The sequence below is a fragment of the Neisseria sp. P0020.S003 genome, from assembly GCF_051957095.1.
GTDB lineage: Bacteria > Pseudomonadota > Gammaproteobacteria > Burkholderiales > Neisseriaceae > Neisseria > Neisseria subflava.
This window is the reverse complement of the sequence record NZ_JBQCWU010000007.1, coordinates 1-55968: the sequence shown is the minus strand read 5'-3', so window position 1 is coordinate 55968 and position 55968 is coordinate 1. Positions and strand designations below refer to the sequence as shown.

The 55968-nt window shown below is 49.7% G+C and carries 57 protein-coding genes and 3 tRNA genes (1 of these 60 only partly in view); 24 read left to right on the top strand and 36 right to left on the bottom strand.

Features of this window, described 5'->3' with window-relative positions:
- Positions 1–977, bottom strand: partial view of a TrkH family potassium uptake protein gene (locus ACTHTQ_RS05855; protein WP_440363385.1) — the 5' portion only. Its footprint begins 520 nt before the window's first position; the window shows 977 of its 1497 coding nt (coding positions 1–977); its start codon is at positions 975–977; its stop codon lies beyond the left edge, outside the window.
- A gap of 173 nt (positions 978–1150) precedes the next feature.
- Between ACTHTQ_RS05855 and ACTHTQ_RS05850 the strand changes: the two genes are divergently transcribed.
- The 3 genes from ACTHTQ_RS05850 (at position 1151) to ACTHTQ_RS05840 (ending at position 2200) form a co-directional block, all read left to right on the top strand.
- Positions 1151–1426, top strand: a complete 276-nt coding sequence (locus ACTHTQ_RS05850; protein ID WP_004464264.1) for a type B 50S ribosomal protein L31 — start codon at positions 1151–1153, stop codon at positions 1424–1426.
- A complete protein-coding gene (gene ykgO, locus ACTHTQ_RS05845) occupies positions 1426–1551 on the top strand; it encodes a type B 50S ribosomal protein L36 (RefSeq protein ID WP_003685279.1) in 126 nt (41 codons plus the stop codon). The genes ACTHTQ_RS05850 and ykgO overlap by 1 nt, the downstream gene beginning before the upstream one ends.
- 241 nt (positions 1552–1792) lie before the next feature.
- Entirely contained in the window at positions 1793–2200 is a 408-nt protein-coding gene (locus tag ACTHTQ_RS05840; RefSeq protein WP_440363384.1) for an MliC family protein, read from the top strand.
- Positions 2201–2408: 208 nt separating this feature from the next.
- On the opposite strand, the gene ACTHTQ_RS05835 is transcribed toward ACTHTQ_RS05840, so the two are convergent.
- From ACTHTQ_RS05835 to ACTHTQ_RS05820, 4 genes are all read right to left on the bottom strand, one after another.
- Positions 2409–2783: a DUF5071 domain-containing protein gene (locus ACTHTQ_RS05835; RefSeq protein WP_440363383.1), complete on the bottom strand. Its 375-nt coding sequence runs from the start codon at positions 2781–2783 to the stop codon at positions 2409–2411.
- 307 nt (positions 2784–3090) lie between these two features.
- The gene (gene ileS / locus ACTHTQ_RS05830) at positions 3091–5880 is read right to left on the bottom strand and encodes an isoleucine--tRNA ligase (protein ID WP_440363382.1); all 2790 of its coding nucleotides are present in this window, start codon (positions 5878–5880) and stop codon (positions 3091–3093) included.
- A gap of 138 nt (positions 5881–6018) precedes the next feature.
- Positions 6019–6945, bottom strand: a complete 927-nt coding sequence (gene ribF / locus ACTHTQ_RS05825) for a bifunctional riboflavin kinase/FAD synthetase (protein WP_440363381.1) — start codon at positions 6943–6945, stop codon at positions 6019–6021.
- 122 nt (positions 6946–7067) lie between these two features.
- On the bottom strand, positions 7068–7457 hold the full coding sequence (locus ACTHTQ_RS05820; protein ID WP_004520101.1) for a hypothetical protein: 390 nt from the start codon (positions 7455–7457) through the stop codon (positions 7068–7070).
- A 160-nt stretch (positions 7458–7617) separates the two neighbouring features.
- Between ACTHTQ_RS05820 and ACTHTQ_RS05815 the strand changes: the two genes are divergently transcribed.
- The 4 genes from ACTHTQ_RS05815 to dapC all read left to right on the top strand — a co-directional run bounded on the left by ACTHTQ_RS05815 (position 7618) and on the right by dapC (position 12218).
- Positions 7618–8493, top strand: a complete 876-nt coding sequence (locus tag ACTHTQ_RS05815) for a YoaK family protein (protein WP_440363380.1) — start codon at positions 7618–7620, stop codon at positions 8491–8493.
- 219 nt (positions 8494–8712) lie between these two features.
- Positions 8713–9393, top strand: a complete 681-nt coding sequence (locus ACTHTQ_RS05810) for an OmpA family protein (protein ID WP_440363379.1) — start codon at positions 8713–8715, stop codon at positions 9391–9393.
- A 340-nt stretch (positions 9394–9733) separates the two neighbouring features.
- On the top strand, positions 9734–10906 hold the full coding sequence (locus ACTHTQ_RS05805; RefSeq protein ID WP_440363378.1) for an NAD(P)H-dependent flavin oxidoreductase: 1173 nt from the start codon (positions 9734–9736) through the stop codon (positions 10904–10906).
- A 121-nt stretch (positions 10907–11027) separates the two neighbouring features.
- A complete protein-coding gene (dapC, locus tag ACTHTQ_RS05800; protein WP_440363377.1) occupies positions 11028–12218 on the top strand; it encodes a succinyldiaminopimelate transaminase in 1191 nt (396 codons plus the stop codon).
- Between the two features lie 47 nt (positions 12219–12265).
- On the opposite strand, the gene ACTHTQ_RS05795 is transcribed toward dapC, so the two are convergent.
- From ACTHTQ_RS05795 to ACTHTQ_RS05765, 7 genes are all read right to left on the bottom strand, one after another.
- Complete coding sequence (locus tag ACTHTQ_RS05795) at positions 12266–12436, bottom strand: rubredoxin (RefSeq protein WP_049328628.1); 171 nt, start codon at positions 12434–12436, stop codon at positions 12266–12268.
- Between the two features lie 84 nt (positions 12437–12520).
- Positions 12521–13612, bottom strand: a complete 1092-nt coding sequence (locus ACTHTQ_RS05790) for an acyl-CoA dehydrogenase family protein (RefSeq protein WP_440363376.1) — start codon at positions 13610–13612, stop codon at positions 12521–12523.
- Between the two features lie 125 nt (positions 13613–13737).
- Complete coding sequence (locus tag ACTHTQ_RS05785) at positions 13738–14286, bottom strand: carboxymuconolactone decarboxylase family protein (protein ID WP_003685141.1); 549 nt, start codon at positions 14284–14286, stop codon at positions 13738–13740.
- A gap of 149 nt (positions 14287–14435) precedes the next feature.
- A complete protein-coding gene (locus ACTHTQ_RS05780) occupies positions 14436–14858 on the bottom strand; it encodes a YidB family protein (RefSeq protein ID WP_283121368.1) in 423 nt (140 codons plus the stop codon).
- Positions 14859–15023: 165 nt separating this feature from the next.
- The gene (gene ruvX, locus ACTHTQ_RS05775; protein ID WP_283121367.1) at positions 15024–15479 is read right to left on the bottom strand and encodes a Holliday junction resolvase RuvX; all 456 of its coding nucleotides are present in this window, start codon (positions 15477–15479) and stop codon (positions 15024–15026) included.
- Positions 15472–16020, bottom strand: coding sequence for a YqgE/AlgH family protein (locus ACTHTQ_RS05770; protein WP_308888469.1), 549 nt, complete (start codon positions 16018–16020; stop codon positions 15472–15474). The genes ruvX and ACTHTQ_RS05770 overlap by 8 nt, the downstream gene beginning before the upstream one ends.
- A 27-nt stretch (positions 16021–16047) precedes the next feature.
- The gene (locus tag ACTHTQ_RS05765) at positions 16048–16593 is read right to left on the bottom strand and encodes a CreA family protein (protein ID WP_137040985.1); all 546 of its coding nucleotides are present in this window, start codon (positions 16591–16593) and stop codon (positions 16048–16050) included.
- A gap of 173 nt (positions 16594–16766) precedes the next feature.
- Between ACTHTQ_RS05765 and ACTHTQ_RS05760 the strand changes: the two genes are divergently transcribed.
- From ACTHTQ_RS05760 to ACTHTQ_RS05745, 4 genes are all read left to right on the top strand, one after another.
- On the top strand, positions 16767–18632 hold the full coding sequence (locus ACTHTQ_RS05760) for a murein hydrolase activator EnvC family protein (protein WP_440363375.1): 1866 nt from the start codon (positions 16767–16769) through the stop codon (positions 18630–18632).
- 215 nt (positions 18633–18847) lie between these two features.
- A complete protein-coding gene (locus ACTHTQ_RS05755; RefSeq protein ID WP_308111132.1) occupies positions 18848–20320 on the top strand; it encodes a S41 family peptidase in 1473 nt (490 codons plus the stop codon).
- 95 nt (positions 20321–20415) lie between these two features.
- Entirely contained in the window at positions 20416–21792 is a 1377-nt protein-coding gene (gene radA, locus ACTHTQ_RS05750; protein ID WP_440363374.1) for a DNA repair protein RadA, read from the top strand.
- A gap of 150 nt (positions 21793–21942) precedes the next feature.
- Entirely contained in the window at positions 21943–22749 is an 807-nt protein-coding gene (locus ACTHTQ_RS05745; protein WP_440363373.1) for a DUF4198 domain-containing protein, read from the top strand.
- Positions 22750–22804: 55 nt separating this feature from the next.
- Here ACTHTQ_RS05745 and ACTHTQ_RS05740 read toward each other — a convergent pair whose 3' ends face one another.
- Together ACTHTQ_RS05740 and ACTHTQ_RS05735 are read right to left on the bottom strand one after the other, a co-directional pair.
- Positions 22805–23365, bottom strand: a complete 561-nt coding sequence (locus ACTHTQ_RS05740; RefSeq protein WP_250600971.1) for a pseudouridine synthase — start codon at positions 23363–23365, stop codon at positions 22805–22807.
- 80 nt (positions 23366–23445) lie between these two features.
- Positions 23446–23538 (bottom strand) — tRNA-Ser (locus tag ACTHTQ_RS05735).
- A 199-nt stretch (positions 23539–23737) separates the two neighbouring features.
- Here ACTHTQ_RS05735 and ACTHTQ_RS05730 point away from each other — a divergent pair.
- The 8 genes from ACTHTQ_RS05730 (at position 23738) to ACTHTQ_RS05695 (ending at position 33575) form a co-directional block, all read left to right on the top strand.
- A complete protein-coding gene (locus ACTHTQ_RS05730; protein ID WP_224783511.1) occupies positions 23738–24250 on the top strand; it encodes a hypothetical protein in 513 nt (170 codons plus the stop codon).
- A 52-nt stretch (positions 24251–24302) separates the two neighbouring features.
- Positions 24303–24920, top strand: a complete 618-nt coding sequence (locus ACTHTQ_RS05725) for a 4'-phosphopantetheinyl transferase family protein (protein ID WP_440363372.1) — start codon at positions 24303–24305, stop codon at positions 24918–24920.
- 93 nt (positions 24921–25013) lie between these two features.
- Complete coding sequence (locus tag ACTHTQ_RS05720) at positions 25014–27332, top strand: MMPL family transporter (RefSeq protein ID WP_440363371.1); 2319 nt, start codon at positions 25014–25016, stop codon at positions 27330–27332.
- Positions 27333–27466: 134 nt separating this feature from the next.
- On the top strand, positions 27467–28705 hold the full coding sequence (locus tag ACTHTQ_RS05715; protein WP_440363370.1) for an NAD(P)/FAD-dependent oxidoreductase: 1239 nt from the start codon (positions 27467–27469) through the stop codon (positions 28703–28705).
- Between the two features lie 97 nt (positions 28706–28802).
- Positions 28803–29321, top strand: a complete 519-nt coding sequence (locus tag ACTHTQ_RS05710) for a hypothetical protein (protein WP_440363369.1) — start codon at positions 28803–28805, stop codon at positions 29319–29321.
- Between the two features lie 3 nt (positions 29322–29324).
- The gene (locus ACTHTQ_RS05705) at positions 29325–30527 is read left to right on the top strand and encodes a beta-ketoacyl-ACP synthase (RefSeq protein WP_440363368.1); all 1203 of its coding nucleotides are present in this window, start codon (positions 29325–29327) and stop codon (positions 30525–30527) included.
- Positions 30528–30700: 173 nt separating this feature from the next.
- Entirely contained in the window at positions 30701–32923 is a 2223-nt protein-coding gene (locus ACTHTQ_RS05700) for an NADP-dependent isocitrate dehydrogenase (RefSeq protein WP_440363367.1), read from the top strand.
- Between the two features lie 58 nt (positions 32924–32981).
- Complete coding sequence (locus ACTHTQ_RS05695) at positions 32982–33575, top strand: LolA family protein (RefSeq protein ID WP_003685091.1); 594 nt, start codon at positions 32982–32984, stop codon at positions 33573–33575.
- Between the two features lie 55 nt (positions 33576–33630).
- Here ACTHTQ_RS05695 and ylqF read toward each other — a convergent pair whose 3' ends face one another.
- The 17 genes from ylqF to ACTHTQ_RS05610 all read right to left on the bottom strand — a co-directional run bounded on the left by ylqF (position 33631) and on the right by ACTHTQ_RS05610 (position 47971).
- Complete coding sequence (gene ylqF, locus ACTHTQ_RS05690; RefSeq protein WP_049322861.1) at positions 33631–34572, bottom strand: ribosome biogenesis GTPase YlqF; 942 nt, start codon at positions 34570–34572, stop codon at positions 33631–33633.
- A 92-nt stretch (positions 34573–34664) separates the two neighbouring features.
- On the bottom strand, positions 34665–34889 hold the full coding sequence (locus ACTHTQ_RS05685) for a protocatechuate 3,4-dioxygenase (protein ID WP_070765368.1): 225 nt from the start codon (positions 34887–34889) through the stop codon (positions 34665–34667).
- A 34-nt stretch (positions 34890–34923) separates the two neighbouring features.
- Complete coding sequence (gene rapZ, locus ACTHTQ_RS05680) at positions 34924–35778, bottom strand: RNase adapter RapZ (RefSeq protein WP_440363366.1); 855 nt, start codon at positions 35776–35778, stop codon at positions 34924–34926.
- The gene (gene hprK, locus ACTHTQ_RS05675; RefSeq protein WP_154954102.1) at positions 35759–36721 is read right to left on the bottom strand and encodes an HPr(Ser) kinase/phosphatase; all 963 of its coding nucleotides are present in this window, start codon (positions 36719–36721) and stop codon (positions 35759–35761) included. Before hprK ends, rapZ begins: the two co-directional genes overlap by 20 nt.
- Positions 36722–36724: 3 nt before the next feature.
- The gene (gene ptsN, locus ACTHTQ_RS05670; RefSeq protein WP_003680500.1) at positions 36725–37174 is read right to left on the bottom strand and encodes a PTS IIA-like nitrogen regulatory protein PtsN; all 450 of its coding nucleotides are present in this window, start codon (positions 37172–37174) and stop codon (positions 36725–36727) included.
- Positions 37175–37443: 269 nt separating this feature from the next.
- Complete coding sequence (gene ubiA, locus ACTHTQ_RS05665) at positions 37444–38364, bottom strand: 4-hydroxybenzoate octaprenyltransferase (protein WP_440363365.1); 921 nt, start codon at positions 38362–38364, stop codon at positions 37444–37446.
- A 173-nt stretch (positions 38365–38537) separates the two neighbouring features.
- The gene (locus tag ACTHTQ_RS05660) at positions 38538–39032 is read right to left on the bottom strand and encodes a chorismate--pyruvate lyase family protein (protein WP_440363364.1); all 495 of its coding nucleotides are present in this window, start codon (positions 39030–39032) and stop codon (positions 38538–38540) included.
- A complete protein-coding gene (gene bioD / locus ACTHTQ_RS05655; RefSeq protein ID WP_440363363.1) occupies positions 39022–39678 on the bottom strand; it encodes a dethiobiotin synthase in 657 nt (218 codons plus the stop codon). The genes ACTHTQ_RS05660 and bioD overlap by 11 nt, the downstream gene beginning before the upstream one ends.
- Positions 39675–40964, bottom strand: a complete 1290-nt coding sequence (gene bioA / locus ACTHTQ_RS05650; protein ID WP_440363362.1) for an adenosylmethionine--8-amino-7-oxononanoate transaminase — start codon at positions 40962–40964, stop codon at positions 39675–39677. The genes bioD and bioA overlap by 4 nt, the downstream gene beginning before the upstream one ends.
- Before the next feature lie 52 nt (positions 40965–41016).
- Entirely contained in the window at positions 41017–41922 is a 906-nt protein-coding gene (locus ACTHTQ_RS05645) for a DMT family transporter (RefSeq protein WP_440363361.1), read from the bottom strand.
- Between the two features lie 199 nt (positions 41923–42121).
- Positions 42122–43324: a tryptophan synthase subunit beta gene (trpB, locus tag ACTHTQ_RS05640; RefSeq protein WP_440363360.1), complete on the bottom strand. Its 1203-nt coding sequence runs from the start codon at positions 43322–43324 to the stop codon at positions 42122–42124.
- Between the two features lie 111 nt (positions 43325–43435).
- Positions 43436–43846, bottom strand: coding sequence for a hypothetical protein (locus ACTHTQ_RS05635; RefSeq protein WP_440363359.1), 411 nt, complete (start codon positions 43844–43846; stop codon positions 43436–43438).
- Between the two features lie 4 nt (positions 43847–43850).
- Positions 43851–44453 (bottom strand): DNA glycosylase, encoded by a 603-nt coding sequence (locus tag ACTHTQ_RS05630; RefSeq protein ID WP_440363358.1) that lies wholly within the window; start codon positions 44451–44453, stop codon positions 43851–43853.
- Between the two features lie 36 nt (positions 44454–44489).
- Complete coding sequence (locus ACTHTQ_RS05625) at positions 44490–45110, bottom strand: phosphoribosylanthranilate isomerase (RefSeq protein WP_440363357.1); 621 nt, start codon at positions 45108–45110, stop codon at positions 44490–44492.
- A 303-nt stretch (positions 45111–45413) separates the two neighbouring features.
- Complete coding sequence (locus ACTHTQ_RS05620) at positions 45414–47639, bottom strand: DNA internalization-related competence protein ComEC/Rec2 (RefSeq protein WP_440363356.1); 2226 nt, start codon at positions 47637–47639, stop codon at positions 45414–45416.
- 168 nt (positions 47640–47807) lie between these two features.
- Positions 47808–47882: transfer RNA gene (locus ACTHTQ_RS05615), tRNA-Glu, on the bottom strand.
- Between the two features lie 12 nt (positions 47883–47894).
- A tRNA-Arg gene (locus ACTHTQ_RS05610) sits at positions 47895–47971 on the bottom strand.
- A gap of 115 nt (positions 47972–48086) precedes the next feature.
- On the opposite strand from ACTHTQ_RS05610, the gene ACTHTQ_RS05605 reads away from it, so the two are divergent.
- From ACTHTQ_RS05605 to ACTHTQ_RS05595, 3 genes are all read left to right on the top strand, one after another.
- On the top strand, positions 48087–49478 hold the full coding sequence (locus ACTHTQ_RS05605) for an exonuclease domain-containing protein (protein WP_440363355.1): 1392 nt from the start codon (positions 48087–48089) through the stop codon (positions 49476–49478).
- A gap of 196 nt (positions 49479–49674) precedes the next feature.
- A complete protein-coding gene (locus tag ACTHTQ_RS05600; protein WP_440363354.1) occupies positions 49675–50466 on the top strand; it encodes a Cof-type HAD-IIB family hydrolase in 792 nt (263 codons plus the stop codon).
- Positions 50467–51003: 537 nt separating this feature from the next.
- On the top strand, positions 51004–51390 hold the full coding sequence (locus ACTHTQ_RS05595) for a helix-turn-helix domain-containing protein (RefSeq protein WP_440363353.1): 387 nt from the start codon (positions 51004–51006) through the stop codon (positions 51388–51390).
- Between the two features lie 57 nt (positions 51391–51447).
- Here the strand turns inward: ACTHTQ_RS05595 and ACTHTQ_RS05590 are convergent, their stop codons facing one another.
- The 4 genes from ACTHTQ_RS05590 to ACTHTQ_RS05575 all read right to left on the bottom strand — a co-directional run bounded on the left by ACTHTQ_RS05590 (position 51448) and on the right by ACTHTQ_RS05575 (position 54508).
- Positions 51448–51654, bottom strand: coding sequence for a DUF2788 domain-containing protein (locus ACTHTQ_RS05590; protein ID WP_003680520.1), 207 nt, complete (start codon positions 51652–51654; stop codon positions 51448–51450).
- 86 nt (positions 51655–51740) lie between these two features.
- Positions 51741–52910: an O-succinylhomoserine sulfhydrylase gene (metZ, locus tag ACTHTQ_RS05585; protein WP_440363352.1), complete on the bottom strand. Its 1170-nt coding sequence runs from the start codon at positions 52908–52910 to the stop codon at positions 51741–51743.
- A gap of 115 nt (positions 52911–53025) precedes the next feature.
- Complete coding sequence (locus ACTHTQ_RS05580; protein WP_440363351.1) at positions 53026–53586, bottom strand: DUF3465 domain-containing protein; 561 nt, start codon at positions 53584–53586, stop codon at positions 53026–53028.
- 121 nt (positions 53587–53707) lie between these two features.
- Positions 53708–54508, bottom strand: a complete 801-nt coding sequence (locus ACTHTQ_RS05575; RefSeq protein WP_440363350.1) for a hypothetical protein — start codon at positions 54506–54508, stop codon at positions 53708–53710.
- Between the two features lie 162 nt (positions 54509–54670).
- On the opposite strand from ACTHTQ_RS05575, the gene ACTHTQ_RS05570 reads away from it, so the two are divergent.
- Together ACTHTQ_RS05570 and ACTHTQ_RS05565 are read left to right on the top strand one after the other, a co-directional pair.
- On the top strand, positions 54671–54922 hold the full coding sequence (locus ACTHTQ_RS05570) for an NGO1151 family protein (protein ID WP_308186797.1): 252 nt from the start codon (positions 54671–54673) through the stop codon (positions 54920–54922).
- 76 nt (positions 54923–54998) lie between these two features.
- Positions 54999–55802, top strand: coding sequence for a basic amino acid ABC transporter substrate-binding protein (locus tag ACTHTQ_RS05565; protein ID WP_049332057.1), 804 nt, complete (start codon positions 54999–55001; stop codon positions 55800–55802).
- 81 nt (positions 55803–55883) lie between these two features.
- On the opposite strand, the gene ACTHTQ_RS05560 is transcribed toward ACTHTQ_RS05565, so the two are convergent.
- Positions 55884–55968: IS3 family transposase (locus tag ACTHTQ_RS05560; protein ID WP_159069413.1), on the bottom strand; the 85-nt coding region annotated here is incomplete at its 5' end.

Genomic DNA, 55968 nt, shown 5'->3' with positions numbered 1-55968 from the left:
ACAAAGTTGAAGCTGACAAAGCGCAAAGCTTCGCCAAGGCTTTGATAAACGTCCTGCTGCCATAAATACAATGCCGAAATCAAAATACTGCCCGACAAAACCAACAACATGGAACGGCATTCTTCATCTTTCCAATACACCTGCAAAGAGCGGTTGCCCAGCGCAGTAAAGTGGCTGGCGAAATTGATACCGCCCCAGACAGTAAAAAACATCAATGTCCATTCGACTGCCACAGAATCAAAATAGGCAACGCTGTCATCATGTGTCGAAAAACCGCCCAAGGCCACTGCCGACATCGCATGGCACAAGGCATCAAACCAGCCCATGCCGGCAATATGCAAGGATACAAAGGCGGCAGCAGTTGTCAGCGCATAAGCAAACCACAGCCGTTTGGCCACTTGCGAAATACGGGGAGCCATCTTGCTTTCCTTATCCATACCCGGAATTTCCGCTTTGAAAAGCTGCGTCCCCCCCACACCCAACATCGGCAAAATCGCTACAGCCAGCACGATAATACCCATACCGCCAAGCCAGTTGAGCATGTGCCGCCAAAAATTCACCGACGGATCCAGCGTATCCAAGCCGGAAATCACTGTTGCCCCCGTTGTCGTCAGCCCCGACATCGCCTCAAAAAACGCATCGGTGAAACTCATGGACGGCATATAGAAATAAATCGGCATCGCCGCTACGATGGCAAAGGCCAGCCACAGCATCAATACCAGGGTAAATCCGTCACGCGGCCGCAATTCACGGTTGAAACGCAAAGTCAGCACCCAAGTAACGCACGACACCAACAATACTGTCAAAGCCGTATAGGCAAACACGAAAAACGCGCTGTCGTGATAAAAATACGACATCAGTGTCGGCACAGCCAACAACAGTGAAAACAACAGCCCCAGCTTGGACAATACATGGATAATCGGCACAACCTTGCTTACCGCACCACCCAATCTGAAACCCTTATACAAATACATCATATCCCTATCATTAGAAAACAAAATATTCAGACGGCCTCATGAAAAAAAGGCCGTCTGAAACAGCATATTTTATCAAAATGCCGCACCCCCGTGATAAAGAAAAACCAAAAAACACTTGCCTGCTCTTTTTCTAAGAGTATAATGTTATACCATAACACTAACTGGAGAAAGAAATGAAACCCGATATCCACCCAGACAACTATCGTACCGTCCTGTTTTACGACAGCGGTGCAGACCAAGGATGGCTCATCCGTTCATGTGCCAATACCCACGGAAAAACCATGGTTTGGAAAGACGGAGTAGAGTATCCCCTCTTCTCTCTTGATACCTCTTCCGCGTCCCACCCCGTATATACGGGCAAACAACGCAATGTCAATGTCGAAGGCCGCGCCAGCAAGTTCAACCAACGTTACCAATCCATGATGTCTTCTTTCAGAAAGGATAAATGATGCAAGTCCTCTCATCCCTGAAAACTGCAAAAAAACGACACCGCGACTGCCAAATTGTCCGCCGAAAAGGCAAAGTGTACGTCATTTGCAAGAGCAATCCCCGTTTTAAAGCACGCCAGCGTTAAGCTGTCCTATCCTTCTTTCAATGTAACTCTCTGAATTTTCCGCACTTTCGTTTACCTCTAGCGCAAGTGCGGCTTTTTTTCAAACGGCATTAATCATTCATATCAAAACTACAAAGAATCCTGCCATACTCCCGGAAACAGGAAGAAAAAGTAAATAATGGTTATCCCTATTGTGAAGCCATAAAGATATTTATAACATGCCGCTACATTCTTCCTTCAACACTGACCATAGGAGTCAAAAATGAAAGTAAAAGCCCTGCTTGCAATTGCCACCGCCATGAGCCTCGCTGCCTGTGCCGCACCTGAAGCCCATCGCCATGACCATGGTCAACATCATGAGCACAATCATGCACACGAACATGGCTACCAACATCATGACATGCACAACCATGACCGTGTTCAATCATTCAGCTGCGAAAACGGCCTGTCTGTACAAGTCCGCAACCTGAGCACCAACCAAGTTGAACTGCGTCTGGACGACAAAGTTGCCACCCTGTCTTCTGCCGTTGCAGGTTCAGGCGAACGCTATGTTGCCAACCAAGGCCTGTTCGGTAAAGGCGCTGAATGGCATCAAAAAGGCAGCGAAGCATTCTTCGGCTTCACTGACCCATACGGCAACAAAGTAGAAACTTCTTGCTCTGCACGCTAATTTCTACTTAGCAATAGAATAGCTGAAGGCCGTCTGAAACAAGTTTTCAGACGGCCTTTTATATTGGATAAAACGAAAATCCGTTTAAGGATAAAAATGTAAATATGAGGCTATTTGAAGGTTCAAAGCACATCGAATAAGTAAGACTCTTTGAAAGGTACTTTCTCCAACAATACATTATTTCAAAATCATTAAATATACATCTACCTTAATTTAAAACTTTTTCCAAGACTTCTTTAAGGTTTTCATCATCTTCATCCAAAGTTAATTTTTCTGAAATATTATGGAGACAATGCTCCAAATCAATGACTAAGGCTACTTGGTTTTGATAGGATAATTTTGGATAAAGTTCAAGTAAAACCCAATAAATGCATATACTATCATTTGAGTAAAAAATATTTGAAACGAATGGAAGTAATATATCTTGTCGTTCTACAAAGATTTCGACAATTTCACTAAAAACAGGAAAGTTCGCATCTCCCAACCATCCTGAGAGCCACTCCCCCATCTCAATTAATTCCTCATCGTTGCAGTCCTTAATTTTTTTGCAAGCCTTGATGTCAAACTTATCTTTAGGGTGCATATGATACCTCATTGTTTTATTAAAGAATTACGAATCCAAAATTGTAATAATTGATCTCAATTCTAGACAAATGATTATTCGTAATTCCTATATCCTTAACAAATTTTCTCTGAAGTAATAGTTTTATTTTGTGCAATTAAACTCCTACTTTGAAATAACTTAAACCCCTATCCTACATTTTACCTAAGTAACAAATCCCAATTACCCTTCAAAATCTATTCGCTATACGAAACAGATTCAATAAACAAAAGCCGTCTGAAAACCTATTTTCAAAGTTTTCAGACGGCCTTTATCTTAGACCAAACAATTAAGCGTAATGTCTATCTTCACCTTTACCGTCAACGTTGTCTGCACAACGTTTACAGATGGTTTCATGGCCTGCAACTGCGCCCACATCGTGGGTGTAGTGCCAACAGCGTTCGCATTTTTCACCATCGCTGGCTTTAGCGGTTACAGCAAGTTCATCACCTACTTTCACTTCAGCCTTAGACACCAGCAAAGCAAAACGCAATTCTTCGCCCAAAGTGTTCAGATAGTCGGCAATTTCTTCCGGAGCCGTAATTTCGGCTTCGGCTTGCAATGAAGAGCCGACGGTTTTATCCGTACGCAGAGGCTCGATGGCGGCAGTTACTGCTTCGCGTGCTTCGCGGATTGCCGTCCATTTTTTCACCAATTCGGCTTCGGCTTTTTCATTGATAGATGGGAACTCATGCCATGTGTGGAAGAGGACGCTGTCTTCTTCGCCGCCACCGATGATGTCCCATGCTTCCTCGCCGGTGAAGCATAAAATCGGAGCAATCAGCAGAACCAAACTGCGTGTGATGTGATACAGGGCAGTTTGCGCGCTGCGGCGTGCATGGCTGTTTGCTTTGGTGGTGTAGAGGCGGTCTTTCAGGATATCGAGGTAGAACGCGCCCAAGTCTTCCGAGCAGAAAGAAACAATGTCTTTTACGGCAAAATGGAAGGCATAGCGCGGATAGTAATCGCCTGCCAGACGCTCTTGCAGCTGACGTGCCAATACCACGGCGTAGCGGTCGATTTCCACCATGTCTGCCTGTTGCACGGCATCTTCAATAGGATTGAAGTCGCTGAGGTTGGCAAACAGGAAGCTCAAGGTGTTGCGGATACGGCGGTAGCTTTCGGTTACGCGTTTGAGGATTTCTTTGGAAATCGCCAATTCGCCGCTGTAATCGGTGGATGCCGCCCACAGACGCAGGATGTCCGCGCCAAATTCGTTGTAAACTTCTTGCGGTGCAACGACGTTGCCGATGGATTTCGACATTTTGCGGCCGTTTTGGTCAACCACAAAACCGTGGGTCAGCAGCTGTTTGTATGGCGCACGACCCATTGATGAGGCGCAACCGGTCAACATAGACGATTGGAACCAGCCGCGGTGTTGGTCGCTGCCTTCGAGGTACAAGTCAGCCGGCCATTCCAATTCTTCGCGTTGTTTCAAAACGGAATAATGTGTCGAGCCTGAGTCGAACCACACGTCCATCGTGTCGGAAAGTTTGTCGTAATTTTCGCAATCTTCCGCGCTCAAGAGTTCGCTCTTATCAAGAGAGAACCATGCTTCGATGCCTTTTCCTTCAATTTTTTGTGCAACTTTTTCCAACAACTCGGCAGAGTTCGGATGCAGTTCACCGGTTTCTTTGTGAACAAAGAAAGTCATCGGCGTACCCCAATAGCGTTGGCGTGAAACCACCCAGTCAGGACGGCCTTCAATCATGGCTTCCAAACGCGCACGACCCCATGATGGGAAGAATTCGGTGTCATCAACGGCTTTGATGGCTTTATCGCGCAAGGTTTTACCATCGGCACCAGCTTTGTCCATACCGACAAACCATTGGCCGGTCGCCCGGTAAATCAACGGCGTTTTGTGGCGCCAGCAGTGGGCGTAGCTGTGTTCGATTTTGCTGCTTGCCAAAAGGTTGCCGGTCTCTTCCAGCCATTGCAGGATAACGGGATTGGCCTCCCAAACGCTCATGCCGGCAACGCGCGGCGTTTCGCTGATGTATTTGCCTTCGGCGTTGACGGGGTTGTAAAGCTCGATGCCGTATTTGTTGCAGACGGCGTAGTCTTCCAAACCGTGTGCAGGCGCAGTATGCACCAAACCCGTACCGGCGTCGGTGGTAACGTGGTCGCCGTTGAGCATGGGAATATCGCGTTCGAGGAACGGATGATTCATGTGCAGGTTTTCCAGCTTGTCGCCGGTGGTTTCGGCAAGAATAGCAATGCCGTCTGAAAAACCGTAACGTTTGAGCGCGTCTTCTGCCAAATCTTTGGCCAACACCAATTTGCCTTTAGGCGTATCAATCAGCTGATACACCACGTCTGCGCCAGCTGAAACTGCTTGGCTCGCAGGCAAAGTCCAAGGCGTGGTCGTCCAGATAACGGCAAATGCTTTACCTTCGATACTTGCCAAACCGAATGCGGCGGCAAGTGCGGCAGTGTCTTTAAACGGATAGGCAACATCAATCGCAGGCGATACTTTGTCTTTATATTCCACTTCGGCTTCGGCCAATGAAGAACCGCAGTCCAAGCAAAATTGAACCGGTTTTGCGCCGCGGTAGAGATAGCCGGATTTGTAGATTTCACCGAGCATACGCACGGTATCGGCTTCGGTTTTGAAATCCATGGTCAGGTAAGGATTGTCCCAGTCGCCCAACACGCCCAGACGGATGAAGTCTTTTTTCTGGCGGGCAACCTGTTCGGCGGCATATTCGCGGCACAATTCGCGGAAACGCGCTTTGGGCATGTCTTTGCCGTGCAGCTTTTCCACCATCACTTCGATGGGCAGGCCGTGGCAGTCCCAGCCCGGCACATAAGGCGCGTCAAAACCGGCTTGGGTTTTGCTGCGGATAATGATGTCTTTGAGGATTTTGTTGACGGCATGACCGATGTGGATGTCGCCGTTGGCATACGGCGGGCCGTCGTGCAGGATGAATTTCGGACGGCCTTTGGCGATTTCGCGCAGTTTTTGATAGCGTTTGTGCTCGTACCAGCTTTTCAGCCACGCAGGTTCGCGCTTGGCGAGGTTGCCGCGCATCGGAAACGGGCTTTCGAGCAGGTTTACGGTTTTGCTGTAATCGGTCATTTTTTGATCTCTATTGTTGCGGTATTTCGGTTTCAGACGGCCTGATTGCTCATTTTGAAAAGAACAGGCCGTCTGAAAAAATTCAAAGGACTTATTGTAGCCCAATTGTCTTGATTTTATAAGCTTCTAGAAGCGTTTCTATGCTTCCCAAACCCTCGCATCTTCCATATCTTGTAAAATTTGGGTTTTCAAGGCTTCGATACTCTCAAATTTTTTCTCGTCACGCAGTTTGTGTAGGAAGCGGACGAAGATGCGTTGGCCGTACAAATCGCCGTTGAAATCGAACAGATGGACTTCCAGCTTTTGCGAGCGGTTGTTGCTGACAGTGGGGTTAAAACCAAAGCTGGCAACGCCTCGGCGCGTACCGAATGTGCCGTCTGCTTCAACGACAAATACGCCGCTTAACGCATAATGATACGGAGGAAGCTGTACATTGGCGGTAGGCGCGTTTATGGTGCGGCCGAGTTTTTGCCCGTGTTTGACCTTGCCGCTTAACACGTAATCATGGCCCAACAGTTTTTTGGCGTATTCCAACTTGCCGTCTGAAAGGGCTTGGCGGACGGCGGTGCTGCTGGTACGGATGTCTTCAACGATAACGGACGGCGTGCGCTCGGTTTGCATATCGGGCTGTTGTGCCAAGAGTTCAAAACAACCTTCACGACCGACACCGAAACGGAAATCGTCGCCAATCAACAGATACCGCGTATTGAGCGTTTGGCGCAAAAGCTGGTCGATAAACGCTTGTGCGCTCATATCGGAAAAAGCTTGGTTAAAACGCAAGACCCAAACGGCATCCACACAGCCGGTTTCACGCAAAAGACGCAATTTGGTACGCAGCGGGCTGATGCGATAAGGCAGCTTCTTCCCGGCTTTACGCGCAAAAAATTCTTTAGGCTGAGGCTCAAAAACAACAACGACAACAGGCAGACCGCGCTGGTCTGCCTCTCGTTTGAGTTTTTGTAGAATGTGTTTATGCCCGAGGTGTACGCCGTCGAAGTTGCCGATGGTTACGGCGGCTCCTTGCGGAAATTTGGGCGCGTGTCGCTGTCCAAGCCAGATGTTCATGGGTGGTGGTATTGTGTTTGAATAGGCGGCTATTGTAAACGTTATTGCCGTTTCAATAAACCTTAGGCCGTCTGAAACCAATAAATATATGCTTTCAGACGGCCCTAAAGTTTGTTAATACCTTACCACCACCAAGGATAACGGCCAAACGGATAGCCCCAATCGTCATAATAGCGATAGTAGCGGGCTTCGCGCAGCTGTTCTTGGGAAATATAGTTTTGCCATGCCATTTTGTAGCAGGCTTGGAACATCGGATCGGAAACTTTGTCGATATATTTGAGGCGGAAGGCTTTTTGTTCCGCGGTTGCCACACCGGGTTTACCTTCTTCGTCAAATTTGCGGCGGATCAGCGCGGCTGTTTCCTGATCGCATTGGGCGGCAAGATTGACTTGAAGATCCTGCTCATAGCGTTTCTGCGCTTGGGCGCGTGCGGCTTTTTGTTCGGGCGTGGTGGCGCAGGCGGCCAGCAATGCAACGGCGCCAAACAATAAGGTCAGACGGATAGGATTCATCGGATGTTTCCTTATGTTTATGTCTCTCTATTAATGTACGCCCTCATTGTGTAATGGGCAAGTGTGGCAACTTGGGAACACTTTAGATTATTTGTTCTTATCGGCAGACAGTTGCATATAAAATACACCCTGTATGAATGTTTAACTCCAAACCCACTCAATGAACGCTGACAAACCGCCCCACTCCTACCGATTGCGCCACCACAGGCAACACACGCCGCCGTTTTGGCAGGCGGATCGCCCGTACCTGCACGAACACAATATTTCCGATGCCCGTTTCAGACGGCTGGGTTACATCATGGCCTTTCTTGCCGGTGCGATTAATGCAGGGGGATTCTTTGCTTTTGCGCGCTATATTTCCCATGTAACCGGCTCCATGTCTCTTTTGGCTGATGTGCTGTATCTTCAAGACTGGTGGTCTGCCGCGGTGACTTTCATCAGCGTGTTGTGTTTTGTTGCCGGTGCCGCGCATTCGGGTTGGGTGATTTTATGGACGCAGCAGATGCGTTTCCGTGGCAGCTTTGGGTTTTCCATGTGGCTGGAAGCAGTTTATCTGTTGATATTCGGTTGGTTCGGTATTGCTGCGATGGAATGGGATTTTGGCGGATCTGATTTTATTATGCCGTCTTTAGCATTGTTTTTATTGTGTTTTATTATGGGCATGCACAATACGGTTATCACGCTTCTTTCCGGCGGCGCCATCCGCTCCACCCACATGACCGGCACGGCGACCGACTTGGGCATTGAAATTTCACGCGCGCTTTATTACTCCAAACAGCATCATCCGCGCCTGCCGCACGTCCGCGTCAACAAACCGAAAATGTGGCTTTTAAGCGGCTTGATGCTGTCGTTTTTGCTGGGCGGCGTGGTTGGCGCATGGGGTTATCATCTGGTCGGCCATCATTTCGCCCTGCCCGTTTCCGCCGTTTTGCTCATACTGGGTGCGGGCTCGGTGGGATATGACGTCAAGGTCAGATTGAAATGGGCATTCGTCAACTGGTATCGCCGCAAGCATAAAAAACGGAGGAAACTGTAAAAAACTTTGCTTGTTATTTCGCGGCAAAATGACCAAACTGTCGGAGAAATGCAGAAATGCTTCAGAATTATGTTAACTGGCAAATATTTTCGTAATATCGGGTTAAACCCATTCTTTTGCGTTTCGGATATTGGGTATCATAAATCCGTAATGACCCACGCGGTTTTTATTCATTTTTTTTCAGACGGCCCGTGCCGTCATCTAAAAAGAGGATACGACATGAAATTCTTGAAACCCCTGACCGTTATTGCTACTGCCATTCCTTTGGCACTTACCGGCTGTGTGACCGATCCTGCTACCGGTCAACAATCCGCCAGCAAAACCGCTATGTACGGTTTGGGCGGTGCGGCTGTTTGCGGCATCGTTGGTGCGCTGACCCACGGCGGTAAAGGCGCGCGTAACTCCGCATTGGCTTGTGGTGCAGTAGGTGCCGGCATCGGCGGTTACATGGACTACCAAGAGAAAAAACTGCGTCAAAGCCTGGCCAACACCAACATCGAAGTTGAACGTCAAGGCAACCAAATCAAACTGGTTATGCCTGAAAACGTAACCTTCGCCACCGGCAGCGCTGCCCTGAGCGGCCATGCTCAAAGCGCCTTGTCTGCCGCCGCGCAAACTTTGGTTCAATATCCTGACACCACTTTGATCATCAACGGCCACACCGACAACACCGGTAACGACGCCATCAACGAGCCATTGTCTCGCAACCGCGCCGAATCTGTTGCCACCTTCCTGCAATCCCGTGGCGTAAGCAGCACCCGTTTGAGCACTTTCGGTTACGGCTCCCGCCAACCCATCGCCTCCAACGCTACTGTTGAAGGCCGCGCACAAAACCGCCGCGTTGAAATCTTGATCAACCCTGACCAACGCGCCATTGACGCCGCTAAAAAACAAATGTAATCCGACATCTGTCTGATTCCCATACTTAAGGCCGTCTGAAATTTCAGACGGCCTTTTTCTTTGTAGATTTTGTTTGCAATTTCTTCTCCTCAATTCAATCCACCATAAAATTTATTCCTTTATTAACAAGACTTTTCAATTTTTCCTTCAAAAAAACTGTATTAATACTCTAATTTTTACACTAACTTAGAGTATAATTCCTAAAATTCTAAAAATACGCCCCATGCCGTCTGAAAAACGGCAGCGAAAAACACACTTATTTATATACACATCAGTCCGTTATCCAATCTATTTCATAGGATTTCAGACGGCCCCATCCAGAATCTATGAAGGAGCATCCATGCAAAACAACTTTGACCCATTGATTATCCGTGGCAAATCACTGATTCCCGTCGTACAAGGCGGTATGGGTGTAGGCGTTTCCGCATCAAAACTCTCCAGCGCGGTTGCGCGCGAAAACGGCGTAGGTACCATCGCCAGCGTCGATTTGCGCCACTTGCACGAAGATTTGCTGGCCAAATCAAAAATCGATTCCAGCGAAGAAAAATACACCCGCCTCAACTGCATCGCGCTTGACCGTGAAATCAAAAAAGCCAAAGCCGATTCAGAAGGCAAAGGCATGATCGCCGTCAACGTCATGAAAGCCGTAAAAGACCATGCCGCCTACGTCCGTCAGGCGTGCGAATCCGGTGCTGACGCGATTGTGATGGGCGCAGGTTTGCCTTTGGACTTGCCGGAAATGGCCGAGGGCTACCACAAAGATGTCGCCCTTTTCCCTATTTTGTCCGAATCACGCGGTATCAACATTGTTTTGAAACGTTGGATGAAAAAAGGCATCTTGCCCGATGCCATCGTTATCGAACACCCTGCCCACGCAGCCGGCCACTTGGGTGCTGCAACCGTTGACGGCGTGAACGATGCCAAATTCGAGTTCAAACGCGTTATTGAAGAAACGTTTGAAGTATTCAAAAACTTGGGCTTGGAAAGCGAAAAAATCCCGTTGGTACTCGCCGGCGGCATGGCAAACTTTGAAAAAGTCAAAACAGCCTTGAAAAACTGGGGCGCATCCGCCGTTCAAATCGGTACCGCGTTTGCCGTAACCGAAGAAGGCGATGCCCACATCAACTTCAAGAAAACGCTGGCCGGTGCGGAAACCGAACAAGTGGTTGAATTCATGTCTGTTGCCGGTTTGCCTGCTCGCGGCGTGCGCACCAAATTCCTCGACAGCTACATCAAACGCGAGGCCAAATTGCAAGCCAATGCCAAAAACGATCCGCGCCGTTGCACCCAAGGCCTGAACTGCCTGACCAGCTGCGGTTTGCGCGACGGTTTAGCCAAAGCCGGTCAATTCTGTATCGACATCCAACTTTCCGCAGCATTCCGCGGCGAAGTTGATAAAGGCCTGTTTTTCCGCGGTAAAGACCCGCTGCCGTTTGGCAATGCCATCCGCACGGTTCAAGAAACCATTCATTATCTCTTGAACGGTTCCCTGCCCGCCGTCCCTGCCAAATAAACGCATCAACACTCAAAAGGCCGTCTGAAAAACATTTAAACCCTGTTTTCAGACGGCCTTTTTGTCCCAATCCATCTAAAAAATGCTAAGATTATTGCCTTAATTTATCAGCAGAAACATCATGAACCCATTATTGAACCATCTTAAACCCTATCCTTTCGCCCGCCTGCGTGAAGCCATGCAAGGTATTGATGCACCCGAAGGCATGACGCCCATTCATCTGCAAATCGGCGAGCCAAAACACCCGACGCCCAAAGTCATCACCGACGCGCTGACCGCCTCCCTGCACGAACTGGAAAAATATCCGCTGACCGCAGGCCTGCCCCAACTGCGCCAAGCCTGCGCCGAATGGGTTGCCCGCCGTTATGATGGTTTGAGCCTCAACCCCGATAATGAAATCCTGCCCGTATTGGGCAGCCGGGAAGCTTTGTTCTCTTTTATCCAAACCGTCTTAAATCCGGCTTCAGACGGCCCCAAACCGGTCGTTATCAGCCCCAATCCTTTCTATCAAATTTACGAAGGCGCGACTATTTTGGGCGGCGGCGAAATCCATTTTGCCAACTGTCCTGCGCCCAGCTTCAACCCCGATTGGAGCAGCCTGCCCGAAGACGTATGGCAGCGCACCAAAGTCCTGATCGTCTGCTCGCCCAACAACCCGAGCGGCAGCGTCCTGCAATTAGAAGACTGGAAAGAAATTTTTGATTTGCAAGACAAATACGGCTTTGTTATTGCCTCTGACGAATGCTATTCCGAAATCTATTTTGACGGCAACAAACCAATCGGCGGCCTGCAAGCGGCGGCGCAATTAGGACGCGGCACGCGCAACATTATTATGTTCACCAGCCTGTCCAAACGCTCCAATGTCCCCGGTTTGCGTTCCGGCTTTGTCGCAGGCGATGCCGAGTTGCTCAAAAACTTCCTGCTCTACCGCACCTACCACGGCAGCGCGATGAGCATTCCCGTCCAACGCGCCAGCATTGCCGCTTGGAACGATGAAGAACACGTCATTGACAACCGCCGCCTCTACCAAGAAAAATTCGACCGCGTCATCCCTATTTTGCAACAGGCGTTTGATGTCAAACTGCCAGACGCGTCGTTCTACATTTGGCTGAAAGTTCCCGATGGCGACGACTTAGCATTTACGCGCAACCTGTGGCAAAAAGCCGCTATCCAAGTATTGCCCGGCCGCTTCCTCGCCCGCAATACCGAACAAGGCAATCCGGGCGAAGGCTACGTCCGCATCGCTCTGGTTGCCGATGTGGAAAGCTGCGTCAAAGCGGCTGAAACCATGGTTGCTTTATACCGCCGATAAAACAAAGGCCGTCTGAAATTTCAGACGGCCTTTTTAAATCAATCAAGTTATATCGCGAAATCCAACAGATAAAAATCTTCTTTGCCTACGCCACACTCAGGGCATTTCCAATCGTCGGGAATATCCTCAAACTTGGTTCCGGCAGGCAGGCCGTGCTCGGGGTCGCCGAGGTCTTCGTCGTAAATCCAGCCGCAAGGGCCGCACATATATTGAGCCATTTTGTGTTCCTTCTATTTTAAAAGGCCGTCTGAAACCGTATTTTCAGACGGCCTTTCGTGTGTTTTATTGTTGATATTTTGGATTTATTGCGCTGCTTCCAAAGCGGCAATTTCTTTACGCAGGTGTTTGATGGCCGGTGTTACGATGGCGACGAACATGGCCTCGCGGACGCGGCGTTGCGCCGGACTGCGCATCAGATAACCTTTCGCGCCTGCATGCAGTGCGGCAGATTGAGTGGCGTTCAGTGCCAATACAGCAGCGGCTTCACGCAGTTTCAAAGTTGCCAGCGTATCAGGTTTATTGTTCCATGCATTATCGGCAAGGCGTTCGGTTTCCGCCCATGCACCGTCCAACGCGGCTTTCAAATCATCGTAGCTGTGGTCGAGGTAAGCGTTCACTTCCGCGTTCACTACATTGGCTATGCGGATAATGTCAAGCGCACCGTCAATCACACCGGCGCCGATACCTATTTGCAGCAAGATGAAACCGGCTTTAATGGTTGGAATATAAGACTGGAACTGCTCAGGCGTAGCAATCACATCTTCATCGGGAATAAACACGTCTTTAAAATTCAGGCTGTAAGTGCGCGTGCCTTCCAAACCGCAAAACTCAGGGCAATCTTGCAGGGTCACGCCTTCCCATTGGCCACCGGTAATAAACATCACATAGCTGTCGCCGACTTGGGCGGTATTCGCCCAAATATGGTCTTCGCCGATATTGGATACCCAAGGCAAAGCGCCGTTGACTTTGTAGCCGCCCTCGACGCGCTCGGCTTGCAGGTTGTGTTTTTCAATGCCGGCAAGGTGTTTGACGGTATTGGACATGCCCGTACCGGCCAAAACTTTGCCCTGCAGAATATCGGCAAAATATTTGTCTTTAACTGCTTGATTGGGCGATTGGTGCAGATACCACGCGCAAGCCGCCTGACACCATGCGCTGAACGAAGTCGCGCCGCATTCTTTACCGATTTCGCGCAATACGGCGATTTGCGTTGCCAAACCCAAACCGTTACCGCCCTCTTCAACCGTACCGGTCGCGGCAAAACCGCCGATTTTGCCCAATTCCAGCATAAATTCTTTCGGGTACAGGCCTTTGCGGTCGATGTCGTCCACCAATGGTTTCAGCTTGCTTTTAACGAGTGCGGCAACATTGTTCAGTAAAGCTTCGCGTGTCATGATTTTTTCCTCTGAATAAGGTTTGAAGCGTAGATGGTTCTACTCATGAATTATTCTTGGCAACAAGGATATCCCTTGCTTTTTACTAAAAGGCCGTCTGAATTTTCAGACGGCCTTTGATGAAATTAGGCAAATGCCTGCAATTCAGGGTTGATTTCAGTTTTGGCAAGGTTGTTGACGTAGTTGCACAAGGTTGCCAAAGCAACACCCATGACGACTTCAACGGCTTGCTGTTGGTTGTAGCCTGCATCGAAGAAAGCTTTCAGCTCGTCGTCGGATACCGCGCCTTTTTTCGCCATAACGGCTTGGGTGAATGTCGCCAAAGCACCCAGTTTGGCATCGTCAAACTCGCCTGCAGCCAATGCGCGGGCGGCTTTGATGGATTGTTCGGACAACAGTTTTTTCAGGGTAGCCAGTTTGGTGTGGCCGGCAACGCAGAAACCGCATTCATTAGTACGGGCGGCAATGATTTGGACAACTTCAACTTCGCCGTCAGTCAGGCTGTTGGCCGCATTCAGCTTGCCAACTTCTTGATAAAACGCCAAAGCTTCAGGCGCATTGGCCAAAACGCCAATCAGGTTAGGAATAAAGCCGTTGTTTTTCAATACGGCTTCAATGCGTGGTTTAGCAGCTTCAGGAGCGGTTTCAACTGTGTGTATGGTCAAGCGGGACATGTGTATAACCTTCTTATCTTGTGAAATGAAGCGCCCATCATAAGCCATCCGCCTCCATCAGAAAAAGACTTATTGGTTATTTACCGCGAACCAAAAGTTATAAGGCCGTCTGAACGGATTCAGACAGCCTTATCAAATGATTCAACTCATTATTTCATAAAGTTTTTCAGCAACATAGAAGCGATGTCGTCCAAGCCGAAGCCATCCGCATCTTGAGCCGTACCGTTAGGTGTGGCTTTATCGACCAAGTCAGGCAATACTTTTGCCAACAAATCGCCTGCTTGACCGGCATCCACGCCGAATTTTTGCGCGATTTGGTTTACCGTATCGCTGCCCAAAGCATTTTGCAGGTCGCTACCGGGCACAGGCAGGTTGCTGGATTGGTTGGAAACCCAGCTGCTTAGGGCATCGCCCAAACCGCCTTGTTGCAGTTGGTTGATCAAATTGCCCACGCCGCCTTGCTGTTTCACCAAATCCATCGCCATATCGGTCAGAGAACCTTGTGCGCCGTTTTCGCTGTTGCCACCCAACACTTGAGTAGCCGCATTCAAAAGATTCTCCATGAGTGCCATGACTTTTTCCTTGTATTTGTGTCTAAAAAAGAAAACGGAGTGTAGCAAAATTTGTACTGAAAAAAATCAGACTTAACCAAACTAAACTTCTTTTATTCCAAAGCCGTAACACAAAACAAAGGCCGTCTGAAACCCGGTTTCAGACGGCCTTTATAATGAATAAAGCTATTCTTCGCGGCCATTGAAATACTCAGCAGCCCCACCTTCAAAAAACCCTTGCAAAATCGCCTGCGCCGCTACTTGATCAAGTACGGATTTTTGTTTTCGGCCAAATACTTGAGCTTCAGCAAGCAGGCTTTCCGCGTATAGGGAAGACATCCTTTCATCCACCCAATAAACCGGCATATTAAAACGTCCGTGCAACCGGCGGCCAAACTTACGGCTCAAACGGGTCAGCTCATGCTCCATCCCGTCGGTATGCGTCGGCAGTCCGACCACAAAATACTTGGGTTGCCATTCTTTGACCAGCTTGGCAATGGCTTCGAATTTTTCATCATTGCTGTTGCCGGTTATCGTCGCCAGCGGATGGGTCATACCCAACTCGGCATCGCCCTGCGCCACGCCGATACGCGCCTCGCCGAAGTCAAAGGCCAAAACCGTGCCTTTTGGTGCATCAGGCATGGCCGACTCCTGAAACCAAGGCATTCGGATTGACGCCCAATTTTTCAAAAGCGGCGGCATAACGGAGTTCGTAAGGCACATCAAACAGAATATGCTCGTCCGCAGGGACGGTCAGCCAAACATTTTCTGCCAGCTCGCGTTCCAACTGCCCTTTACCCCATTTTGAATAACCAATGCTGATCAAAGCCTTATCAACCGCACCTTCTTTAGACAGGTTTTCAATCACATCGCGCGAAGAAGTCAGCGCGACGTTATCGGTTACCACCATGCTGTTTTGCCAGCGGCCGATCGGCGTATGCACGACATAGCCGCGCTCAATCTGAACCGGCCCGCCCATCATCACGTTTTCATGTTGCAGGCGCAACGGGATATTGCGATCTGCGGCGGCGAAAATCATGTCCATGGTAATCGGCGAAGGCTTGTTGATGATGATGCCCAGCGCACCTTCTTCATCGTGTTCGCACACATAAATAACCGTATCCGTAAAAAACGGATCGTCCATATGAGGTATGGCAATCAGGAAATGGTTGGCTAAATTCATATTCTTTTAATCTATAAGCTGATTTTATTATTTTTGTCCGTCGGCAACCGGCGCGTCCACCACGCACGCACCGTAAACCGCACCGCCTGCCGGTACCGGCGTATCGGTTTTCGCATGGGCAAAACACGATACCGCGCTCAAAGAGTTTTTCGGCGAGCCTTGAACGATTTTATCGCTGTACACCAAATAAGCGAAAGACTTACGTTTCGGGTCGTAATAGCGGATAATCTGCTGGCTCTTAAATGCTATGCTGGCGCTGCGTTTGAACACTTGCCGCGGTTTCAAAACCGCAGACTCGTTATAACGGATGACTTCCGCACTTTGCACGCAGGAAACCGATGCGTCGCTGGCATCTTCTTCCAGATTGACCGTTTCTTTCAAACCGCCTTTTTTCGCGTACGAAATATAACAGGCAACCCCCTGCACATCAGGATCGTCAAAACCTTCCACTTCAATACGGTCGTTTTTACCCAGCATATGAAACACCGTACTGGCGCGTCCGATTTTATCGGTATCGTTACCGCAAGCCGCCAAAACCATGGCGCCCAACACTACTAATAAATATTTTTTCATAATATCCTGTCGATGCAGACTGTCAATTTCCAGGCAGACTAAACCCCGTCCGCCTACTCTATTGTTACTATATAAGACCGTTCGTCCATATTGCAACCCGATATTATTTTCAGACGGCCTGACAGACAGTATAATCCGTCCTATTGTTCCTACTTTGATAGCAAGATCGAACCATGCGTTACAAACCCCTCATTCTCGCCCTGTTGCTCAGTTTCTCCCTGCCAACCTATGCTGCCAAAGACGCGCCGAAAGAAAAAGCGGCCGCCGTCAAAAAAGCTGCGCCCGTGAAAAAAGAGAAAGAAGCTGCTAAGGCAGATGTCAAAAAAGAAACCTCAAAAAAACAAGCGGTAAAAGAAAAAGAGGAAGACAAAAAAGCGGTTAGAGCCAAAGCTGCCAAAGAGAAGGAAACCGCCGACAAAAACGAACGCGCTTCAGCCAAAAACAAACCGGCTAAAGCCGCCGAAGCCGCGGCCGACAATAAAAAGGCCAACCGTAAAGCCGAAGAGCCTAAAGAAACGGCAAAAGACAAAAAAGCCGCAGCCGCAAAATCCGGCAAAACCAAAGAACAAGACAAGAAACCTGTTGAAGATAAAAAAGACAGCAAAGCCAAAGAGCCTGCTAAAAAAGCGGCCGATGATAAAAAAGACGGCAAAAAAACCAAAGAACCCGTAACCGAAGACAAAAAGGCCGACGCTAAAGAAGCCAAAGAGCCTGCAAAAAAAGCTGTTGAAGACAAAAAAGACGCTAAAAAAGACACAAAAGCCAAAGAGCAAAACAAAAAAGCCGAGCCTAAAGTTGAGCCTAAAGCCGCTTCTTCAGCTGACAACGATTTCAAAGCAGCCGTAACTGCCGCCGCCAACGATATGGAAACTAAAAAATCCTTTGCCAAACGCAACGAGGGTTTCATTATCCATGTCAATGCCACGCTCAAACAGCTGCAACAAACACGCAATAACCTCTCCGGCATCAACCGCAAACAACGCGACGCATGGGAAAAATTCCAAAAACTCAATGCCGATGCCAACCAGTTGAAAGCCGAAGTTTCCAACACGCGCGCTCAAATTTCGCGTTTTGTGTCCGGCAACTATAAAAACAGCCAGCCCAACGCGGTCGCCCTCTTCCTGAAAAACGCCGATGCCGGCCAAAAAACCCGCTTCCTGCGTTACACTCGTTATATCAACAACGCCAACGACCAAGTCATGAGAGACTTGGAAAAACAACAAAAAGAGCTGGCGGCGCAAGAGCAAAAAATCAACAATGAATTGGCTTACCTGAAAAAACTGCAAGCCAATATCCAAGCTTCGTTACGCCAACAAGGCGTAACCAATACCGCAGAACAAGCCGAAAGCCGCCGTCAAAACGCGCAAATGGCCAAAGAAGCGCAAAAGAAAATCAACCACAGAGAAAACGAGCAACGCCTCAACAATCTCTTGAAAGATTTGGAAAAACGCAAAGCCGAGCAACGCAAAGCCGAAGCTGAAGCGCGTAAAAAAGCCGCCGAAGCCCGCTTGGCCGCCGCTGAAAAAGTCCGCAAAGAACAGGCTGCCGCCCAACAAAAAGCCGAAGCCGAACGCGCCGCCATGTCCACGCTGACTGACGAAGACATGAAACTGCAAGCCCCGAACACCCAAGGCTTTACCGTCAGCAACGCCAACAGCTTCAGCCGTATGCAAGGCCGTCTGAAAAAACCGGTCAACGGCACACTGGCAGGCCTGTTCGGTCAAGACCGCGGCGATGGCGAAGTTTGGAAAGGCGTGTTCTACAATACTGTTCCTACTCCGGTCAGCAGTATTGCCTCAGGCACGGTTACTTTTGCCGGCGAACTTGAAGGCTACGGCAAAGTGGTCGTCCTCGACCACGGCGACGGCTATGTCAGCATTTACTCCGGTCTGAACGAAATCGACACTGCCCAAAACTACGCCGTCAATGCAGGCAGCAAGATTGGCACCAGCGGCACTTTGCCGTCGGGCGAAACCGGCCTTTACCTTGAAGTCCGCTACAACGGACAAGTCATGAATCCGCTTTCATGGATTAACTGATGTTTCAGACGGCCTGAGTGAGTTTTCCCCTTCAGGCCGTCTGAATTTTCATCATAAACTACAATAAAACACGATTTTCACGCCTGTTCAGCACATTAAACAACAAACTTTTACCTTAAACTTATTGTTCCAAGCGTTTAAATCAAATAAAGTCAACAGGTTCAGAGAAAACAAAAACCACTTTGCTTACCGTACACAAAAAGAAAGTCAAACGAATGTCAACAAAATCCACTTTGAAAAAAGTTGCAATCTACACTCTCGGCGCGTTTAGCGGCATCGCCCTCAGTCTGAGTGTACAAAGTTTTGCCGCCGAAAAAGACAAAAAAGACAACGAGGCCCTGCCCGTGCAAACCATCCGCACCATGGCAGAAGTGTACGGCCAAATCAAAGCCAACTATTACCAAGACAAACCAGACGCCGAGCTCTTTGAAGGTGCAATGAAAGGCATGGTGTCCGACCTCGATCCGCATTCCGAGTATATGGACAAAAAAGGCTATGCCGAAATGAAAGAGTCCACCAGCGGCGAATTCGGCGGCTTGGGCATGGAAATCGGACAAGAAGATGGCTTTGTCAAAGTCGTTGCTCCGATTGAAGACACTCCGGCAGAACGCGCCGGCGTGAAAAGTGGCGACTTCATCGTCAAAATCGACAATACCTCTACACGCGGCCTGACCGTCAGCGAAGCCGTCAAAAAAATGCGCGGCAAACCGGGTACCAAAATCACCCTGACCCTTTCACGCAAAAATGCCGACAAACCCATCGTCGTCAACCTGACCCGCGCCATCATCAAAGTCAAAAGCGTGCGCCATCACCTGCTTGAAAAAGACTACGGCTACATCCGCGTCTCCCAATTCCAAGAACGCACCGTTGCCGCACTCAACGAAGCCGCACAAGCCCTTGTCAAAGAAAATAAAGGCCCGCTCAAAGGCATCATCCTCGACTTACGCGACGACCCGGGCGGCCTGCTCAACGGTGCAGTCGGCGTATCCGCCGCCTTCCTGCAACCTGACGTCACCGTTGTCAGCACCAAAGGCCGCAACAAAAAAGAAGGCATGGTTCTCAAAGCAACTGCCGAAGACTACATCACTACCAGCGGCAAAGACCCGTTGGCCGGATTGCCTGCCGAGCTGAAAACCATTCCTATGACCGTCCTGATCAACGCAGGCTCGGCCTCCGCTTCCGAAATCGTTGCCGGTGCACTGCAAGACCACAAACGCGCCGTCGTCGTCGGCACACAAAGTTTCGGCAAAGGCTCAGTGCAAACCCTGATTCCGCTTTCCGGCGGCAGCGCAGTCAAACTGACCACTGCCCTTTACTACACGCCAAACGACCGCTCGATTCAAGCGCAAGGCATTGTTCCTGACGTTGAAGTCAAAGACAAAGACCGCGCTTTTGAAAGCCGCGAAGCCGATTTGGTCGGCCATATCGGCAATCCGTTGGGCGGCCAAGACGTCAACAGCAGTACTGAAACGCCTACCAACGCCGAAACCAAAGCCGATAAAGACAAGTCCAAAAAAGATAAAGACGAAGACATCTCCAGCCGCCGCATTCCAAATCCGGCCAAAGACGATCAACTCCGTAAAGCCTTGGACTTGGTGAAAAATCCAGCCGAATGGCAAAAATCTTTGGGCTTGGCAGCGAAAAAACCTGCACCGAAAAAAGATGCGGATAAAGACAGCAAAAAATAAACCTGTTATTTCTCAATAAAAAAGGTCGTCTGAAAACGATATGATTGTTTTCAGACGACCTTTTCACACATCAAATATTCCATAGGGAAAACACCATGGCAAAAGCCCCCAAAACCATCTACCAATGCACCGAATGCGGCGGCACTTCCCCGAAATGGCAGGGTAAATGCCCGCATTGCGGCGAGTGGAACACGCTTCAGGAAAGCCTTGCCGCGCCCGAACCGAAAAATGCCCGCTTCCAATCTTGGGCGGCGGACACCTCGACCGTCCAATCCCTCTCCGCCGTTACCGCCACCGAAGTGCCGCGCAATCCGACGGGCATGGGTGAACTCGACCGCGTATTGGGCGGCGGCTTGGTCGATGGCGCGGTCATCCTGCTCGGCGGCGACCCCGGCATCGGCAAATCTACGTTGCTGTTGCAAACCATCGCCAAAATGGCGCAAAGCCGCAAAGTGCTGTACGTTTCCGGCGAGGAATCCGCCCAACAGGTCGCCTTGCGCGCGCAACGTCTGGAACTGCCCACCGAAGGCGTGAACCTGCTGGCCGAAATCCGCATGGAAGCGATTCAAGCGGCGTTGAAACAGCATCAGCCCGAAGTCGTGGTTATCGACTCCATCCAAACCATGTATTCCGACCAAATCACTTCCGCCCCCGGCTCCGTATCACAGGTGCGCGAATGTGCCGCCCAACTGACGCGTATGGCGAAACAGATGGGCATCGCCATGATACTGGTCGGACACGTGACCAAAGACGGCGCGATTGCCGGCCCGCGCGTGCTGGAACACATGGTCGATACCGTGCTGTATTTCGAGGGCGACCAACATTCCAACTACCGCATGATCCGCGCCATCAAAAACCGCTTCGGCGCAGCAAACGAACTGGGCGTGTTCGCCATGACCGAAAACGGTTTGAAAGGCGTATCCAACCCGTCCGCCATCTTCCTTGCCAGCTACCGCGACGACACCCCGGGTTCGTGCGTTTTGGTGACGCAGGAAGGCAGCCGCCCGCTTCTGGTCGAAATTCAGGCATTGGTCGATGACGCACACGGCTTCACCCCCAAACGCCTCACCGTCGGCCTCGAACAAAACCGCCTCGCCATGCTGATCGCCGTCCTCAACCGCCACGGCGGCATCGCCTGTTTTGACCAAGACGTGTTCCTCAACGCCGTCGGCGGCGTCAAAATCGGCGAACCCGCCGCCGACCTCGCCGTCATCCTCGCCATGCTCTCCAGCTTCCGCAACCGCCCGCTGCCCGAAAAAATGGTCGCATTCGGCGAAATCGGCTTAAGCGGCGAAGTCCGTCCTGTTGCACGCGGACAAGAGCGACTCAAAGAAGCGGAAAAACTCGGCTTCAAACGCGCCATCGTCCCCAAAGCCAATATGCCACGCAATGCCAAAGAGTTTCCAAACCTGAAAATCTACGGCGTCAGCAGTTTGCAGGAAGCGATTGATGTTTGTCGTGACGGGGACTAAACCGTTTCGATAATCCGCCTCAAAAAACAATCATCTAAAAGGCCGTCTGAAAGTTTTCAGACGGCCTCTCTTTAAATTTAAATAATTTTGTTATATTATAACGAACGCTTTATTCTATCTTTTCTACACATCGAAAATCGGAGAGAAATCTTGAAAAAAACCGCTTTGCTTATCGCATCCGCCTTCCTGTTCAGCACTGCCGCCCACGCCCATCGCGTTTGGGTTGAAATCGCCCACACACATGGCGGCGAATACCTTGAAGCCGAATTGGGCTATGGTGAATTCCCAGAGCTTGAGCCGATCGCCAAAGACCGCCTGCACATTTTCAGCAAACCCATGCAACTGGTGACTGAAAAAGGCAAAGAAAACATGATTCAAAAAGGCACATACAATTACCAATACCGCAGCAAATTGCCCGTTAAAGACGGCAGCTACTTGGTAACCGCCGAATACCAACCGACTTTCTGGTCAAAAAACAACGCAGGCTGGAAACAGGCAAGCATCAAAGAAATGCCTGATGCAAGCTATTGCGAGCAAACCCGTATGTTCGGTAAAAACATCGTCAATGTCGGTCATGAAAGCGCAGATACCGCCATCATCACCAAGCAAGTCGGCCAACATTTAGAAATCGTACCTTTGGACAACCCTGCCAACGTCCACGTCGGCGAACGCTTCAAAGTCCGCGTCCTCTTCAATGGCGAGCCGCTGCCTAACGCCACCGTTACCGCTACATTTGACGGCTTCGACACCAGCGACCGCAGCAAAACCCATAAAACCGAAGCCCAAGCTTTCTCCGATACCACCGATGACAAAGGCGAAGTCAGCATCATTCCATTACGCCAAGGTTTCTGGAAGGCCAGCGTAGAACACAAAGCCGATTTCCCTGATCAAAGTGTGTGCCAAAAACAGGCAAACTACACCACAATGACCTTCCAAATCGGCCATTCACATCATTAATTTTTCCATAACAAAAGGCCGTCTGAATATTTCAGACGGCCTTTATTCATCCTATTTAAGGACGATGCGGCGCAAACTGCCATTGCCCCAATTTCAAATTCAAATCAAACAGATTCAGACGACCTATTGCCACACGGACCAAGCGTAAACATGGAAAGCCTGCTTTCGCCGTCATTCTTCGCACTTGGCGGTTTTTCCCTTCCGAAATTTTGATTTCTACCCAAAAATCAGGCACGCACTTGCGCACGCGAATCGGCGGCACACGCGGCCATAAAACATCCGCTTCGCCCTCCTCCAATACCCTGACCTCGGCCGGACGGGTGACAAAATCGCCCAAATCTACGCCACGGCGCAATAAATCCAATTTGGCGTCATCTGGAGAACCCTCCACCTGCGCCCAATAAGTTTTAACCTGCTTAAATTTCGGGTCGGCAATCTGCGCCTGCAAACGGCCATTATTGGTCAGCAACAGCAAACCCTCGCTGTCCGTATCCAAACGTCCGGCCGGATAAAATCCCGGTTTCTCGACAAAATCCTTAAGGCACTGATGTTTTTCATGCGCAGAAAACTGGCAAATCACGCCATAAGGCTTGTTTAGAATAATCAAATCGTTCATTTCACACTTTCAGACGGCCTTGGATTTCAAGAAATTCCGGATAATAAAAAAGACACCGTATAAACAGTGTCTTTCATATTTGGCGGAGTAAGAGGGATTCGAACCCTCGATGCAGGTTGACCCCACATGCTTCCTTAGCAGGGAAGTGCCTTCAGCCTCTCAGCCATTACTCCTAAGGAAGACCGCAATATACGCTTTCTCCCTTCCTTCGTCAAGCATTACCGCCTCAAACTTTCTTAACGCCATGAAATCATTTAAATAAAAATATAATATTTTTTTGCATAACCCTATTTTTATACTTCTTTCATATATGTTAAAATGATTCTGCTTTCTGTAAACTTTTTCTACGCCCATTATTACAAAGGAGTTCGTATGTTACGTTTTTCTGCTTTGGTTGCCGTATCCGCCCTGATGCTTGCCGCCTGCTCACAATCCGGCAATTCCCAACCATCTACTTCTTCCTCTCAAACTTCTACTCAAAAAACAACTGCAGCCGGTTCTGCCTGCCGCAGCATGGGTGAAGGCCATAAAGTCAATGGCAAAGGTCAAAACGATATCTATATGTGTAAAGTCGATGTGGCTTTGAACTCTGCCGAAGCCAAATCCGCTTTGGATCCTAGCATCCGCGTTCACTACGGCAGTACGTCCGGCGCGACTTTGACTTCCCGTCAAATCTCCAACTCAGTCGGCAAAACTCCTGATGAAACCTGCCAACGCGCATTCCTAAGCGCAGTTAAACGCTTCCAAAGCACTGCACTTCGTAAAAAAGCCAAATCCGTTCATCTGGTTAGCTACTTTGACAAAGTAACCAAAGGCGGTAACGAGTACGAATGCCACATCGCTACATTCAACAGCCGTGTGGTTTTGAAAGGCAGCTTCCACTAAGCAATGTCAAAAATGCCGGACTTCAATATGAAGTTTGGCATTTTTCTATTTTATGGATAAGACACTCCTTCACTGCCTGCTGGCCGATCCGTCTTTTGCCGCCTGCTACGACCATGCGTCTCTAAATGCAGCCGATTCCCAACGTTTGACTGCCACACCTCAACTGGCGCAGCGTCAAGACTGGCAAGTCAGCCGCGCATTAAAACAGCAAACCGATTTAGCGACTGTATCGCTGAGCCACAGCCAAAGCTTTGCCGCTTTATTGTGCGCGCCTCAGTCCTTAACAGCCGGAGTCGATATCGAATTTATCCGCCCGCGCGATTTCAAAGCGTTATCGGCTTTGGTCTGTACGCAGGAAGAACAAAACTATTTAGAAACGGCAAACTGGCCGTCTGAAACGTTTTACCGATTGTGGTGTTTCAAGGAAGCATTGATTAAAGCGGCGAATTTGGATTTCCCGTCAGACATGAAATCGGTCGGCTATGTTTTCGATTCAGGGCAACCCGTCGGTTTACGCGCTGGAAAGCAAACCGATTGGCACGGCACAAGCGTGATTTTGGCGGATACGATGGCACTTGCCTGCGTTTGGAAGGGAAAAGCCATCGCCCTGCAATGGCAGTTTTTCGGTTCGCTCAAGCCCAATGATTTAACCGACCGGCAAACTATCTAACAACTGACAAAATAATAATAATCTGATTTAATTTACTGCACTTTTACTTATTCCACACCCCAACAGCAGCATTTGCAAAAGGCCGTCTGAACGATGAATCTTCGCCTCCTAAACCGCCTCTATACTGCCCTTATCCTGTTTCTTACCCTGTTTTTGGTTTATGCCTTTGCTTCACAAGCGCGCATCCAAACCGATTTGACCGCGTTGTTGCCAAGCGAGCAGCAACCCGATGCCTTACTGACGGCCGCGGATAAAGCCGCAGAAGCGCAGCTCAATTCACAAGTCATTTTGCTTGCAGGCAGTACCGATGCCGAAACCGCTTTTCAGACGGCCTCACAAATTGCCGACGCATGGCGCAAAAGCGGCGTATTTGAACAAGTCGACAGCAGCATTACGCCGAATTTGGACAAAGTGCGGGCAGATATGCAGAAACTGAGCTTGGCGGTTTTGCCGCAAGATGAAATACGCCTGCTGTTTGAGCAGCCGCAAGCCTATTTTCAAGCGCGTGCAGAAGCCGCGGCCAATCCGTTTGCCGCCCCCTCGCCTTTGTCTTTAGAACAAGACTGGCTGGGCTTTGGACGCTTTGTTGCCGACAAAGCCAATCCGCAAAGCCGTTTGCAGTGGGACATGGACAACGGTATGCTGTTTGCCGAAGATAAAGGCAAAACTTGGGTATTTTTACGCGGACGGCTCGCCGGCGGCGATCAATTTTCCGGCAACGATGCCCTCTTGCCGCTGATGGCGCAAAGCCGTCAAATTGCTTCGGAAAACGGCACGGAAACCTTAAGCGCAGGTGGCGCATTGTTCGCCGCCGTATCCAAAGCAGCCGCAGAAAAAGAAAGCCGACTGATGAGTATGGTCGGGCTTGGGCTGACCTTTGCGCTGCTGTTGTGGGTCTTCCGCAGCGGCCGAGTATTTTTACTGTCCCTGCCACTGGCAGCCGGTATGTTGACCGGATTGGCGGTTGCGTTATTAACCTTCGGCGAAGTGCATATCCTAACCATCGTCATCGGCACCAGCTTGGTAGGTATGTTGGTGGATTTCCCGTTGCACTGGCTTGCTCCGTCAGTATTCGGGCCGTCTGAAAAGACCGTTTGGCAGGCTGAATCGGCAATGAAACATGTTTTGCCGAGTTTTGCCGTCAGCCTGACGATTACCGTCTTGGGCTACGTACTGCTGTGGTTTACCCCTTTGCCTGTATTGCGCCAAACCGCGGTATTTTCAGGCTTCGCTTTATTTGGCGCGTTTGGTGCCACCGTTTTATGGCTGCCGCCGCTGTTTCGCCGCTACCGTGCCAAAACCGTGCCTTTTGCCGCATTAACCGAAAAGCTCTATTCCTTGTCAGGCCGTCTGAAAAACCGCCTGCACAAACGCGGCTGGTTAATCGTGGGCGGAATTTTGCTGACAGTCGGACTGTGGCGCAGCGACTGGCGTGACGACATCCGTCAATGGGTCAATATGCCGACCGCGATGTTGACCGAAGTACAACAAATCGGCCAGTTGAGCGGCACGGATTTTGGCGGCAAATATTTGGTGGCCGAAGCACAAAGCGAAGATGCCCTATTGAAGAAAACCGCTGAACTCGGCCGCGCCCTGCAGCCCTTAATCGCGCAAGGAAAACTGTCCGGCATCCAATCGCCCGACCAATTCATCCTGCCGACAACGGAACAGCAAAAACTGCAAAACCGCCTGCGCGAATTGACCAAATTGCCTGATAGCTGGAAACCGCTTACCGAAATCGGTATTCCGCGCAAAACCGTGCGTGATGCCCTGCTGCAAGCTGCCGATACGCAACCATTGTCGCTTTCAGACGGCCTGAATACCGATTTGGCAGAAGCTTGGCGTTCCTTGTATTTGGGCGAAGTGGAACCAGGCCGTTTTGCTGCCGTCGTGCGTTTGAACGGCATGACCGATGAAGCTGCCGTACGCGCCGTAGCTCAACACGTCTCCGGCGTACACTGGGCAGACAAGCGCGCCCACTTAAACGAACTTTTCCACCACACGCGCAATCAGGCCGCATGGTTGAAACTGGCTTCCTATGCGTTGGCATGGTTGCTCTTGTGGAAAATGTTCGGTTTCAAACGCGGCAGCAAAATACTTGCCGTGCCGCTGGCCGCGGCCATCTGCACCGTTGCCGTACTCGGTTTGGCAGGCATTCCCGTCAGCCTGTTTGCCATGTTCGGCCTGCTTTTAGTGTCCGCCATCGGCGTGGACTATGCCGTCTATGCCGCCACCGCACACCACAGCGCCCCGGCAAAATTAGGCGGCATGCTGCTTGCCGCCGCGACGACAGCCATTTCCTTTGCCCTGCTCGCCATCAGCAGCACACCCGCTGTTGCCGCGTTCGGCATGACGGTTACCATCGGCGTGGCATTCAATATTTGGCTGGCAGGCACATTGTTGAAAAATTAGACAAAAGATGAAGACGATTGAAATTGAAGCGATATTTTGTTTCAACTTCTATCGCCAAATTGCAAAAGGCCGTCTGAAAAATTTCAGGCGACGGATTAAACATTATTTATCATTAAAATCAAAGGTATTTTCAAATGTCCGTAGAATTTGACGTTGCCGTTATCGGCGCAGGCCCTTCAGGTTCGGTTGCTTCTGCTTTGCTGAACAAACAAGGCTTTAAAGTTTGCGTATTGGAAAAACAACATTTCCCGCGCTTTGTCATCGGCGAAAGCCTGTTGCCGCATTGTATGGAAATGTTGGAAGAAGCCGGTTTTGCCGATGCAGTGCATGCCGAGCCCAGCTTTCAATTTAAGGACGGTGCTGCGTTTTCATGGGGCAGCCGTTACACAGATTTCAACTTTACTGAAAAATTTTCAGACGGCCCCGGTACTATTTATCAAGTGCGCCGCGGCATCTTCGACAAAATCCTGATTGATGAAGCGGCAAAACAAGGCGTCGATGTCCGCTTCGGATATGGTGTAACCGCGTTTGACAACAGCGGCGATGTAGCACGTTTGAGCGTTGCGACCGATACAGGCGAAAACTATGAACTGACCGCCAAATTTGTTTTGGATGCCAGCGGTTACGGTCGTGTCCTGCCCCGCCTTTTGAACTTGGAAAGCCCGTCCGAGCTGCCTCCGCGCCAAGCCCACTTCACGCATATCGACGACAACATCACCAGCCCGAAATTCGACCGCAACAAAATCCTAATCAACACGCATCCTGAACATCGCGATGTCTGGATTTGGCTGATTCCTTTCGGCGACAACCGCTGCTCCATTGGCGTTGTCGGCACGCCCGACAAACTGGCAGGCGAATCAGAAGCCGTGTTGAAAAAATTTGTGTACGAATGCCCGATGCTGGCGGAAATTTTGGATAAAGCCGTTTGGGAAAACGACTTCCCGTTCCGCTCTATCCAAGGCTATTCTGCCAACGTGAAAACCTTATACGGCAAACACTTCGCTCTTTTAGGCAACGCCGCCGAATTCCTCGACCCCGTTTTCTCCTCCGGCGTGACCATTGCCCTGCACTCTGCCAAACTGGCTGCCGATTTACTGGGCAAACAGCTCAAAGGCGAAGCCGCCGATTGGCAAACCGAATTTGCCGACCAGCTGATGATCGGCGTGAACGCATTCCGCACTTATGTAACCGGCTGGTACGATTTCCGCTTCCAAAACGCCATCTATGCGCCCAACCGCAGCCCTGAAATCAGCCGCATGATTTCATCTATTCTGGCAGGCTACGCTTGGGATACGGACAATCCATTCGTGGAAAAATCCGAGCAACGCTTGTCCACACTTGCCGCATTGGTGGGCGATTTGAAGGTAGAATAAGGACGAATGTCTTTCAGACGGCCTAGACTGAAAACAGAACAGGCCGTCTGAAACTTCATCCACGCCATTAAATATTTTGACCGATAGATAAAACCTTATGCGATTTATCCCTTTGCTTGCTGCACTGCTACTTTCCGCATGCGCAACCTCTCTCCCCCATCCGCAAACGCTGCCGCCGCTTTCCAAAGAAGGCCAATGGTTCAAACTCGAGCAGACCAATGCGGCGGGGCAAACCGTTCAAACCAATCTCTTGGCAGTCGAGCCTAATTCAGATGGCATCCGCTTTGTCCAAACCGATGCACTGGGTGCGCCGGTATCGCGTCAATCGGTCAGCACCAAAGGCTGGAAAAACGACGGCTTTGTGATGCCCAATGCCAGTTCGCGCCGACTGTTTGCCGCCCTGTTGCCGCTTTTGGCCGCCGAACACGCCGCCACGCTTTACCCTGAAGCCCGCCAACAAAATGCCACACATCAAGGATTCTGCCCTGACGGCAAAGGCGCGGTGTTCAGCTTCCGCGAGCGTGATTTGTGGTGTGTCGCCCACCATTCCGAACAATTCCTTATCGGCTTCCCCGACCAAACTTTCTGGACGGTCAGCCCGATTGCAGAAGACTAATCCATGAATACTCCTGTTTATCTCAGCCGTCCGGCACTGACCAGCGCATTGGGCAGCGGCTTGCAAATTCATGCCGATGCCTTACTCACGCCGTCTGAAAACACGCCCCTGACTTTTTCAGACCAATGGGTAAAAAGCAAAACGCATGCTTTCGGTGCAATCAAAGAAACCCTGATGCCTCTGCCCGACAGCATTCCCGAAGCACATCGCAGCCGCAACAACCAGCTTATCCTGCACACGCTTTCGCAAATAGACGGACTGATTCAGACGGCCATTGCCCGTTACGGCAAAGAAAGGGTTGCTGTCGTTACCGGTACGTCCACCAGTGGCGCAGACGAAAATATCCCTTTGTTCCAACACGTTGTCCAAGGTGGTGAGTGGACGGATGTTCCGTTCAAACAACTGCAACACACCATGGCTTCTCCCTCCGAATTTATCGCCCAAGTTTACGGTTTGGACGGCTTGCGCTATACCGTCTCCACCGCCTGCACTTCCGGCGCACGCGCCCTCATCAGCGCAGCCCGACTGCTTCGTGCCGGATTGTGTGATGCCGTAATTTGCGGCGGCGCAGATACGCTTTCTCCGCTGACGATTAATGGTTTTGCCTCTTTGGAAGTGCTTTCAGACGGCATCGCCAAGCCTTTTTCCGCCAACCGCAACGGCATCAATATCGGCGAAGCGGCCGCATTTTTCGTGATGACGCGCGATGCCGATTTTGACGGCGAAATGCAATTGCTCGGCTATGGTGCAAGCAGCGATGCCTACCATATGTCTTCGCCCCGCCCCGATGGTTTGGGTGCAGCCCAATCCTTTCAGGCCGCTTTGGATAAAGCCGGTTTGAAAGCGGAAGACATCGGCTGGATCAATCTGCACGGCACCGGCACGCAACACAACGACAGCATGGAAAGCCGAGCCGTTGCCGAAGTATTTGGCAGCCACACCCTTTGCACCTCAACCAAGCCGTCCACCGGCCATACCTTGGGAGCAGCCGGTGCGATCGAAGCCGCGTTTGCCTGGTTGATGGCCAACTGCCAATACAATCCGGAAGGCAAACTGCCGCCGCAACAATGGGACAACGTACCCGATTCCGGGCTGCCCAACATCGCTTTGACCGACGAAAACAGCCGCTGGCCGTCTGAAAAACGCATTGCCGCCAGCTCGTCATTTGCCTTCGGCGGCAGCAATGCCGTTTTGATTATCGGATAAGTCCTTAATATTTAGGTCGTCTTTTCAGACGGCCTTTTTCTTTTCCGCAACTTAAAAAACAATAACATCAAAACAACAACCAAATCCGCCGAAATATGCCATAATAGGCCTAGCACGTTTCATCTCGCGATGTGCCTGAAAAGAAAAACTTAACCTACATAGAGAATAATCCCATGACTAAATCCACCATTATCTATACCTACACCGACGAAGCTCCTGCATTGGCCACCCAATCCCTGTTGCCGATTGTGCAGGCGTTTACCCGCCATGCCGGTATCGAAGTCAAAACCAGCGATATTTCCCTGTCCGGCCGCATTTTGGCGGTGTTCCCCGAACATCTGGCCGAAGCGCAGCGCGTACCCGACGCGCTTGCCGAGTTGGGCGAACTGGTGAAACAGCCCGACGCCAACGTAATCAAACTGCCGAACATCAGCGCGTCCGTACCGCAACTGACTGCCGCAATTAAAGAATTGCAGGCAAAAGGCTTTGCCGTCCCCGACTATCCCGCCGACCCGCAAACCGATGAAGAAAAAGCCGTGCGCGAACGTTACGACCGCATCAAAGGTAGCGCGGTCAACCCTGTCCTGCGCGAAGGCAACTCCGACCGCCGCGCGCCGAAAGCAGTGAAAAACTTTGCGAAAAAAAATCCGCACAGCATGGGCGCATGGACCAAAGACTCCAAAACCCACGTTGCCACCATGCAAAGCGGCGACTTTTTCCATAACGAACAATCCGTTACCGTACCCGATGCGACTTCCGTATCCATCGTGTTCACCGACAAACAAGGCAACAAAAAAGAGCTGCGCGAGCCCGTCGCCCTGAAAGCCGGCGAAATTATCGACGCGACCGTGATGAGCAAAAAAGCCCTGCTCGCCTTCCTTGCCGAGCAAGTAAAAGACGCAAAAGCAAAAGGCGTATTGTTCTCGCTGCACATGAAAGCCACCATGATGAAAGTGTCCGACCCGATTATCTTCGGACACGCCGTCAAAGTGTTCTTTGCACCCGTCTTTGAAAAATTCGGCGACAAACTGGCTGCCGCCGGTGTCAACGTCAACAATGGCTTCGGCAACCTGCTGGCCAATCTGGACAAACTGGATGCGGACACCCGCGCCGCCGTCGAAGCCGAAATCGCCGCCGTTTATGCCGCCAACCCTGATTTGGCGATGGTCGATTCCGACAAAGGCATCACCAACCTGCACGTCCCCAGCGACGTCATCGTCGATGCTTCCATGCCCGCGATGATCCGCAACTCCGGCCGCATGTGGGACAAAGACGGCAAAGCGCAAGACACCAAAGCCGTGATTCCCGACAGCAGCTACGCAGGCGTTTATCAGGCAACCATCGACTTCTGCCGCGAACACGGCGCGTTCGATCCGACAACCATGGGTACCGTGCCCAACGTCGGTCTGATGGCGCAGGCAGCCGAAGAATACGGTTCGCACAATAAAACCTTCGAAATCGAAGCCGACGGTCAAGTTCAAGTCATTGATGCAGCAGGTAATGTCCTGATGCAACACGACGTTGAAGCCGGCGACATCTGGCGTATGTGCCAAACCAAAGACGCGCCCGTTAAAGACTGGGTACAACTCGCCGTCAACCGCGCCCGTCTGAGCAACACACCAGCCGTGTTCTGGCTTGACGAAAACCGTCCGCACGACAAGAGCCTGCTCGCCAAGGTTAAAACTTACCTTGCCGAACTGGATACCGATGGCCTTGACATCCGCGTCCTCGCTCCTGAAGAAGCCGCTAAATTCAGCTTGGGCCGTCTGAAAAACGGCGAAGACACCATCTCCGTAACCGGCAACGTCCTGCGCGACTACCTGACCGACTTGTTCCCAATTTTGGAACTGGGTACCAGCGCGAAAATGCTGTCTATCGTTCCATTGATGAATGGCGGCGGCATGTTTGAAACCGGAGCGGGCGGCTCTGCACCGAAACACGTTCAACAATTCCTCGAAGAAAACCACTTGCGTTGGGACTCTTTGGGCGAATTCCTCGCGCTTGCCGTATCGTTTGAACATCTGGCGCAAAAAACCGGCAACGCCAAAGCCCAAGTTCTCGCTGACACTTTGGATGCAGCCACCGAAAAACTGCTGTTGAACGACAAATCGCCTAAACGCAAAGCTGGCGAACTCGACAACCGCGGCAGCCATTTCTACCTCACCCTCTACTGGGCGCAAGAATTGGCAGCGCAAGACAAAGATGCCGAACTGAAAGCCGCATTTGCGCCATTGGCAGCCGCTTTGACTGCCGACGAAGCCAAAATCGTCGCCGAGCTTTCCGCCGCACAAGGCAAAGCAGCCGACATCGGTGGCTACTACGCCCCCGATGCAGCAAAAGCCGCCCAAGCCATGCGTCCAAGCGCAACCTTTAATCAGGCCTTGTCAGCCTTATAATTAAAGCAATAAAAGGCCGTCTGAACTTTCAGACGGCCTCAGACCTTATGGAAGCACAATGAAAAAAACCATTCTTTCTCTTACTCTCCTCATCAGCGCTCCGGCTTTGTGGGCATTTTCCCCTGCCGAATTGGCACAAACCCTGCAAAAACCGCAAAACGTGCAAGGCAATTTTGTCCAACAACGCCAGCTCAAATCCCTCAGCAAACCCATGACCACCAGCGGCAGCTTTACCCTTGTCCCACAAAAAGGCCTGCTCTGGAAAATGCAAAAACCATTTGAAACCACCCTGCGCGTGCGTTCAGACGGCATCATGCAATGGAACGGCAGCCAATGGGTCAACCCAAACGCCAGCAAGCTCAACGGCCAAAGCCGCCAAATCAAACTCTTCCTCGACCTTTTGGGCGGCAATACCCAAGGCCTGGAAAAACAATTTGATTTGAAATTAAACGGCAACGAGAAAAAATGGACGTTGACCCTGACTCCGAAAACCGCCATTACCCGCCAAATCTTCAACCGTATCGAAATCAACGGTGATACGCTGGTACGAAAAATCGAATTGGACGAAAAACAAGGAGACAAAACCATCATGCAGTTCAACCAAATCCAAACCGATAAAACCTTGGACAGCTTCAGCCGTACCGCCCTCTAAATTGTCTATTCCAACAAAAGGCCGTCTGAAAATAGATTTCAGACGGCCTTTTATATTAATCGGCTGAAGGCTGCTGCCCTTTTCTTTCCGCCTTTCTGGCTTCGCGAATGGCTTTAAGTTCAGCCTCTTTCTGTCTGGCTTTTTTCAGCCAAGTTTCCCATTGGTTTGGTGTTTCCAGCGTGATTCTGCCGATTTTGCCTTCGCGGAAATCGGTCAGGATATTTTCAGCGGCCTTTTGGTAGTTGACCCGTCCGCCGCTCAAAACCGCACCGCGTTTCTTGGCAATCCACTCCAGCCAAGAAGTATCGTCCCAATGACTGCTTGGATCTTTGTCGGCTTGATAGCGCTCTTGCAACAGAGCCAGATAATGGCGGCGGAGGTAATCCAAAAGCTCAAGCGCCACTTCTTCTTCGTCCAGCGCGTTACGCCCGACTGCACCGCCGGCCGCAAGGTTGTAGCCGCCTTCTTCGACGATAATTTTGGGCCACAACATACCAGGGGTATCGTAAAGCCAGAAATCGTCGGCAAGAAAAAGGCGCTGTTCGGCTTTAGTAATACCGGGTTCATTACCGGTTTTGGCAGATTTTTTGCCGATCATGCCGTTAATCAAGGTGGATTTGCCGACATTGGGAATACCGCAAATCAGGACACGCAACGGCTTCTCGATACCTTGGCGATGAGGAATCATCGCGCGGCAGGCTTGGGTAATTTTGCCATGAGCGCCGGTTTCGGAAGAATCAAGCGCAATCGCACGGGTATCTTGACGGCTGTTGTAGTGTTCGAGCCAAACTTTGGTGCGCTCGGGATCGGCAAGGTCTTGTTTGTTTAAGATTTTCAGTTTGGGTTTGCCTTTGGACAACTGGGCAAGCAAGGGGTTTTCGCTGGAAGCAGGCATACGCGCGTCCAGCATCTCAATCACCATATCAACGCTTTTAATGCGTTCGGCAATGGCTTTTTTTGCCTTGTTCATGTGGCCGGGAAACCATTGGATAGCCATGTCTTTTTATTCTTTCTATTCGTATCTGAGGCCGTCTGAAAATCGTTGTTTTTCAGACGGCCTCGGTATTTGGATAATCGGTCAATCAGGATTTAGAGGTTGCCATGCTCATAGCTGTAATAACCTGCTTCATCCATACATTGCTCAAACGTTTTGGATGTATTGCCACGTTTACCTTGTGATTTGCAGGTATTGATTTGGCGGGAAACTTCAGCTTCGCTCGCGCCGGTACGGTGCCAACGGTAAGCAGTGACAGGCTCTGTTGCACAGGCGGTCAAGATAAGCAGGGATAATGCGGTCAGACTGATTTTTTTCATGGTTTCTTCCTTTGAGGCCGTCTGAAACGGCAAGTTAGCGTCCTGCCAAGCTTTGTGCCTGACGGTGGCGGACAAGGAGTTCGTAACGGCCTTTGAGGCGTTCGGCCAGTTTTTCCACAACATAAACGGAGCGGTGCTGACCGCCGGTACAACCGATGGCAATCGTTACATAACTGCGACTCTCTTGTTGCAGGCACGGCAGCCAGCGGCTAACAAAATGATCGATGTCATCAACCATTTCTTGAGCCAACGGCTGCTGATCCAAATAATCTTGAATAGGCTTGTCCATGCCGGTAAAGGGACGCAATTCCGGATCGTAATACGGATTGGGCAGGCTGCGCATATCAAACATAAAGTCGGCATTATTGGGAACGCCGTATTTGAAACCAAAGGATTCAAGAATGACCAACAAGCCGACACGTTCAATATTGAGCCATTGTTGAACGGCATAACGCAACTGCTGTGCGTTCATTTTGGACGTATCGATACAATATGCGATGTCTCTAAGCGGGAAGAGCCATTCGCGTTCTTTTTGCAGGCTTTCCACCAAAGTCAGGTTTTGGCCGGACAAAGGGTGTCCGCGACGGGTTTCTGAGAAGCGGCGAACCAAAACGCCCTCTTCCGCTTCAACAAACAGGACTTCGACTTGATGCCCTTCATTACGCAAATATTGGATTTGCTCTTGCGCTTCCTGAATATTGATACCGGAACGAATATCAACGCTGACACCAAGCTGGGTTTCTTCGCCGCGTTCAATATGGTACAACACCAGCGAAGGCAACATTTCCAAAGGCAGATTATCAACGCAATAAAAACCTGAATCTTCGAGTTGTTTGAGGGCTACGGATTTTCCTGAGCCGGATAAGCCGCTAATCAGGACGATTTTCATGATTTTGTTCGTTTTCTTTGAGTTGTGTTTGATGGCGTTCGAGGAATTCTTTGGTGCTGTCTTTACCGCGCAATTGAAGGATGTAATTGCGCACTGCAGCTTCAACCAATACTGCTAAGTTTCGACCGATTGCAACAGGCAGGGTAACGGAACGGACGCTGACGTTGAGGATAGATTCTGTTTCGGTACGGATGCTCAATCGATCGAGTTGTTTCATGTATCCGTCGTCGGCCGGAACCAAATTGATAATCAGCTGGAGGATTTTTTTCGGACGAATAGAGGTCTCGCCAAAAATATGGCGGATATTGAGTATGCCCAAGCCACGTACTTCGAGGAAATCACGCAGCATAGGCGGACAACGGCCTTCCAACATTTCCGGGCCGGTGCGGAAGAGTTCGACCGCATCATCGGCAATGAGGCTGTGGCCGCGCGAAATCAGCTCCAATGCCAATTCGCTCTTACCCAAGCCGGATTGTCCGGTAATGAGTACGCCCACTTCAAATACATCCAAAAATACGCCGTGCTTGATGGTGGAAGTAGCCAATGTACGTTGCAAATAAATCCGCAAAACGTCCATCAAGTGCGGGCTTTCCTGCTTGGAAGTCAGCAAGGGGATACTGTTGGTACGGCAATAATCGCGCAATTTGGGCGAAACCGGCAAGCCGTTGGCAACGATGACCAAAGACATGGGGATATCGAAAAGCTCGCCGAAATCGTAGTTGAGCTCGCCCGTTTCCAAGCGGCGCAAATATTCGGCTTCAGCTACGCCGACAACTTGAATTTGGTTGGGATGGATAAAGTTTAAGTGGCCGACCAAGGCCAAGACGGGTTTATCAGCTTCGACACCGATACGGTTGTCCGCGCCGGAATTACCGGCAGCCCAAGCAAGTTCGAGTTTGTGCTGATTGTCGGAAAACAGGCGGCGGACAGATATGCTGGGCATGAATTACTCTTCGCTCAGGAGTGTACGTACTTCTTCGGCAGAAGTAGCGGCCATCAACGCTTCACGGATGGCTTTTTGAGAGAATCTGCCGGCAAGTTTGGACAAGACTTCCAAATGTTCGCCGGTAGCGTTTTCAGGCACAAGCAGGATGAAAATCAGGGAAACGGGTTTGCCGTCGGGCGCATCAAAGGCAACCGGCTCTTTGGTGCGGATAAAAGCACCGGTGGCTTTTTTCACGCATGCGTGACGGCCGTGAGGAATCGCCACCCCCTGCCCCAAACCGGTCGAACCAAGCTTTTCACGGGCAAACAGGCAGTCGAACACGTTGGTATTCGGTAATTCTGCTTCATTCTCCAGCAGCTGTGCGGCCTCTTCAAACAGACGCTTTTTGCTGCTGACTTCCAAATCCAAAACGATATGGGACAAAGGTAAAATTTCGCCGATCAGGCTCATGTGTATCTCTTTTAAATGTCGCAAAACAATGGGATTGTACCGATTGTCGGTGCAAATCTCAATCCTGAAGGCGTAATTTACACTCGCCCTGCTAACATTTTCCATGTTGTTTTTGATATTTTTTAACGAGCTAAAAATAATTCAACTATTTGTTTATATAGAATTTAAAGTAAAAATCCTATCAATGGTAAAACCATGATTCAAATGAAAAGGGGTATGTCCGGCATACCCCTTTTCCCTTTCTTTTCAGACGGCCTTAACCTAGTTTTCTAAAACAGTTTGGAAACCAAAAACAACCAGAAATAATGGCAGACCAATCCGCAAAACCACGCCAAACCGATGCGGTTGTTTGCCAAAAACGTTTGGAAGCACAACTGGCGGTCGCGCGTACGGATGGCGTCATACTGCTGATACTGCCAATAAACGGTTACTGGCAATACCAGCCAATACGGCCAAGTTGCGCCGATTTTAATACCTAGCACCACCATCAATACGGTAAACCAAAAATGGCAAAGCATAGAGGCGGTAATGTCGTGATGGCCAAATGTGATTGCCGAAGTTTTAATGCCGATTTTCAAATCGTCTTCTTTGTCCGCCATGGCATAAATCGTGTCGTAAGCCAGCGTCCACAAGGCATTGGCGGTAAACATCAGCCATGCTTCGGGAGGCACTCGGTCTTGTACGGCGGCAAAGGCCATGGGAATGCCGAACGAAAATGCCAGCCCCAAATAAAACTGCGGCAACGGGAAAAAGCGTTTGGTAAAGGGATATGTGACGGCCAAGAACAAGGCCGGAAGGCTCATCAGCCAAGTAAAACGGTTGAGCGGCACCAAGCATAAAGCCGCCATCAGACACAGCATGACGGTCAAAAGCAGTGCTTCGGTTTTGGAAACCAAGCCTTTGGCAAACGGGCGGTTTTTGGTGCGCTCTACTGCGCCGTCAAAATTGCGGTCGGCAAAGTCATTCACGACGCAACCTGCGCTGCGCATTAGAAATGTGCCTACGGTAAAGGCAATAAAAATATCCGCGTCAGGAACGCCTTTAGACGCAATCCACAATGCCCAATAAGTCGGCCACAGCAAAAGCAGTGTGCCAATGGGTTTGTCGACGCGCATCAGCTTGGCGTATATCACCATCCGTCCGACAGCGTAACGCGGTAGAAATTGTAGGAAAAAGCGCCTTATGTTCATTGATGTAATGTGTCGTTGTTTATGTGTCGATTCGGAAGGAAAGGCTTTTTTAGAGCCTTAGCTCTTATTATAATTTATTGCCGTCTGAAATTAAACAGATCTTAACAATTTAATTTATTGTATTATAACAAAATTATGACAAATATCGATATCGGTTTTATTTTCAGACGGCCTTAGCGGTATAAATCTATTAATTTCAATAAGAAATATTCTGTTAACTCCAATGTTTCCCCGTTCCAATCGAAATACGAACGGCGCGCGGTAACAGGCCGTCTGAAAGATGGATAGTCGGAATCTTCAAAACGAAGAAACTCAAAATCCGAACGCTTCAACGGCAATGTACCGTCAAACAGGCGCTCACCCAAAGGCTGCGTTCCGCAATCCAATAATTCTGTCCATAGACGGCTATCTGGCCAGCACGCGCTTCTGGCTTGTATCACTGTTTCACCGTCCAGTTTGAGCAAAACATCGCGCACAAAGATTTCATCGCTATTGTCCGCCCCCTTCGTCAAACCCAAATACACAGGCTCGACTGAAAAATCCTTACCAGAAGCGCGTAAAGCGGCGGTTAGCGAAGAAACGGTCAGTAGATGTCCGGCCTTAGACGGCAAAAGACTTGAAGCTTCGGCATGTGAACAAAGCGTGCCGCGCGGTATATCAAGCTCCATCTGACACCTCTGTTTTGGCCAACTCTTGCCATTGGGCTTCGGGAAACTCATCTTTCAGACAGCCTTTAAGATATTCCAAGGTATCGCCGGCAATGGTTTCATCTTTGCTATCGTGAATATGGTTGAAAATTAGGCTGTGCAACTGGATGCCGTATTGTTTGAGCGCGGCGAAGCTGAGTAGGGTGTGGTTGATGCTGCCGAGCCGTCCGCTGGTAACGAGGATGACGGGATAAGCCTGTTGCTGAATATAATCAATGGTTAACAGATTTTCCGTCAGTGGCACCATCAATCCGCCTGCACCTTCGACCAACACGATTTCGTATTGTGCCGCCAGTTGCTGCGTGGCGGTGCGGATTATATCCAAGTCCAAAGCTCTGCCGTCCAGACGGGCGGCGAGATGAGGCGAAGCGGGATAGCTGAAGATTTCGGGCATGGTCAGCCGCTGTTTGTCGGCTTCCTGCATGGGTATGCCCATGATTTTGCGGTGGACGGCGATGTCGTCGGCGATGTTTTGGCAACCGGTTTGCACGGGCTTTTGCGTGATCACGCTTTTGCCCTGCTGCAACAATTTTTTTGCCAATACACCGGTGGCGACGGTTTTGCCGATGTCCGTGTCTATGCCGCTGACGAAGTAAACGCCTTTCATTTGCTGTGTTCCTTCAAGATTTGCACGGTTTTGTCGGCAAGTTCGGTTAAGAGGTCGTCTGAAATAATGTAAGGCGGCATGAGGTACACCAGCCTGCCGAATGGGCGCACCCAAATGCCCTGCGCCACGCAATCCGCTTGAAAACGCGCCATATCCACGCCTTTTTCCAGCTCGATCACGCCGATGGTACCCAAAACGCGCACGTCTTTCACGCCACGAATGTCCCATGCGGTTTTCAGACGACCTTTTAGGATGCTTTCGATGCGGCGGATATTTGCCTGCCAATCTTGGGACAAAAGCAACTTGACCGAAGCGCAGGCAACGGCACACGCCAGCGGGTTCGCCATAAACGTCGGGCCGTGCATGAACACGCCCGCTTCGCCGCGCGAAATCGTTTCGGTGACTTTTTGCGAAGTGATTGCCGCCGCCAGCGTCATATAGCCGCCGCTCAAGCCCTTGCCGATACACATAATATCCGGCACGACCTCCGCGTGTTCGCAGGCAAACATCTTGCCCGTGCGCCCGAATCCAGTGGCAATTTCGTCAAAAATCAACACGATATCAAATTCGTCGCACAAATCGCGCAATCCGCGAAGATACTGCGGATGATAAAAATACATGCCGCCCGCGCCCTGCACGACCGGTTCCAAAATAAAGGCGGCAATATCCGCATGATGCGCTTCAAACAAGGCGCGGACAGGCTGCAAATCCGCCTCGTCCCATTCATCGTCGAAACGGCTTGTCGGATTATCAACAAAATAACGCTGCGGCAACGCGCTGCCGAAAATATGGTGCATCCCCGTTTCCGGATCGCAGACGGACATCGCGTTCCACGTATCACCATGATACCCGCGCCGCACCGTCGCAATATTCTGCTTCGCCGTCAAACCCCGCGCCTGCTGGTATTGCACCACCATCTTCAACGCAACTTCCACCGAAACCGAACCCGAATCCGCATAAAAAATACGGTCCAGCCCCTGTGGCAAAATCCCGACCAATAATTTGCCCAGTTCTACCGCAGGCTCATGCGTCAAACCGCCGAACATCACATGCGACATTTGCTTAATCTGCGCCTCAACCGCCTGATTCAAAACAGGATGATTGTAGCCGTGTATCGCACACCACCAAGACGACATCCCGTCAATCAACCGAGTGCCGTCCGCCAATTCGATATGCACACCCTCCGCACGGCGCACCGGATAAACAGGCAACGGATCGGTCATGGATGTATAGGGATGGAGCAGATGGGTGCGGTCGAAATCGAGCAGAGAGGAAGGTTCAGACATGTTTAAAACAATGGTTTGATCAGTTTCATTATTATATAACATATTTTCTATTTCAAACGGCACGTCTTCCGTACTGCATCAACGCCAATCCGCCCACCGCCGCCAAACAGCCGGCAACCAAGGAAACATGCAATGCTTCGCCCAAAAACCAAGCGGAACACAAAATACCGAATACCGGCACCAAAGTGATGTACGCTGCCGCACTGCCGGCGCCCAAAGTCTTCACGCCTTCAAAATACCACGCATAGCTCAACACCGTTGCACCGACAGACAAGCCAATCAAAGCAAACCAGCCTCTACCGTCCATTTCGGCAAGCATACCAAACGGCAGGCCGTCTGAAATCAACGCGGACGGCAGCAACATCATTGCACCCAGCCAAGCAGTAGCCACGGTGACCGTCAGCGCATCAATCCCCTGCAACACCGCCCTGCCTATCATCGTATAAGTAACCAAGCAGCAAAGGCTGCAAAACACCAGCACTTCGCCCCACCCTATGCCGCCGCCCGACAAAAATGCCGCAATCTCGCCATGAGTGACCGCCCATATCGAACCTGCCACTGCCAACAACATACCCGACACAATCTTGCCGTTGAGTTTCTCGCCAAACAGCAAAGCCGCAAAAAACATCGTCAACACAGGATTGAACGTGACCAACACCGTCGCCTTTGAAGCAGGAATCCGCTGCAAACCCAGCATAGACAATACGGTAAAACCAAATACACCGAATGCCGCCGCCAGTGCCAATCCAAGCCATTGTTTACGCGACAAAACCGCCAAAGTACGCAATCGATACCGTGCAAACAGCCAGCCCAAAAGTAAGATTGCCGCCGTCAAAAAGCGCAGCATACCGCCCGTTAAAGGCGGCAGAGCTTGTCCCAGCATCCGCCCCATCGGCCAAGATGCGCCCCAAAACGCCGCCATGCCCAATAGTTTTAGATGGATTGCTAAATGTTTCATAATCACAATAAATGGATAACTTGGATAATCGGTTTAGAAAGCGTGCGCGCAGTTTGGAAGGATAAATTTCCTTAGCCGCCGATACTTGATAGAGTTTGCGCGGATAAAATACTACGCTGAATCATTACGGAAACAAAGGCCGTCTGAAAGACTGAAATCCAGCTTTTTCAGACGGCCTTTACTGCTCAATCAATAAGGCTTACAACTCAATTCCTTTGAGTTTCGCCACGGTATTAATGTCTTTATCGCCGCGGCCGGACAGGTTGACCAGAATCACTTGGTCTTTGCCCATTTTCGGCGCGTTGGCAACTGCCCATGCGAGGGCGTGGCTGGATTCGAGCGCGGGGATAATGCCTTCGAAGCGGCACAACAAATCAAAGGCTTCGAGTGCTTCGTCGTCTTTGGCGACGGTGTATTCGACGCGCTTGATGTCGTTCAGGTGGCTGTGTTCCGGACCGATGCCGGGGTAGTCGAGACCTGCGGAAACGGAGTGCGTACCCAAGACTTGGCCGTTTTCGTCCTGCATCAAATAGCTGCGGAAACCGTGCAATACGCCGATAGGGGCTTTACTGGTAATCGGTGCGGCGTGATCAGGCGTATCTACACCCAAACCGCCTGCTTCTACGCCGACCAAACGTACGTTTTCTTCTTCGATATAGGGATAGAACAAACCGATGGCGTTGGAGCCGCCACCCACGCAGGCAACAGCAACATCAGGTTGGCGGCCGATGGCTTCCAACATTTGCTCTTTGGCTTCATTGCCGATCACGCATTGGAAATCGCGTACCATTTCCGGATACGGCGCAGGGCCTGCGGCAGTGCCGATGATGTAGAACGTATCGTCCACACGAGCCACCCATTCGCGCATGGCTTCGTTCATTGCGTCTTTCAATGTACGGCTGCCGCTGTCAACACTGACCACGTTCGCACCCAATAATTTCATGCGGAACACGTTGGGCATTTGACGTTGGATATCGTCTGCGCCCATGTACACGTCGCAAGTCATGCCGAAGCGTGCGGCAACAGTGGCAGAAGCCACGCCGTGCTGGCCCGCACCGGTCTCGGCAATCACGCGTTTTTTGCCCATACGGCGGGCGAGCAATGCCTGACCGATGGTGTTGTTCACTTTGTGTGCACCGGTGTGGTTCAAATCTTCACGCTTCAGCCAGATTTGCGCGCCACCCAAATGCTCGGACAAGCGCGCGGCATGGTAAACAGGGCTGGGTCTGCCGACGTAGTGTTTCAAATCATGGCGGAACTCTTCCCAAAATGAAGGATCTTCTTTCGCTGCTTTATAGGCTTCTGCCAATTCTTGCAAAGCCGGAATCAGGGTTTCGGAAACGTACAGGCCACCGTGTTCACCGAAAAAGCCGTTCTTGTCGGGAGCGTGATAATTTTTCATGGGATTTTTCCTTGTTCGTTTTATGGTTTCAGACGGCCTGATTCAGTACAAGGCCGTCTGAAAGTAAAATTGTCAGCAATTATAGCCGTTTTCCATTCATCTTGTCGGCAACTAATTGAATAATAATATCAGCAGATAAAATAGGAACAACAGTGTACAGCTCGATGTTGCAACTAATGCCGTACCCAACGGCGGCGCGATATATTTTTCTTCGTTTTTGTTTCTCAGGCATAGTTTTAATGCCAACATCCCCAGCCACAGTGCCAGCCACCACCAACCCAAAAAGTTAAGCACAAGCAAAGCAATAATCAACTCATTGGTATTTATAGTGCTTACGTTCAAAAATATCCAATTAAGGCCGTTAACAGACATAATGACTGCAGGTATTTGTATCACATATAAAAGCGTTCCGCCCAACAATACCTTGATATGCCATTGTTTGCCCTTCAACCACACTGAGACGACATTAAAAAGCCACCACAAAGCCATAAACGTCATTACAGAAATTTCATAACGGTCCATCACCCTACTCCTGAAAAACAGTCAATCCAGCCATTTCAAAAAAAGCCCGATACGCCGCCGCTTTTTTCGCCAAACTCAAAGGATAGGCACGCGAAGTCGAAGGCAGGCGCGTCAGAGTTAAATCACGTCCTGCATAAGGAAACGGCACTGTTTCGCCTGTCTTCGGCATTTTCATACCGCTGCCCTGAATCTCCAACAAAACTTCGGTTGCCTTGCCACCGGTGGTGCAAAGATGACGGCACTCAGGCATTTGCGCCAATACTGCTGCCAAATCGACGGTTTCTATCACTTTTAAAAACTTATCCGAAGCATTGCCATGTTCGCGTATTGCCTTTAATACGGTCGGACAGGATGCAATCCCCTTTTCACTTAAAAACGCTTTGATTTTATCGGCATCAAACGCTTTTTTGCCCTGCTTTTGAAAATGCGCCGCATCGCCGAAAAACACCAGCCCGTACACACGCCACATATCGTTTTGAAAATTCGGATAATGAAACTGCATCGCGTGTTTTTCTTCTTTAGGCGGAAACGTTCCCATCATCATGACCGTTGCCTGCGGCGGCAATAAGGCTGCGAAGGGGTGAGACTCGATGATTGGCTCTTGCATATCTGTATTCCGGTTACTTTTCATTCAAACAAATCTTCAGACGGCCTTTACTGCCTGAATAAACGCCGCCATTTTCTCCCTGCTCTTAATCCCGCCGGAGATTTCCACGCCGCCGGACACGTCCACCGCCGCCGCGCCACTGATTTTTACCGCTTCGGCAACGTTTTCTGCAGTCAATCCGCCGGCAAGTATCCATGGTTTGCCGATATTGCCGTGCAACATGGTCCAATCGAAACTTTGTCCCGTACCGCCGTATTCGGTCGGATGATAAGCATCAAACAGCAAGGCTCGGGCATTCGGAAATTTGGCACAGGCCGTCTGAATATCGGCAGCGGACTGTACGCGCACAGCCTTCAAATATGGGCGGTCAAACCGACGGCAAAAATCATCGTCTTCATCGCCGTGAAACTGAATCACATCTATCGGCACCTGACGCAAAATCTCGCGGATGATTTGCTCGTTTTCATTCACAAACAAGGCCACTACCGATACAAACGGCGGCAGGTTTTTCACAACCGCCTGCGCCTGCTCAATACTCACCGCCCGTTTACTCTTGATGTAAAATACCAGCCCGATGGCATCCGCGCCCAATTCGGCCGCGGCCAGCGCGTCTTCAGGTCGGGTAATACCGCAAATTTTAGTGCGTATGGTGTTCATGGGGGTTGCCTTTTTAAACAGATAGGTCGGATATTATATAAGTTTAAGGCCGTCTGAACATGAAATATCAGGTTCAGACGGCCTTAAACTTTAAAACAAACATCAGCCGATAATTACTCATAACTTTGTGATTATTACCTTATTTTTAAACTGCCTATTTTTTCATCAAAATTAATTTATTCTTTATTATCAAATATCAAACCAAACTATCCACAATTGGATTCACACAAAATTTGGATAATGCCCGTTAATAAAAAATATTAAGGCCGTCTGAAAAATCTTTCAGACGACCTTTGATCCTTTTTACTCAAACGGTTTCTTCTGCCAATAAAACTTATCCTTTTTCAGACGGCCTTGAAATATATCGCCCTGTCCCAAAGCAAACACCAACGCGCCTGACAAATCAGTTCTCAACAAAGTAATACCGTGTGCGCGGACACGATTTTGTACGGCAACGGTCGGATGTTTGTAGGCATTGGCATAGCCGCTGGATGCCACGGCATATTGCGGCGAAACCGTATGCAGAAAGCTGCCCGACGAAGCCGTGCTGCTGCCGTGATGGCCCAATATCAACACTTGGCTATACAGCGCATTGCCGTATTTCTCAATCAAACCGGCCTCGCCCTTCACACCTAAATCGCCGGTTATCAACAAGGCTTTGCCGTTTGCCACGACACGCAATACGCAGCTTTGATCATTATCTTCCTTGCCCGTATTTTCAGACGGCCTGAGCAACTCGAAATCTACGCCGTCCCATTGCCATTTGTCTTCTTGGCAAAACTCTGCATTCGGATAAAACTCAGGTTGTCCGGCAAGCAATTTATCGGTACCGACAGCCGCTATACTTTGAAAACCACCGTCATGGTCAATATCATGGTGCGACAAAATCAGGCTGTCCAAACGGCGCACACCCATAGCGTTCAAACTCGGCACAATACCTGTTTGCGCCACTTGCTCCGTTCCCGTATCAAACAAAAGATTGCGGTTACGCGTTTGTATCAATACCGACAAACCTTGCCCTGCATCCATCACCGTAACTCTTGCCACCCCCTCCTCCAGCTTGGCAGGACGGTAAAACACAAAACCCAATAAAACCAGACATGCCCAAGGTTTCAAGCCCATTCCTTTAGGCAGCAATAACAGCAAAGCCGCCATTATCGCCAACACCAGCAAAGGCACAGGTGCCGCTGCGACGGCAAATTCAGGCGATACCGTAGCCAGCCATACCAAACCGCGTAAAGTATATTCCGCCAGAAATGCCGCTAGCAACTGGACAAGCTCAAACGGGAAAACCGAACCCAGCAAAGCCAACGGCGTCAACACCCAAGAAAACCAAGGAATAGCCAGCGCATTAACCCACGGACTGAGCAAAGGCAACGAAGCAAACAAATAGCCCAGCAATACCACCGACAATACAGTTGCCGCCCATTGCCCCCGTACAGCCAAACGCCAGCCCGACTCTTTCAGACGGCCTGATGAAGCCCAAATCAAAGCAGCAACCAAACCGAAAGACAACCAAGTTCCCACGCCCAATACTGCCAACGGATCCAACAACAAAACAACGGCCAAAGCCTGCCACCACGCCGTCCAGCCCGAGCCGCCACTGCCGCGCCACCATGCCCATGCAAACGCAGCCAACATCAACACACTGCGTTGCGTCGGCACGGAAAAACCTGCCAAAAGCGCATAAAACAAAGCACCGGCAACACCGCCGGCCAATATCCACACACGCGGTTTCGCCGGAATCCACGGTAAAGAACGGAAAATTCGCTTAATCAGCCAGGCAAACAATACTGCCACCATCGTCACATGCAAGCCCGAAATACTGACCAAGTGCGTCAGCCCCAAAGGACGGAATGCCTGCCACAAAGGCGGCCGCAATGCCGACTGCTCGCCAATACTCAAAGCACGCATCAGCCCTATGCCGTCTGAAAACTCAGGATACTTATCCCCTGTTCTCTGCCAACTCCGGCTTACCGCATCACGCATATTAGCCAAACCGAAACCGCCACCTTGCCGCACGAGTTTTCTGTCACGCCCCAAAGTACCCATGCCATCAATACCATTGGCCAAAGCCCAGGTTTCACGGTTCAAACCGCGCACATTCACTTCACCGATCACCGGCCTTACCCGCGCCGATACAGACCACCTGCTGCCCACCGCCCAATCACACCGCTGATAATCCGACAACATCAAATCAAAAGCCTGCCCACGATCATCCCAAGCCCTTGCCGCAAACTGCACGCGCCGACCATCATCACGCGGCATATCCGCCACTTCAACCGTCAAAACTTTAGCCACCACTTCCCCCAAAGGCCATTGACCAGCCAAAACCAGCCCGGTCCGCCACACTCCAAACGCCATGCCCATGCAGACGGCCAGCACCAACCAAGCCACAGTAAATCTTCGACACAACGCAAGCGTAACAATGATTACAGACAACCAAATCCACCATGACGGCACAAACGGCAACGCAAATGAAAGCACTACCCCCACCACCCAAGCAGGCAACACAAACCGCCACACCATGAACGTTTTCCCTTAAATTATGATTATTAGATATGTAATAATAAATGCTTTTAGTAGATTATGACAAACGCCAACCTGCATTAGCAGATAAAAGATAGGTTCAAATCATTTCAAAACCGATAGACGCAAAAAAGCGCAATCCGAAACAGATTGCGCTTTTTTATAAACTGGCACGCCCACGGGGAATCGAACCCCGGTTACCGCCGTGAAAGGGCGATGTCCTAACCGCTAGACGATGGGCGCTGAGATTTTCTGTGGCGCACCCGGAGCGATTCGAACGCCCGACCCTCTGGTTCGTAGCCAGATACTCTATCCAACTGAGCTACGGGTGCATAAAGAAAGATTTGGATTATAAAGAAAGGGCTATTTACTGTCAAGCGTTTTATTTGGAAAACTTTCAGACAGCGTGTAAAATGCGCATTTGCTATTGAATTTACAGAGAATAAAATGTCAGATTTCGCACGCTGGCCGCTCTTATCCGAAGCATTTTCCCGTTTAGGACGGCCTGTGGTCGTGGTGGATTTGGAGACGACCGGTGGAAATTTCTATCAGGACAGGATAACGGAAGTCGCCCTTGTTCGTTTTGAGCAAGGACGCGCCACACATTACGAGCAATTGGTCAATCCTTGCCGCAGCATTCCCGAATTCGTTGCCAGACTGACCGGGATTCATGATGAAACGGTGAAAAACGCGCCTGTCTTTGCCAATATTGCAGCCGATTTGTTGCCGCTGTTGCAAGGGGCAGTAGTTGTTGCCCACAACAGCCGCTTTGACTACACCTTCCTGCGCCACGAGTTTGCCCGTATCCATACTGACTTTGCCGCACCCTCGCTCTGTACGGTGCAGCTGTCTCGCCGTCTCTATCCTGAGTTTTACAAACACAGCCTCGACAGCATTATCGAACGCACCGGCATTCAGACGGCCAACCGCCACCGCGCCATGACCGATGTTGCCGCATTGTGTGATTATCTCGAATTAAGTCTGACAGAAAAAAATCATCAACAATGGGACGAACATGTCCGAGTATTGATGAATCCGAAAATGTTACCCACTTGGCTGCCTGATTCGCTCGCACAACAGCTCTATGCCCTGCCCGACAGTTACGGCGTATTGGTTTGGTTTGACCATTTCGGCAAAGCCCAAGCCATTGAAGCACACGAACGCGCATACAGTGAAACCGCCACCCTGCTGCACAGCAAAAAACTACCGCCGCACATTAAAGCCGCAGCCTCCATCCGTTTTATTCCGGCAGTCGGACAGCTCCATACATTATGGCTCAAAGCCCAGACCATGCAGGAATACCAACTGATGCCGTCTGAAAAGTCCACATCGTTTTCTACCGTCCGCTTTATCGCTGACGAACACGGCAGCCTTCAAGCACGCATCGTCTTGTTAAACAGCGGCACCAAAAATTGGCGCCCTTACGGTTTGTTTGCCCATAAAAAAGCAGCCAAACGCGCTTTGATGCAATGGTCGCAAGAACACAGACTCTGCCCAGATTCGCTCAACATTTTGCCGACCAGCTACGCAAAAGGCGAACCCTGCCCTGTCGAGGCCGTCGGAAAATGCAATGGCAACTGCCGCCAGCTAAACGGTATCAAACATCAAAACCAACGCATTACCGAGCTTGCCGCCCTACTCCCCGTAACCGATTGGGGCAAAGCGCACGAAATTGAAATTACCGAAACCGATCCCCTGACCGGAAACAGCATTACCCTGCTCTGTGCCGGCGGCGCGTTGGCATTGCCTGATGGAAGCTGGTATTTCGACAGCAGCCTGCCTCTGGTGATTAAAAACAAATTCAGGCAGGACAAAGAAAATATCCGTTTGATTGCTTAAAACAAGGCCGTCTGAAAACCAAATTTTCAGACGGCCTATTGTGAATAACTTTTCGCTTTATTCTCAAAACAAAACTGCCTAAATTTTAATCAGAACTTATTTTTATAATAGCAATCAAATACTAAACCGATTTATACACAAGCTGTTCACACAATTTTCAATGAAAGCTGTGTATACCCAGCCCAACGAGTAAACCATGAACAACCCTGAAATCATCTTCTTTGACATCGACGACACCCTCTACCGCAAATACACGGATACCCTGCGTCCTTCGGTTGCCCAAGCCATGCACGCATTGAAAGCCAAAGGCATTTTGACTGCCATTGCCACCGGCCGTCCGGAAGCCGCCATGCCTGCCAAAGTCAAAGCCTTGATTCAAGAATGTGGTATCGACATGCTCGTTACCATCAACGGCCAATATATTTCCTTTCGCGGTGAACCCCTGCAAAGTTACCCCTTGGACATTGCCGACATCAAAACCGCCATTAACTTGCTTGAACAACATAAAATAGACTACGCATTCGTCAACAACCAAGAAATTGCCGTCTCCTCCAACTCTCCGCGCGTTGTCGAAGGCTTATCACATATCCTGCCCAACTTCCTGACGGACAAAGAATATTTCCGCAAACAGCCTGTTTATCAAATGTTGGTCTTTGTGGATAAGGAAGAAGAAAAAATCCTGCAACCGCTGACCCGGCAACACGGCTTCAAAACCGTCCGCTGGCATGAATATGCTGTAGACCTGTTGCGCAAAGAAGGTTCAAAAGCACGGGGCATCGCCCATGCAGTGGAAAAACTGGGCATTGATATGAGCAAAGTAATGGCATTCGGCGACAGCTTCAACGACTTGGAAATGCTGTCAACCGTCGGCTTTGGCGTTGCCATGGGCAATGGCGAAGAAGCAGCCAAAGCGGCCGCACAATTCGTCTGCCCAAGTGTCGATGAAGACGGCGTATTACGCGGCTTGCAAGAATTGGGCGTAATTTAAATTTCAAATCAAAAGGAAAAGGCCGTCTGAAAAAATGTTCAGACGGCCTTGTTCTAATTTACCTTCGACGCTCCTCATATTCTTTAAGCTTTTCATTAACTTTATCTGTGTGTTCTCTAAGTCTGGCTGCTTTTTCAGAATCACCATGACCATGTTTATCTAGCAATCTCGATGCTCGTTCATTATTCTGAACTGTTTTTTTAGCAAATTCTCTAACAAACCCATTTTCTACTCCTTATTTTTTAGTCTTACCAGCATCACTGCGCTTAGCACGCCATTGACCATCAGAATTTCGTGAACGAACTTGACCTGCTGTTGGGCCTGTCTTTACAACTGGTCCACCTGTTTTATTAGCTGGCTGATTCGTAGGCAACTTTCCAGACATCTTCATTTCCTTAGTAATATATTGTAAATGACAACATTAAACCACTCATCTATTATGAATAATGAGTTTTGAAATTATACAATTTAATATCTTTAAAACCTTACCCTATTTGTATATAATAACTACCCATTTTGTTACAAAAGAAACCCAAAATGGAAATTAATGAGAAAATAAGGATGTTACGTGAGTTTAATCACTTTTCCCAAAAAGAAATGGCCGAAAAACTAAATATTTCAACAACAGGTTATGCAAAAATTGAACGAGGTGAACGAGGACTTAACTTTGCCAAACTAAAAAAAATTGCAGCAGTTTTTGATATAGAAGTAGCCGATTTAGTATCCATTAATTATAAAAGTGCAATTTATTTAATTAATGAAAATAGTCGCTACCAAAATAACAACAATTATAATTTAGATGAAATGATACATGAAATTGATAAACTGAAATTACAACTAATTCATAAAAATGAATTAATTCTACAAAAAGATAACGAAATTAAAATGTTACAAAATTTAATTGAAACTCTTAGTAAAAAATAATTAAAAAGGCCGTCTGAACATTTTCAGACGGCCTTGTTCTATCTACAAACTTTCTGCTTACTTCGGCAATACCAAAAAGCTAATCAGCAATTCTTTAAATACGAATCCAAACACACCCAAGCCCAAAACCAAGAAGAGCATGGCAATGCCGAATTTGCCGGCTTTGGATTCTTTACCCAAGTTCCAAACGATAAAGCCCAAAAAGATAATCAGGCCGCTCAGTAGGATTTTCATTGCCCATGAGGCGAATTCTGCTTCAGTCATATTCTTTCCTTGTATGGTTCAGATGTGTGTTCATAAACTTCAGACGGCCTTACCGCAACAGGCCGTCTGAAATATCTTTTTTGAACTTATTTGTTCAAGACTTGTTTCAAATCTTCAATCAAATCGTCAACGTATTCCAAGCCGATAGACAGGCGCACCAAGCCCGGGCGGATATTGGCGGCAAGTTTTTCTTCAGGCTGCATACGGCCGTGGGTTGTTGTCCACGGATGGGTAATGGTCGAGCGCACGTCGCCGAGGTTGGCGGTACGAGAGAAAAGTTCGACACTGTCGACGACTTTCCACGCGGCTTCTTGGTCGGCGACTTCAAAGCCGATGACGATGCCGCCGCCGTTTTGCTGTTTGCGGATAAGCTCCGCCTGCGGATGGTCGGGCAATCCGGTGTAGTACACGGCTTGAACCTGTGGCTGCGCTTGCAGCCATTGGGCGATTTTTAGGGCGTTGTCGAACTGTTTTTCCATACGCAGCGACAGGGTTTCCACGCCGCTCAACAACTGCCATGCGTTAAACGGCGACATCGCCAGCCCGCAAGAGTTGCAGTAAACGGCGACCTGCGTCATCAATTCTTCCGAACCCGCTAACACGCCGCCCATCACGCGGCCGTGACCGTCAATCGCTTTGGTTGCGGAAGACACGGAAATATCCGCACCGTGCTTCAAAGGCTGCGAACCGGCTGGCGACAAGAGGCTGTTGTCCACCACCAAAAGCGCGCCGATGCTGTGTGCCAGTTCGGCCAACGCTTCCAAGTCGGCAACTTCGCCCAAAGGGTTGGACGGGGTTTCCAAGAAAAACAGTTTGGTATTGGGCTTGATTGCCGCTTTCCATTCGTCTACATCAACCGGCGATACATGGCTGACCTCGATGCCGAACTTAGTTACGATGTTATTGATAAAACCGACAGTTGTACCAAACAGACTGCGGCTGGAAATAACATGATCACCGGCTTTCAAGAAGGTAAAAAACGCTGCTTGAATCGCGGACATACCGGTCGAAGTGGCCACCGCGCGCTCTGCGCCCTCCAATGCGGCAATGCGTTTTTCAAAGGCGGCAGTAGTCGGATTGGCCGTACGGGTATAAGTAAAACCTTTGATTTTTTTAGAAAACAAATCAGCCGCATGTTGGGCGTTTTCCCACATGAAGCTGCTGGTCAAAAACAGAGCCTGATTGTGTTCATAATATTCGGTTTGCTCTTTGCCACTACGGATGGCAAGCGTTTGAGGATGAAGTTTTTTGCTCATTTGTTTTTCAATCTACTGTATGTTGCGAAGGGCGCAGTAAACAATACGCCTGTTTAATTTGTTAACATTTTGCGCTTATTCCTGTCATCTTTCAAGCAGGAGGCCGTCTGAACGGTTATTGATAAATCTGTCCGCCGTGCTTCAACCAACCGTCTTCATGACGGCCTGCCGGATCATGATGCGTCCAATGGATAACGCCGCCCTGCTCCGACCATTCATATTCGCCGTAAAACGCTACTTTATCACCTTTTTTCAAGCCTTTGATTTTGTCGGCCAAATCGATATTGTGTGCCACCAAAAGCGTTTGACCACTGGAAAGCTTCAAGATAAAGCGTTGATGGCGCGTACCTTTGTTGTCATCCGGCAGGGTTTTCCATACCGTGCCCTCGCCCTCAACCTGAATATCGCTTTGCTCGTTTTCAAACGCCTGTTTCAAAACCGCTTCGGCTGATTCTTTGCCCGAACCGATTTGCTGCTGAGCCGTATCGGCATTCTTTTTACCCGCATTATTTTGTTTTTGAACAGCTTCTATTTTCTGCTGATTCTGCGATTGTACTAGCTGCTTGTTTTGCATTTTGTTATAGGCAAATACGGCAACCAAAGCAATCAGCAATACAATGATTTTATTTTTATTCATAACAATCTCAAAAAAAATGCCCGATTCTGCATCGGGCATATCAACTATTTAGAAAGGATATTTATCACGAAAACGTGAGTCGCTATTATACACGCTTCGTAAAATTTTAAGGGAAATTTACGCCAAAGGCCGCCTGAAACTTTTCAGACGGCCTGGATACTCAACGGCGGTATTTCATTTCAGTCTTCATATCGTCCAAAATACGTTTGACGTTGTGTTCCAACACATCCTCCACCAAGCCCGGCGCCTGCTCGTTCAGCATTTGCTGCAACTGGTAAGTGAACAAGGCCATTTGTTTTTGTACGGCAATCCGAATCATGCCGTTGACTGCATCGGCCACATGGGGGCGCAAACGCTTGATCAGACGCTCGGTCAAATCTTTTTCAGAAACGCAGAATACTTCCCGACGGCCAATCGCTTGCGGGTTCAATACATTGATATGGACATTGATGGCCGGTTCTTGTTCAAGGCCGTCTGAAACCGCCTCTTCAGCCGCTTCCGCATCATCATTTTCCGGTTTTTCAGTTTCTTCCACTTCAGGCACATCAAAATCTACGGCACCTGATTTCGGATTCAGTCTGACGGTGCGGGTTGATTCAATGTGACGCTCTGAAGCCGCTGCCTGCAATGCCGATTGCGCACTCAACCAGTTGTCCTGTAAAACCACCATCGCATCGGTTTCCACTGCTTCGCCATCGTCGGCAAGGGCAGTATTGTGTTCCAACTGCCAGCGGTACAAATACTCTTCCAATACTTTCTCACGATTGTCAGCATCCAATTTATATTCTTTTTTAGGCGCGGTTTTGGGCGCGGCATCGACAGCTTCGTCCGATTTTTTGACCAATGGCGCATGAGTCGGCGCAGTATTAAATTGTCGTGCCTGACGCAATCTTTCCAGGCGTTTTTCCCAATTCAGGTCTTCTTCCTCGAGGGCTGTGGGATCAAGACGGTTGTTTTCCATAATAATCTCGTTTTTTCATTTTTATTGTGAACCGCATTCAAGCCTAAAATCACTTGAAATACGGCCGATAGTTGGACATATCCGGCAAGCCGGCGCAAGCGTCACATTTTAATATTAATTCGCTATATAATCACTATTTTATTTAATACCCAAGGATACATCATGAGCAGCATCGAACAACGCCTCGAATATCTGGAAGAAGCCAACGACACTTTGCGTATGCAAAACCACGTCCTCGCTACCGCACTCAAAGGCCTTATCCGTTCCCTGCCCTCCGACATGGCCAACGATGCCGTAGAATCCATCCAGCTTGCCTTTGAAGATGCGTTGGCGGAATTGAGCTACGAAGACAGTCCGCACACCGACCTCTTCCATGACGTAACCTACGCATTTTTCCGAGAAAAAGACCACTAATTTCAGCTAGTTTGTTCACAAAATTATGCTAAACTAAGATTTTATCCGTTAACATTTTATTAAGAAAGCACATATCATGAACATGAAAAAATGGCTGGCCACTGCCCTCGCTTGCTCCGCCCTTGCCCTGACTGCCTGCGGCGGTCAAAGCAATAATGCCTCTGCTCCTGCCGATAAAGTGTACCGTGTCGGCTCCAACGCCGAGTTTGCCCCATTTGAATCTTTGGATTCTGCCGGCAAAGTGGAAGGTTTTGACGTTGACTTGATGAATGCCATGGCTAAAGCCGGCAACTTCAAAGTCGAATTCAAACACCAGCCATGGGAAAGCCTCTTCCCTTCTTTGAACAACGGCGACGTGGACATCGTTATGTCCGGCGTAACCATCACTGACGACCGCAAACAAAGCATGCTCTTCAGCGATCCATACTTTGAAATCACCCAAGTCGTCCTCGTTCCAAAAGGCAAAAAAGTGGCTTCTTCCGAAGACCTGAAAAACATGGCCAAAGTCGGCGTGGTAACCGGCTACACCGGCGACTTCTCCGTTTCCAAACTCTTGGGTAACGACAATCCGAAAATCGCCCGCTTTGAAAGCGTTCCTCTGATTATCAAAGAATTGGAAAACGGCGGTCTGGATTCCGTCGTCAGCGACAGCGCAGTCATTGCCAACTATGTGAAAAACAACCCGACCAAAGGCTTGGATTTCATCTCCCTGCCTGACTTCACTATCGAAAACTACGGCATCGCTGCACGCAAAGGCGACGAAGCAACCATCAAAATGTTGAACGATGCGCTGAAAAAAGTACGCGAAAGTGGCGAATACGACAAAATTTACGCCAAATACTTTGCTAAAGAAGGCGAAAAAGCCGAAGCAGCCAAATAACTCCGGTATGACTTCTTAAACTTAAGGCCGTCTGAAAACTTTGAACTGGCCCCCAAATCTTGGACACTCATAAAAGCCTTTTCAGGCGCTCTGTGCAAGCTGGGTTCTGTATGCGACAGGACTCAGCTTTTTCAATTTCAAACTGCAACGCTCCCGGTTGTAGTAA

What these genes read in the sequence shown, in the direction of transcription:
- ACTHTQ_RS05850 (WP_004464264.1), top strand. Translation starts at nt 1,151, where the DNA reads ATGAAACCCGATATCCACCCAGACAACTATCGTACCGTCCTGTTTTAC.
- ykgO (WP_003685279.1), top strand. Translation starts at nt 1,426, where the DNA reads ATGCAAGTCCTCTCATCCCTGAAAACTGCAAAAAAACGACACCGCGAC.
- ACTHTQ_RS05840 (WP_440363384.1), top strand. Translation starts at nt 1,793, where the DNA reads ATGAAAGTAAAAGCCCTGCTTGCAATTGCCACCGCCATGAGCCTCGCT.
- ACTHTQ_RS05835 (WP_440363383.1), bottom strand. Translation starts at nt 2,783, where the DNA reads ATGCACCCTAAAGATAAGTTTGACATCAAGGCTTGCAAAAAAATTAAG.
- ileS (WP_440363382.1), bottom strand. Translation starts at nt 5,880, where the DNA reads ATGACCGATTACAGCAAAACCGTAAACCTGCTCGAAAGCCCGTTTCCG.
- ribF (WP_440363381.1), bottom strand. Translation starts at nt 6,945, where the DNA reads ATGAACATCTGGCTTGGACAGCGACACGCGCCCAAATTTCCGCAAGGA.
- ACTHTQ_RS05820 (WP_004520101.1), bottom strand. Translation starts at nt 7,457, where the DNA reads ATGAATCCTATCCGTCTGACCTTATTGTTTGGCGCCGTTGCATTGCTG.
- ACTHTQ_RS05815 (WP_440363380.1), top strand. Translation starts at nt 7,618, where the DNA reads ATGAACGCTGACAAACCGCCCCACTCCTACCGATTGCGCCACCACAGG.
- ACTHTQ_RS05810 (WP_440363379.1), top strand. Translation starts at nt 8,713, where the DNA reads ATGAAATTCTTGAAACCCCTGACCGTTATTGCTACTGCCATTCCTTTG.
- ACTHTQ_RS05805 (WP_440363378.1), top strand. Translation starts at nt 9,734, where the DNA reads ATGCAAAACAACTTTGACCCATTGATTATCCGTGGCAAATCACTGATT.
- dapC (WP_440363377.1), top strand. Translation starts at nt 11,028, where the DNA reads ATGAACCCATTATTGAACCATCTTAAACCCTATCCTTTCGCCCGCCTG.
- ACTHTQ_RS05795 (WP_049328628.1), bottom strand. Translation starts at nt 12,436, where the DNA reads ATGGCTCAATATATGTGCGGCCCTTGCGGCTGGATTTACGACGAAGAC.
- ACTHTQ_RS05790 (WP_440363376.1), bottom strand. Translation starts at nt 13,612, where the DNA reads ATGACACGCGAAGCTTTACTGAACAATGTTGCCGCACTCGTTAAAAGC.
- ACTHTQ_RS05785 (WP_003685141.1), bottom strand. Translation starts at nt 14,286, where the DNA reads ATGTCCCGCTTGACCATACACACAGTTGAAACCGCTCCTGAAGCTGCT.
- ACTHTQ_RS05780 (WP_283121368.1), bottom strand. Translation starts at nt 14,858, where the DNA reads ATGGCACTCATGGAGAATCTTTTGAATGCGGCTACTCAAGTGTTGGGT.
- ruvX (WP_283121367.1), bottom strand. Translation starts at nt 15,479, where the DNA reads ATGCCTGATGCACCAAAAGGCACGGTTTTGGCCTTTGACTTCGGCGAG.
- ACTHTQ_RS05770 (WP_308888469.1), bottom strand. Translation starts at nt 16,020, where the DNA reads ATGAATTTAGCCAACCATTTCCTGATTGCCATACCTCATATGGACGAT.
- ACTHTQ_RS05765 (WP_137040985.1), bottom strand. Translation starts at nt 16,593, where the DNA reads ATGAAAAAATATTTATTAGTAGTGTTGGGCGCCATGGTTTTGGCGGCT.
- ACTHTQ_RS05760 (WP_440363375.1), top strand. Translation starts at nt 16,767, where the DNA reads ATGCGTTACAAACCCCTCATTCTCGCCCTGTTGCTCAGTTTCTCCCTG.
- ACTHTQ_RS05755 (WP_308111132.1), top strand. Translation starts at nt 18,848, where the DNA reads ATGTCAACAAAATCCACTTTGAAAAAAGTTGCAATCTACACTCTCGGC.
- radA (WP_440363374.1), top strand. Translation starts at nt 20,416, where the DNA reads ATGGCAAAAGCCCCCAAAACCATCTACCAATGCACCGAATGCGGCGGC.
- ACTHTQ_RS05740 (WP_250600971.1), bottom strand. Translation starts at nt 23,365, where the DNA reads ATGAACGATTTGATTATTCTAAACAAGCCTTATGGCGTGATTTGCCAG.
- ACTHTQ_RS05730 (WP_224783511.1), top strand. Translation starts at nt 23,738, where the DNA reads ATGTTACGTTTTTCTGCTTTGGTTGCCGTATCCGCCCTGATGCTTGCC.
- ACTHTQ_RS05725 (WP_440363372.1), top strand. Translation starts at nt 24,303, where the DNA reads ATGGATAAGACACTCCTTCACTGCCTGCTGGCCGATCCGTCTTTTGCC.
- ACTHTQ_RS05720 (WP_440363371.1), top strand. Translation starts at nt 25,014, where the DNA reads ATGAATCTTCGCCTCCTAAACCGCCTCTATACTGCCCTTATCCTGTTT.
- ACTHTQ_RS05715 (WP_440363370.1), top strand. Translation starts at nt 27,467, where the DNA reads ATGTCCGTAGAATTTGACGTTGCCGTTATCGGCGCAGGCCCTTCAGGT.
- ACTHTQ_RS05710 (WP_440363369.1), top strand. Translation starts at nt 28,803, where the DNA reads ATGCGATTTATCCCTTTGCTTGCTGCACTGCTACTTTCCGCATGCGCA.
- ACTHTQ_RS05705 (WP_440363368.1), top strand. Translation starts at nt 29,325, where the DNA reads ATGAATACTCCTGTTTATCTCAGCCGTCCGGCACTGACCAGCGCATTG.
- ACTHTQ_RS05700 (WP_440363367.1), top strand. Translation starts at nt 30,701, where the DNA reads ATGACTAAATCCACCATTATCTATACCTACACCGACGAAGCTCCTGCA.
- ACTHTQ_RS05695 (WP_003685091.1), top strand. Translation starts at nt 32,982, where the DNA reads ATGAAAAAAACCATTCTTTCTCTTACTCTCCTCATCAGCGCTCCGGCT.
- ylqF (WP_049322861.1), bottom strand. Translation starts at nt 34,572, where the DNA reads ATGGCTATCCAATGGTTTCCCGGCCACATGAACAAGGCAAAAAAAGCC.
- ACTHTQ_RS05685 (WP_070765368.1), bottom strand. Translation starts at nt 34,889, where the DNA reads ATGAAAAAAATCAGTCTGACCGCATTATCCCTGCTTATCTTGACCGCC.
- rapZ (WP_440363366.1), bottom strand. Translation starts at nt 35,778, where the DNA reads ATGAAAATCGTCCTGATTAGCGGCTTATCCGGCTCAGGAAAATCCGTA.
- hprK (WP_154954102.1), bottom strand. Translation starts at nt 36,721, where the DNA reads ATGCCCAGCATATCTGTCCGCCGCCTGTTTTCCGACAATCAGCACAAA.
- ptsN (WP_003680500.1), bottom strand. Translation starts at nt 37,174, where the DNA reads ATGAGCCTGATCGGCGAAATTTTACCTTTGTCCCATATCGTTTTGGAT.
- ubiA (WP_440363365.1), bottom strand. Translation starts at nt 38,364, where the DNA reads ATGAACATAAGGCGCTTTTTCCTACAATTTCTACCGCGTTACGCTGTC.
- ACTHTQ_RS05660 (WP_440363364.1), bottom strand. Translation starts at nt 39,032, where the DNA reads ATGGAGCTTGATATACCGCGCGGCACGCTTTGTTCACATGCCGAAGCT.
- bioD (WP_440363363.1), bottom strand. Translation starts at nt 39,678, where the DNA reads ATGAAAGGCGTTTACTTCGTCAGCGGCATAGACACGGACATCGGCAAA.
- bioA (WP_440363362.1), bottom strand. Translation starts at nt 40,964, where the DNA reads ATGTCTGAACCTTCCTCTCTGCTCGATTTCGACCGCACCCATCTGCTC.
- ACTHTQ_RS05645 (WP_440363361.1), bottom strand. Translation starts at nt 41,922, where the DNA reads ATGAAACATTTAGCAATCCATCTAAAACTATTGGGCATGGCGGCGTTT.
- trpB (WP_440363360.1), bottom strand. Translation starts at nt 43,324, where the DNA reads ATGAAAAATTATCACGCTCCCGACAAGAACGGCTTTTTCGGTGAACAC.
- ACTHTQ_RS05635 (WP_440363359.1), bottom strand. Translation starts at nt 43,846, where the DNA reads ATGGACCGTTATGAAATTTCTGTAATGACGTTTATGGCTTTGTGGTGG.
- ACTHTQ_RS05630 (WP_440363358.1), bottom strand. Translation starts at nt 44,453, where the DNA reads ATGCAAGAGCCAATCATCGAGTCTCACCCCTTCGCAGCCTTATTGCCG.
- ACTHTQ_RS05625 (WP_440363357.1), bottom strand. Translation starts at nt 45,110, where the DNA reads ATGAACACCATACGCACTAAAATTTGCGGTATTACCCGACCTGAAGAC.
- ACTHTQ_RS05620 (WP_440363356.1), bottom strand. Translation starts at nt 47,639, where the DNA reads ATGGTGTGGCGGTTTGTGTTGCCTGCTTGGGTGGTGGGGGTAGTGCTT.
- ACTHTQ_RS05605 (WP_440363355.1), top strand. Translation starts at nt 48,087, where the DNA reads ATGTCAGATTTCGCACGCTGGCCGCTCTTATCCGAAGCATTTTCCCGT.
- ACTHTQ_RS05600 (WP_440363354.1), top strand. Translation starts at nt 49,675, where the DNA reads ATGAACAACCCTGAAATCATCTTCTTTGACATCGACGACACCCTCTAC.
- ACTHTQ_RS05595 (WP_440363353.1), top strand. Translation starts at nt 51,004, where the DNA reads ATGGAAATTAATGAGAAAATAAGGATGTTACGTGAGTTTAATCACTTT.
- ACTHTQ_RS05590 (WP_003680520.1), bottom strand. Translation starts at nt 51,654, where the DNA reads ATGACTGAAGCAGAATTCGCCTCATGGGCAATGAAAATCCTACTGAGC.
- metZ (WP_440363352.1), bottom strand. Translation starts at nt 52,910, where the DNA reads ATGAGCAAAAAACTTCATCCTCAAACGCTTGCCATCCGTAGTGGCAAA.
- ACTHTQ_RS05580 (WP_440363351.1), bottom strand. Translation starts at nt 53,586, where the DNA reads ATGCCCGATGCAGAATCGGGCATTTTTTTTGAGATTGTTATGAATAAA.
- ACTHTQ_RS05575 (WP_440363350.1), bottom strand. Translation starts at nt 54,508, where the DNA reads ATGGAAAACAACCGTCTTGATCCCACAGCCCTCGAGGAAGAAGACCTG.
- ACTHTQ_RS05570 (WP_308186797.1), top strand. Translation starts at nt 54,671, where the DNA reads ATGAGCAGCATCGAACAACGCCTCGAATATCTGGAAGAAGCCAACGAC.
- ACTHTQ_RS05565 (WP_049332057.1), top strand. Translation starts at nt 54,999, where the DNA reads ATGAACATGAAAAAATGGCTGGCCACTGCCCTCGCTTGCTCCGCCCTT.